General features: G+C 71.8%; 49 protein-coding genes and 1 pseudogene. 26 read left to right on the forward strand and 24 right to left on the reverse strand.

What is annotated here, in order from left to right; translation table 11 throughout:
* Positions 1–23 precede the first annotated feature (23 nt).
* The 3 genes from ABD127_RS02790 to ABD127_RS02800 all read right to left on the reverse strand — a co-directional run bounded on the left by ABD127_RS02790 (position 24) and on the right by ABD127_RS02800 (position 1,203).
* Positions 24–338, reverse strand: coding sequence for a hypothetical protein (locus ABD127_RS02790; RefSeq protein ID WP_344197492.1), 315 nt, complete (start codon positions 336–338; stop codon positions 24–26).
* A 125-nt stretch (positions 339–463) separates the two neighbouring features.
* Positions 464–769, reverse strand: a complete 306-nt coding sequence (locus ABD127_RS02795; protein ID WP_344197494.1) for a hypothetical protein — start codon at positions 767–769, stop codon at positions 464–466.
* Between the two features lie 125 nt (positions 770–894).
* Complete coding sequence (locus tag ABD127_RS02800) at positions 895–1,203, reverse strand: hypothetical protein (protein ID WP_344197495.1); 309 nt, start codon at positions 1,201–1,203, stop codon at positions 895–897.
* A 319-nt stretch (positions 1,204–1,522) separates the two neighbouring features.
* On the opposite strand from ABD127_RS02800, the gene ABD127_RS02805 reads away from it, so the two are divergent.
* The 3 genes from ABD127_RS02805 to ilvC all read left to right on the forward strand — a co-directional run bounded on the left by ABD127_RS02805 (position 1,523) and on the right by ilvC (position 4,984).
* The gene (locus ABD127_RS02805) at positions 1,523–3,319 is read left to right on the forward strand and encodes an acetolactate synthase large subunit (protein WP_344197497.1); all 1,797 of its coding nucleotides are present in this window, start codon (positions 1,523–1,525) and stop codon (positions 3,317–3,319) included.
* Positions 3,320–3,398: 79 nt separating this feature from the next.
* Positions 3,399–3,932 carry an acetolactate synthase small subunit gene (gene ilvN, locus ABD127_RS02810; RefSeq protein WP_344197499.1) on the forward strand — a complete coding sequence of 178 codons (534 nt, stop codon included), beginning with the start codon at positions 3,399–3,401 and terminating at the stop codon, positions 3,930–3,932.
* Between the two features lie 26 nt (positions 3,933–3,958).
* Positions 3,959–4,984 carry a ketol-acid reductoisomerase gene (ilvC, locus tag ABD127_RS02815; RefSeq protein WP_344197501.1) on the forward strand — a complete coding sequence of 342 codons (1,026 nt, stop codon included), beginning with the start codon at positions 3,959–3,961 and terminating at the stop codon, positions 4,982–4,984.
* Positions 4,985–5,249: 265 nt separating this feature from the next.
* Here the strand turns inward: ilvC and yczR are convergent, their stop codons facing one another.
* Positions 5,250–6,692 carry a MocR-like transcription factor YczR gene (gene yczR / locus ABD127_RS02820; RefSeq protein WP_344197503.1) on the reverse strand — a complete coding sequence of 481 codons (1,443 nt, stop codon included), beginning with the start codon at positions 6,690–6,692 and terminating at the stop codon, positions 5,250–5,252.
* Between the two features lie 60 nt (positions 6,693–6,752).
* Between yczR and ABD127_RS02825 the strand changes: the two genes are divergently transcribed.
* Both ABD127_RS02825 and ABD127_RS19125 read left to right on the forward strand, forming a co-directional pair.
* Positions 6,753–6,893, forward strand: a complete 141-nt coding sequence (locus tag ABD127_RS02825; RefSeq protein ID WP_344197505.1) for a hypothetical protein — start codon at positions 6,753–6,755, stop codon at positions 6,891–6,893.
* Between the two features lie 62 nt (positions 6,894–6,955).
* Positions 6,956–7,396: pseudogene (locus ABD127_RS19125) on the forward strand (YczE/YyaS/YitT family protein); the annotation flags it as partial.
* Between the two features lie 90 nt (positions 7,397–7,486).
* Here ABD127_RS19125 and ABD127_RS02830 read toward each other — a convergent pair.
* Entirely contained in the window at positions 7,487–8,050 is a 564-nt protein-coding gene (locus ABD127_RS02830; RefSeq protein ID WP_344197507.1) for an O-methyltransferase, read from the reverse strand.
* 605 nt (positions 8,051–8,655) lie between these two features.
* On the opposite strand from ABD127_RS02830, the gene ABD127_RS02835 reads away from it, so the two are divergent.
* Together ABD127_RS02835 and ABD127_RS02840 are read left to right on the forward strand one after the other, a co-directional pair.
* Positions 8,656–9,735, forward strand: coding sequence for a 3-isopropylmalate dehydrogenase (locus tag ABD127_RS02835; protein WP_344197508.1), 1,080 nt, complete (start codon positions 8,656–8,658; stop codon positions 9,733–9,735).
* Between the two features lie 43 nt (positions 9,736–9,778).
* Positions 9,779–10,888 (forward strand): branched-chain amino acid aminotransferase, encoded by a 1,110-nt coding sequence (locus ABD127_RS02840; protein WP_344197510.1) that lies wholly within the window; start codon positions 9,779–9,781, stop codon positions 10,886–10,888.
* Positions 10,889–10,910: 22 nt separating this feature from the next.
* On the opposite strand, the gene ABD127_RS02845 is transcribed toward ABD127_RS02840, so the two are convergent.
* The 4 genes from ABD127_RS02845 to ABD127_RS02860 are packed head-to-tail and all read right to left on the reverse strand — an operon-like array spanning position 10,911 to position 13,627.
* On the reverse strand, positions 10,911–11,510 hold the full coding sequence (locus ABD127_RS02845; RefSeq protein WP_344197512.1) for a hypothetical protein: 600 nt from the start codon (positions 11,508–11,510) through the stop codon (positions 10,911–10,913).
* A 38-nt stretch (positions 11,511–11,548) separates the two neighbouring features.
* Positions 11,549–12,064, reverse strand: a complete 516-nt coding sequence (locus ABD127_RS02850; protein WP_344197514.1) for a hypothetical protein — start codon at positions 12,062–12,064, stop codon at positions 11,549–11,551.
* Between the two features lie 2 nt (positions 12,065–12,066).
* Positions 12,067–12,579, reverse strand: a complete 513-nt coding sequence (locus tag ABD127_RS02855; protein WP_344197516.1) for a hypothetical protein — start codon at positions 12,577–12,579, stop codon at positions 12,067–12,069.
* Positions 12,580–12,616: 37 nt separating this feature from the next.
* On the reverse strand, positions 12,617–13,627 hold the full coding sequence (locus ABD127_RS02860) for a zinc-binding alcohol dehydrogenase family protein (protein ID WP_344197518.1): 1,011 nt from the start codon (positions 13,625–13,627) through the stop codon (positions 12,617–12,619).
* Between the two features lie 78 nt (positions 13,628–13,705).
* Between ABD127_RS02860 and aspA the strand changes: the two genes are divergently transcribed.
* Positions 13,706–15,139 (forward strand): aspartate ammonia-lyase, encoded by a 1,434-nt coding sequence (gene aspA / locus ABD127_RS02865; protein ID WP_344197520.1) that lies wholly within the window; start codon positions 13,706–13,708, stop codon positions 15,137–15,139.
* Between the two features lie 6 nt (positions 15,140–15,145).
* Here the strand turns inward: aspA and ABD127_RS02870 are convergent, their stop codons facing one another.
* Positions 15,146–15,838 carry a hypothetical protein gene (locus ABD127_RS02870; protein WP_344197522.1) on the reverse strand — a complete coding sequence of 231 codons (693 nt, stop codon included), beginning with the start codon at positions 15,836–15,838 and terminating at the stop codon, positions 15,146–15,148.
* 166 nt (positions 15,839–16,004) lie between these two features.
* On the opposite strand from ABD127_RS02870, the gene cimA reads away from it, so the two are divergent.
* From cimA to ABD127_RS02885, 3 genes are all read left to right on the forward strand, one after another.
* Entirely contained in the window at positions 16,005–17,591 is a 1,587-nt protein-coding gene (cimA, locus tag ABD127_RS02875) for a citramalate synthase (protein ID WP_344197524.1), read from the forward strand.
* Between the two features lie 10 nt (positions 17,592–17,601).
* Positions 17,602–18,387 (forward strand): hypothetical protein, encoded by a 786-nt coding sequence (locus tag ABD127_RS02880; RefSeq protein ID WP_344197526.1) that lies wholly within the window; start codon positions 17,602–17,604, stop codon positions 18,385–18,387.
* Between the two features lie 121 nt (positions 18,388–18,508).
* Positions 18,509–19,357 (forward strand): hypothetical protein, encoded by an 849-nt coding sequence (locus ABD127_RS02885; protein ID WP_344197528.1) that lies wholly within the window; start codon positions 18,509–18,511, stop codon positions 19,355–19,357.
* Positions 19,358–19,366: 9 nt separating this feature from the next.
* Here ABD127_RS02885 and ABD127_RS02890 read toward each other — a convergent pair whose 3' ends face one another.
* The 6 genes from ABD127_RS02890 to ABD127_RS02915 all read right to left on the reverse strand — a co-directional run bounded on the left by ABD127_RS02890 (position 19,367) and on the right by ABD127_RS02915 (position 23,857).
* Entirely contained in the window at positions 19,367–19,825 is a 459-nt protein-coding gene (locus ABD127_RS02890) for a GNAT family N-acetyltransferase (RefSeq protein ID WP_344197530.1), read from the reverse strand.
* 112 nt (positions 19,826–19,937) lie between these two features.
* On the reverse strand, positions 19,938–20,852 hold the full coding sequence (locus tag ABD127_RS02895) for a 3-methyladenine DNA glycosylase (protein ID WP_344197532.1): 915 nt from the start codon (positions 20,850–20,852) through the stop codon (positions 19,938–19,940).
* Positions 20,831–21,220, reverse strand: coding sequence for a Fur family transcriptional regulator (locus tag ABD127_RS02900; RefSeq protein WP_344197534.1), 390 nt, complete (start codon positions 21,218–21,220; stop codon positions 20,831–20,833). Before ABD127_RS02900 ends, ABD127_RS02895 begins: the two co-directional genes overlap by 22 nt.
* Positions 21,221–21,246: 26 nt before the next feature.
* Entirely contained in the window at positions 21,247–22,089 is an 843-nt protein-coding gene (locus ABD127_RS02905) for a metal ABC transporter permease (protein ID WP_344197536.1), read from the reverse strand.
* Positions 22,089–22,898 carry a metal ABC transporter ATP-binding protein gene (locus ABD127_RS02910; protein WP_425545781.1) on the reverse strand — a complete coding sequence of 270 codons (810 nt, stop codon included), beginning with the start codon at positions 22,896–22,898 and terminating at the stop codon, positions 22,089–22,091. Before ABD127_RS02910 ends, ABD127_RS02905 begins: the two co-directional genes overlap by 1 nt.
* Entirely contained in the window at positions 22,889–23,857 is a 969-nt protein-coding gene (locus ABD127_RS02915; RefSeq protein WP_344197540.1) for a metal ABC transporter substrate-binding protein, read from the reverse strand. The genes ABD127_RS02910 and ABD127_RS02915 overlap by 10 nt, the downstream gene beginning before the upstream one ends.
* Before the next feature lie 154 nt (positions 23,858–24,011).
* On the opposite strand from ABD127_RS02915, the gene ABD127_RS02920 reads away from it, so the two are divergent.
* The 8 genes from ABD127_RS02920 to ABD127_RS02955 all read left to right on the forward strand — a co-directional run bounded on the left by ABD127_RS02920 (position 24,012) and on the right by ABD127_RS02955 (position 32,230).
* Positions 24,012–25,415 (forward strand): glycine--tRNA ligase, encoded by a 1,404-nt coding sequence (locus ABD127_RS02920; RefSeq protein ID WP_344197542.1) that lies wholly within the window; start codon positions 24,012–24,014, stop codon positions 25,413–25,415.
* A 25-nt stretch (positions 25,416–25,440) separates the two neighbouring features.
* The gene (locus ABD127_RS02925; protein WP_344197544.1) at positions 25,441–26,028 is read left to right on the forward strand and encodes a hypothetical protein; all 588 of its coding nucleotides are present in this window, start codon (positions 25,441–25,443) and stop codon (positions 26,026–26,028) included.
* A gap of 68 nt (positions 26,029–26,096) precedes the next feature.
* Positions 26,097–27,014 carry an ABC transporter ATP-binding protein gene (locus ABD127_RS02930; protein WP_344197547.1) on the forward strand — a complete coding sequence of 306 codons (918 nt, stop codon included), beginning with the start codon at positions 26,097–26,099 and terminating at the stop codon, positions 27,012–27,014.
* Complete coding sequence (locus ABD127_RS02935) at positions 27,011–27,799, forward strand: ABC transporter permease (RefSeq protein WP_344197549.1); 789 nt, start codon at positions 27,011–27,013, stop codon at positions 27,797–27,799. The genes ABD127_RS02930 and ABD127_RS02935 overlap by 4 nt, the downstream gene beginning before the upstream one ends.
* 38 nt (positions 27,800–27,837) lie before the next feature.
* Entirely contained in the window at positions 27,838–28,935 is a 1,098-nt protein-coding gene (locus ABD127_RS02940) for a sensor histidine kinase (RefSeq protein ID WP_344197551.1), read from the forward strand.
* Positions 28,932–29,555, forward strand: a complete 624-nt coding sequence (locus ABD127_RS02945) for a response regulator (protein ID WP_344197553.1) — start codon at positions 28,932–28,934, stop codon at positions 29,553–29,555. Before ABD127_RS02940 ends, ABD127_RS02945 begins: the two co-directional genes overlap by 4 nt.
* Positions 29,556–29,567: 12 nt before the next feature.
* Positions 29,568–30,710 carry a tRNA dihydrouridine synthase DusB gene (gene dusB / locus ABD127_RS02950; protein WP_344197555.1) on the forward strand — a complete coding sequence of 381 codons (1,143 nt, stop codon included), beginning with the start codon at positions 29,568–29,570 and terminating at the stop codon, positions 30,708–30,710.
* A 236-nt stretch (positions 30,711–30,946) separates the two neighbouring features.
* Positions 30,947–32,230, forward strand: a complete 1,284-nt coding sequence (locus ABD127_RS02955; protein WP_344197557.1) for an S-layer homology domain-containing protein — start codon at positions 30,947–30,949, stop codon at positions 32,228–32,230.
* A gap of 14 nt (positions 32,231–32,244) precedes the next feature.
* Here ABD127_RS02955 and ABD127_RS02960 read toward each other — a convergent pair whose 3' ends face one another.
* From ABD127_RS02960 to ABD127_RS02980, 5 genes are read right to left on the reverse strand one after another with little or no spacing between them, the layout of a single operon-like run.
* Entirely contained in the window at positions 32,245–32,736 is a 492-nt protein-coding gene (locus tag ABD127_RS02960) for a beta-class carbonic anhydrase (RefSeq protein ID WP_344197559.1), read from the reverse strand.
* Between the two features lie 32 nt (positions 32,737–32,768).
* On the reverse strand, positions 32,769–34,676 hold the full coding sequence (locus ABD127_RS02965; protein ID WP_344197561.1) for an LTA synthase family protein: 1,908 nt from the start codon (positions 34,674–34,676) through the stop codon (positions 32,769–32,771).
* 10 nt (positions 34,677–34,686) lie between these two features.
* Positions 34,687–36,450: an MFS transporter gene (locus tag ABD127_RS02970; protein WP_344197563.1), complete on the reverse strand. Its 1,764-nt coding sequence runs from the start codon at positions 36,448–36,450 to the stop codon at positions 34,687–34,689.
* A 13-nt stretch (positions 36,451–36,463) separates the two neighbouring features.
* Positions 36,464–37,207: an LppX_LprAFG lipoprotein gene (locus ABD127_RS02975; protein WP_344197565.1), complete on the reverse strand. Its 744-nt coding sequence runs from the start codon at positions 37,205–37,207 to the stop codon at positions 36,464–36,466.
* 4 nt (positions 37,208–37,211) lie between these two features.
* Positions 37,212–39,677, reverse strand: a complete 2,466-nt coding sequence (locus ABD127_RS02980) for a DNA gyrase/topoisomerase IV subunit A (protein ID WP_344197567.1) — start codon at positions 39,675–39,677, stop codon at positions 37,212–37,214.
* 123 nt (positions 39,678–39,800) lie between these two features.
* On the opposite strand from ABD127_RS02980, the gene ABD127_RS02985 reads away from it, so the two are divergent.
* From ABD127_RS02985 to ABD127_RS03000, 4 genes are read left to right on the forward strand one after another with little or no spacing between them, the layout of a single operon-like run.
* Positions 39,801–42,509: a bifunctional acetate--CoA ligase family protein/GNAT family N-acetyltransferase gene (locus ABD127_RS02985; protein WP_344197570.1), complete on the forward strand. Its 2,709-nt coding sequence runs from the start codon at positions 39,801–39,803 to the stop codon at positions 42,507–42,509.
* Positions 42,509–43,084, forward strand: coding sequence for a DUF5998 family protein (locus tag ABD127_RS02990; RefSeq protein WP_344197572.1), 576 nt, complete (start codon positions 42,509–42,511; stop codon positions 43,082–43,084). Before ABD127_RS02985 ends, ABD127_RS02990 begins: the two co-directional genes overlap by 1 nt.
* A gap of 38 nt (positions 43,085–43,122) precedes the next feature.
* The gene (locus tag ABD127_RS02995; RefSeq protein ID WP_344197574.1) at positions 43,123–44,181 is read left to right on the forward strand and encodes an alkaline phosphatase family protein; all 1,059 of its coding nucleotides are present in this window, start codon (positions 43,123–43,125) and stop codon (positions 44,179–44,181) included.
* A gap of 12 nt (positions 44,182–44,193) precedes the next feature.
* A complete protein-coding gene (locus ABD127_RS03000; RefSeq protein ID WP_344197576.1) occupies positions 44,194–44,847 on the forward strand; it encodes a thymidine kinase in 654 nt (217 codons plus the stop codon).
* 173 nt (positions 44,848–45,020) lie between these two features.
* On the opposite strand, the gene sepH is transcribed toward ABD127_RS03000, so the two are convergent.
* The 3 genes from sepH to ABD127_RS03015 all read right to left on the reverse strand — a co-directional run bounded on the left by sepH (position 45,021) and on the right by ABD127_RS03015 (position 50,732).
* On the reverse strand, positions 45,021–46,031 hold the full coding sequence (gene sepH, locus ABD127_RS03005) for a septation protein SepH (protein WP_344197578.1): 1,011 nt from the start codon (positions 46,029–46,031) through the stop codon (positions 45,021–45,023).
* Positions 46,032–46,127: 96 nt separating this feature from the next.
* Entirely contained in the window at positions 46,128–49,526 is a 3,399-nt protein-coding gene (locus tag ABD127_RS03010) for a proline dehydrogenase family protein (protein ID WP_344197580.1), read from the reverse strand.
* Positions 49,527–49,538: 12 nt separating this feature from the next.
* The gene (locus tag ABD127_RS03015) at positions 49,539–50,732 is read right to left on the reverse strand and encodes an MFS transporter (RefSeq protein WP_344197584.1); all 1,194 of its coding nucleotides are present in this window, start codon (positions 50,730–50,732) and stop codon (positions 49,539–49,541) included.
* Positions 50,733–50,815: 83 nt separating this feature from the next.
* On the opposite strand from ABD127_RS03015, the gene ABD127_RS03020 reads away from it, so the two are divergent.
* The 3 genes from ABD127_RS03020 to ABD127_RS03030 all read left to right on the forward strand — a co-directional run bounded on the left by ABD127_RS03020 (position 50,816) and on the right by ABD127_RS03030 (position 53,096).
* Positions 50,816–51,859, forward strand: a complete 1,044-nt coding sequence (locus tag ABD127_RS03020; protein ID WP_344197586.1) for a ferrochelatase — start codon at positions 50,816–50,818, stop codon at positions 51,857–51,859.
* On the forward strand, positions 51,856–52,668 hold the full coding sequence (locus ABD127_RS03025; protein ID WP_344197588.1) for an inositol monophosphatase family protein: 813 nt from the start codon (positions 51,856–51,858) through the stop codon (positions 52,666–52,668). The genes ABD127_RS03020 and ABD127_RS03025 overlap by 4 nt, the downstream gene beginning before the upstream one ends.
* 128 nt (positions 52,669–52,796) lie before the next feature.
* Positions 52,797–53,096 carry a DUF4193 domain-containing protein gene (locus tag ABD127_RS03030; protein ID WP_229051226.1) on the forward strand — a complete coding sequence of 100 codons (300 nt, stop codon included), beginning with the start codon at positions 52,797–52,799 and terminating at the stop codon, positions 53,094–53,096.
* The last annotated feature ends 35 nt before the right edge of the window (positions 53,097–53,131 follow it).

Here is a 53,131-nt window from a genome sequence, read left to right on the forward strand (position 1 = left end):
GCCGTTCGCGTGATCGGGTGGGATCAGGGGGCGACGCAGGCGACGACGTCGTCGGTGATGGCCTCCCAGGCCTCGAGGTCGTCCTCGGGCAGGCGGACCGTGAAACCGGTCAGGTCGATCTCGCCGTCGACGATGTCCTGCAGCGTGCCGTTGGACATGTCCGAGCCGTGGACCTCCTCGGCCATGCAGTCGGCGGCGTCGGCGTCGATCGGGATCGAGTCCGAGGACTGCGACTCGAACTGCTCGGCGAGGTCGGCCTTCGTGGGTCGGTCGGCGCCGCCGCAGGCAGCGGTCAGGCCGATGAGCGAGACGGCAGCGACCGTCATGAGCTTCTTCATGGAGAACTCCCAGTAGTGGTTCGGCGCGGCCCCCTGCCGCGCACGTCGAGCGTCATTCAACCTGTTCGGCACCTGTGACCGGTGCGCGGGGTCCTCCCGGACGTCGACCGGGAGGACCCGCCGGATCAGCCCGTGATGCAGGCGGCGAGGTCGTCGTTGATGTCGTTCAGCGCGTCGGCGTCGTCCTCGGGGACGGCGGCCGCGCCGGTCACGTCGACGTCACCGTCGACGATCTTGTTCAGGGTGTCGTCGGAGATGTCCGAGGCCTCGATCTTCTCGGCGATGCAGTCGGCGACGTCAGCCGTGATGCCGAGCGACTCGCCCTGCTCCTGGATCGCGGAGCTGAGGTCGTCCGCCGAGGGACGGCCCCCGCCACAGGCGGACGTGAAAGCGATGAGCGAGACGGCCGCAACCGCCATGAACTTCTTCATGGGAACCCCCAGGTATCAGGGCACGGCCATCTGCCGCGCGGTGCTATTCAAGCGGACCTCCGGCGCGGGCGCGATAGGGAGCCCTCCCCATCAGGCAGGGGTCCGCCCAGTGGACCGGCGCGGGGTCAGCCCGTGCAGGTCGTGAGCACCTCGACCTGCAGCCGCGCGAGCGCCGAGCGGTCCGCATCGGTCAGGTCGGCCTTCGCCTCGGCGTCGGCCTCGGCGACGGCCGCGAGGACGTCGTCCGACAGGTCGGAGTCGAGCAGGATCTCGGCTGCGCACTCGGCCTGCTGCTCGGCCACGGGGAACAGGGAGGCGTTGGAGGTGAGCCCGCTCTCGAGGTCATCCATGGACGGGCGGCCGCCGGAGCACGCCGACAGCAGCACGAGGACGACGGCGGCGGTGCCGCCGGCGCGGAACAGGGGCGAGGTCATGCGGGCTCCTGGGACGTTCTCGGGAGTCGGCCGGGTGGCGGACCGCCTCATCGTAGGACCGCACGGGGGCGTCGCGGGATGGTTCGGACGGGCCGGTCGTCCACATGGTGGTACCTGCTGTCTCGCAACTTGACCACGTACGGGCAGAGGGACACACTGGTCGCGTGCACGCGCTCCTTCTCGTATCCGTATGACGTGAACGCCCTCCGGGCGCACGTCTCCCTCGTATGCCTTCGGGCCGGGGGACTTTTTTATGTCACCAGGTAGAGGTGACACCACGAGCCGACACCACACAGCCAGCACGACCGAAGGACACAGCATGACGGGCCAGACGACATCCTCGTCGATCGAGACGGGCGCCGCGACGCTGACGGGTGCACAGAGCCTCGTCCGCGCACTGGAGCACGCCGAGGTCGAGGTCATCTTCGGCATCCCCGGAGGTGCCATCCTGCCGGCGTACGACCCGCTCTTCGACTCGAGCATCCGCCACATCCTGGTGCGCCACGAGCAGGGCGCGGGCCACGCGGCGCAGGGCTACGCGATGGTCACGGGCCGTGTCGGCGTCTGCATGGCCACCTCCGGACCCGGCGCCACGAACCTCGTGACGGCGATCGCCGACGCCTACATGGACTCGGTCCCGATCGTCGCGATCACGGGGCAGGTCTCCTCGGCCCTGATCGGCACCGACGGCTTCCAGGAGGCCGACATCCGCGGCATCACGATGCCGATCACCAAGCACAGCTACCTCGTGACCGACCCCGCGCAGATCCCGCGCGTCATCGCCGAGGCGTTCCACATCGCCGGCACCGGCCGCCCGGGCCCCGTCCTGGTCGACATCGCCAAGGACGCGCTGCAGGCCACCACGACGTTCGAGTGGCCCAACGAGCTCGCGCTGCCGGGCTACCGCCCCACGACGCACCCGCACGGCAAGCAGGTCCGCGAGGCCGCGCGACTCATGATCGAGGCCGAGCGTCCCGTCCTGTACGTGGGCGGCGGCGTGATCAAGGCCGACGCCTCGGCCGAGCTGCTGAAGCTCGCCGAGACCTACGACATCCCGGTCATCACGACGCTGATGGCGCGCGGCGCGTTCCCCGACTCCCACGAGCTGCACCTCGGCATGCCGGGCATGCACGGCACCGTGGCGGCCGTGGCCGGCCTGCAGCGCTCGGACCTGCTGATCAGCCTGGGTGCGCGTTTCGACGACCGCGTCACCGGCAACCTGGACTCCTTCGCGCCGCTGGCGAAGGTCATCCACGCCGACATCGACCCGGCCGAGATCTCCAAGAACCGGCACGCCGACGTCCCGATCGTGGGCGACTGCCGCGAGGTCATCAGCGACCTGCAGACCGTCCTCGACGCCCTCGCCGAGGACGGCGAGAAGGGCGACTACGCGGCCTGGCGCCAGCAGATGCTGTCGGTCAAGGCCAAGTACCCCGTCGCGTACGAGGCGCCCGCCGAGGGGCTCGCCCCGCAGACCGTGATCGAGCGGATCAGCGCGATCGCCGGTCCCGAGGCGGCCTACGTCGCGGGCGTCGGCCAGCACCAGATGTGGGCCACGCACTTCATCGACTTCGAGCGTCCGCGTCAGTGGCTCAACTCCGGTGGCGCCGGGACGATGGGCTACGCCGTCCCGGCCGCGATGGGCGCGCAGGTCGGCAACCCCGACCGGGTCGTGTGGGCCATCGACGGTGACGGCTGCTTCCAGATGACGAACCAGGAGCTCGCTACCTGCGCGCTCGAGGGCATCCCGATCAAGGTCGCGGTCATCAACAACTCCTCGCTCGGCATGGTGCGCCAGTGGCAGACCCTGTTCTACGAGGGGCGCTACTCCAACACCGACCTGAACACGGGCCCGGAGAGCATCGGCGCGCGTCGCATCCCCGACTTCGTCAAGCTCGCCGACGCCTACGGCTGCGTGGGCCTGCGGTGCGACTCGGTCGACGACCTCGACGCGACGATCGAGAAGGCCATGGCCATCACCGACCGTCCCGTCGTGATCGACTTCGTGGTCGAGCGCGACGCCATGGTCTGGCCCATGGTCGCGGCCGGCACCAGCAACGACGACATCAAGATCGCGCGAGACCTCGCGCCCGAGTGGGAAGGCGATGATCTCTGATGAACGAGCGTCAGCGAGTGAACCATCCAGATGTCATGACGACGTCTTCGTACTCTGCACTTCACACGGAGGTGTCGTCATGACGACGCAGCACACCCTGTCGGTCCTGGTCGAGAACACCCCCGGTGTCCTCGCCCGTGTGTCGAGCCTGTTCATGCGCCGCGGCTTCAACATCGAGTCGCTCGCGGTCGGACCCACCGAGATCCCCGAGATCAGCCGCATGACGATCGTGGTGAACGTCGACGAGCTGCCGCTCGAGCAGGTCACCAAGCAGCTCAACAAGCTCGTCAACGTGCTCAAGATCGTCGAGCTCGACGCCGGCTCGGCCGTCGAGCGCGAGCTCATGCTGATCAAGGTCAAGACCGACCCCGCCACCCGCGGCCAGGTGCTCGAGACCGTGCAGCTGTTCCGGGCGAAGGTCGTCGACGTCGCGCCTGACGCCGTCACGATCGAGGCCACCGGCGACTCCGGCAAGCTCAACGCCATGCTGCGGGTCCTCGAGCCGTTCGGCATCCGCGAGATCGCCCAGTCCGGTCGCGTCGCGATCGGTCGTGGCGCCCGTTCCATCACCGACCGCAGCCTGCGTGCCGTCCCCGGCACCCAGGCCGGCTGAACCACCCCACCCAAGGAGAGATTCTCGTGCCCGAGTTGTTCTACGACGACAACGCCGACCTGTCGATCATCCAGGGCCGCAACGTCGCGGTCATCGGCTACGGCAGCCAGGGTCACGCCCACGCGCTCAACCTGCGCGACTCGGGCGTCGACGTCCGCATCGGCCTGAAGGAGGGCTCGAAGAGCCGCGCCAAGGCCGAGGCCGAGGGCCTGCGGGTCCTGGGTGTCGCGGAGGCCGTCGAGGAGGCCGACGTCATCGTGATCCTCACGCCGGACCAGGTCCAGCGCACGGTCTACGCCGAGGACATCGCCCCGAACCTCGTCGCGGGTGACGCCCTGGTCTTCGGCCACGGCTTCAACATCCGCTTCGGCTACATCGAGGCGCCCGAGGGCGTCGACGTCGTGCTCGTCGCCCCGAAGGCCCCGGGCCACACCGTGCGCCGCGAGTTCGTCGCGGGCCGCGGCATCCCCGACATCATCGGTGTCGAGCAGGACGCCACGGGCAAGGCCTGGGACCTCGCGCTCTCGTACGCGAAGGCGATCGGCGGCACGCGCGCCGGCGTCATCAAGACGACCTTCACCGAGGAGACCGAGACGGACCTCTTCGGCGAGCAGGCCGTCCTGTGCGGCGGTGTCTCGCACCTCGTCCAGGCGGGCTTCGAGACGCTGACCGAGGCCGGCTACCAGCCGGAGATCGCGTACTTCGAGGTGCTCCACGAGCTCAAGCTCATCGTCGACCTCATGTGGGAGGGCGGCATCGCCAAGCAGCGCTGGAGCATCTCCGACACCGCCGAGTACGGCGACTACGTCTCCGGCCCGCGCATCATCGACGCCTCGGTCAAGGAGCGCATGAAGGAGGTCCTCTCGGACATCCAGTCCGGTGCCTTCGCCGAGCGCTTCATCGCCGACCAGGACAACGGCGCGAAGGAGTTCCTCGAGCTCCGTGAGAAGGAGGCCGGTCACTCGATCGAGACGACCGGCAAGAACCTCCGCTCGCACTTCGCGTGGAAGCAGACCGACACCGACTACGTCGAGGGTTCTGCCGCCCGCTGATCATCAGCTGACTGCTCCGCTGGGGGCGAGATTCCGAGAGGGATCTCGCCCCCAGCGGCGTTCCGTGCCAGGTGGACCGGCGATGATGCAATCGGGTTGCTCGGGCGACCCGCAGGCATCATCCCCAGTCAGCGGCGTGCCAGGTCCGATGCATGTCGGTACCTGGGGCTGCCTCGACGCATCATCGCGGGTCCCGGCCCCGCCGTGTGGTCCGTGCCTGCGTGTCGGATCCACCCGCGACGGCCGGATGAGCGTCGAGGACCCCCTACGCGATCAGGTCCAGCGGGGACTCGCGCGTGACGTCCGCAGCGCGCCCGCCCAGCACGTCGTCGAGCGCGAGCCGCAGGCGTGAGACCGCCTCGGTGAGCCGGTCGGGGGAGTGCACGTACGGCAGGCGCACGTGGCGCTCCCCGGCGGTGCCGCCCTGGCTGAAGAACCGCGGGCCCGGGGTGAGCAGCAGCTCGCGACGCTCGGCGGCCGCGCACAGCCGCGTCGAGATCCGTCCGGGCAGCGTGACCCACAGGTTGAGACCTCCGGGTGGGCACGGCGCCTCGATCTCCGGCACATGGGCTGCGAGCTCGCCGAGCAGGTGGTCGCGTCCGGTGCGCAGCGCGGCGCGCCCGGCGGCCGCCGTCTGCCCGCCGTCGGTCATGAGCTCGGCGAAGACCATCTGGTCGAAGGCCGAGGAGCTGAGGTCGTCGATCATGCGGGCCTGCACCAGCCCCATCACGAGGTGACGCGGTGCGCGGAGCCAGCCGACGCGCAAGCCTCCCCAGAAGGGCTTGGACGAGGACCCGATGACGACCGCCGAGGCGTCGTACGCCGCCAGGCTGGGCGGCAGCTCGATCCCGTCGAGGTTGACCTCGCGCATCGACTCGTCGACGATCGCCGTCACCCCGTGACGGTGCAGGCCGTGGGCCCACGCGCCGCGCTCCTCGTCGGTCATCACCGCGCCCGTCGGGTTGTGGAAGTCCGGGATGACGTACGCGAGCTTGTGGCGCCCCGCTGCCAGCGCCGTGGTGAGGGCCTCGACGTCCCACGGGGAGCCGCCGACCGGCAGGGGAGTGAGGCGCCCGCCGGCCGCGACGAGCGCGTCGTGGGCGTGCGGGTAGCTGCTGCCCTCGACCAGCACGCGGTCGCCCGGCGACAGCAGCGTGCGCGACAGCAGCGAGATGGCTCCCATCGCACCGCTCGTGACGATGATCTGCTGCGGGTCGGTGGGGAGCCCCCGCTCGGTGTAGTGCGCGGCCAGCAGCTCGCGCAGCACCGGGAGGCCGTCCGGCAGGTAGCCGCTCGTCGCGAGGAGCCCCGGCAGCTTCTCGATCGCGCGCTCGAAGGCTCGCGTCATGCCCGGTGGGCCGACCGGGGCCGAGTAGGTGAAGGCGAGGGTGTCGCCGTCGCCGTGCATCCCGATGAGGGTGCTCGCCGACGACGCCTGCAGCGGCAGCGCGATCGTGCTGCCGGAGCCGCGGCGGGACTCGATCAGTCCGGCGTCACGCAGCTCGGCGTAGACCCGCGAGGTCGTCGTGCGGCTGACGCCGAGGGCCGTGGCCAGCTCGCGCTCGCTGGGCAGCCGTGCGCCGTCGGCGAGACGACCGTCCATCGCGGCGATGCGGATGCGGTCGGTGATCTCGACGTACGCGGGCCCGTCGTCGTCGAGCTGGCCGATGACGGTCGCGAGACGCCGGGCGGAGAGGACGGGTGCCATGAGTCCACCTTCCCCCGATTGGCTATGGAACGCAAGGCCAATCTCTTTCATGCTGGACCCATGATGATCCTCGGAATCCTGCTCCTCGTCGCCGTGTTCGCGTCCTGGCGGACTCTGGCGCTCGTCATGACCGACGGCTACGGCGACCGCCCCGGCCCCCGCAGCCACGACCACGAGTACGTCGCCCCGTGGCGCGCGTGACCCGCAGCCTGCCGGGGCGCTTCGTGCGCCTGCTGGTGGGCCTGTGGCTCTACGGCGCGACGATGGCGCTGCTGGTCGAGGCCGGTCTCGGCCTCGACCCGTGGGACGTGTTCCACGAGGGCGTCACGACGATCGTCCCGCTCACGTTCGGTCAGGTCGTGATCGCGACCGGCGTCGTCGTGATGCTCGCGTGGATCCCGCTGCGCCAGCGTCCCGGCATCGGCACGGTCCTCAACGTCCTGCTGATCGGCATCGCCGCCGACGTCACGCTCGCGTGGCTCCCGACCCCGGACCACCTGGGCGTCCAGATCTCGTTCCTGGTGGGCGGCGTGGTGGGCAACGCCCTCGCCGGCGCCCTGTACATCGGCTCGAGCTTCGGCACGGGTCCGCGCGACGGCCTGTGGAGCGGCATCGTGCGGCGCACGGGCCTCAGCATCCGCGTCGTGCGCACGAGCCTCGAGCTCACGGTGCTGGCCGTCGGGTTCGCCCTGGGCGGCACCGTCGGCGTGGGCACCGTGATCTACGCGCTCGCGATCGGCCCGCTCGTGCAGGCCTTCCTCACGATGCTCGACGGCCCGCCGCCGGCGCCGGGGTCAGCGTCGCGTGGCGATGACGAGGCTGGCGTCGGCGTCGATCAGCATCTCGACCGCGACGAACCGCTCGTCGGTGAGCCACTGCTCGCGGACGGAGTCGACCTGACCGTCGACGATGGGCGGCCAGTGCGCTGAGACGGTGAAGTCGTCGAGCACGGCGATGCCGCCGGGCTCGAGCAGGTCGGCGAGGTGGTCGATCTCCGCCATGACCTCCCGCACGTCGACGAAGATCAGCGAGAACGGTGCGTGCTGCTCGAGCGTGCGCCAGTCGCCCGAGGTGATGTCGATGCTGTCGACGTCGGCGAAGATCTTCTGCACGTCCTCGGCGAGCGACGGGTCGAGCTCCGCGCTCACGATGCGGGCGTCCTTCGCGGCGCCGCTGGCGAGCCAGGCCGAGCCGACGCCGGTGCCGGTGCCGAGCTCGGCGAGCGTGCCGGTGCGGCTGGCGGCCAGGGCCGAGAGCAGCCTGCCGGTCTCGTTGCGCGTCGAGGTGATGAAGCCGCGCTGCCGGGAGAGGTCCAGGGCGCGGCCGACGAGCTCGGGGACGTCGAAGGGCGAGGACACGTCCTCAGTCTGGCACGTGCGAGCCCCGGGAAGCCGCGCCGACTGGTGGGTGAGACGCACGTCGCGTGGGGCGCGACACGCCACATCTTCGTTACCGACGGGTAGGCAATCGGCCGCGCGGTGGGGTATCGTCGTGGGCATGCGGAAGCAGCTCGTATCCATCGCTTGCCGCGGCAGGGTCTCCTAAAGGCCGACGACCTGCCGCGGAGTTCTGGCGTTGGCCCGCTGAACCGCTGCAGGATCGCTTCTTCACCACCTGAGATCTAGCTCCTTCTCGTGTCGGTCACCCCGACCACGCGGTTCATCGGACCAGCTGTCTGTCACGACCGCTGACCACACGAACCGAGAAGGAGTCATCACCATGTCCGATCACACCATCGAGTGGGGACCTGCCCACCTGCGCGACGACGCCAACGAGACGCTCGACGCGCTCATCGCCACCGACCGTCCCGACGACAACTGACGTCCACGGGACGAGACACCGGTTTCAGCATCTGAGACTGGCAGTCGTAGGATGGCTACATGAGTGAGCGCCAGCGAACGACAGTTCAGGATCCGGTCATGCCGGCACTGCCTACCGTGCCCTTCCTCAAGGCGGTGGCGGCATGACGCAGACGTACAACCTCGCGGTCGTCGCCGGAGACGGCATCGGCCCGGAGGTCACCGAGCAGGCGCTCCGAGTCCTCGACCAGGTCGCGGCGCAGCACGACCTCGCCTTCGCCCGCACCGAGTACGACCTCGGCGCGCGGCGCTGGCACGCGACGGGGGAGACCCTGCCGCAGAGCGTGCTCGACGAGATCAGGGGCCAGGACGCGATCCTGCTGGGCGCCGTCGGTGACCCGTCGGTGCCGTCCGGCGTGCTCGAGCGGGGCCTGCTGCTGAAGCTCCGCTTCGAGCTCGACCACTACGTCAACCTGCGTCCGTCGAAGCTGTACCCGGGCGTCCCGACGCCGCTGGCGCAGAGCGTCGTCGACAAGGGCGACATCGACTTCGTCGTCGTCCGCGAGGGCACCGAGGGTCCGTACGTCGGCAACGGCGGCGCGATCCGGGTCGGCACGCCGCAGGAGGTCGCCACCGAGGTCAGCCTCAACACGGCCTTCGGTGTCGAGCGGGTCGTCCGCGACGCGTTCGCCCGCGCCCAGGCGCGCCCGCGGCGCAAGCTCACGCTGGTGCACAAGAACAACGTGCTGGTGCACGCCGGGCACCTGTGGAGCCGCACGGTCGACGCCGTCGCCGCCGAGTTCCCCGAGGTCGCGGTCGACTACCTGCACGTCGACGCCGCCACGATCTTCCTGGCGACCGATCCGGCGCGCTTCGACGTCATCGTCACCGACAACCTGTTCGGCGACATCCTGACCGACCTGGCCGCGGCCATCACCGGTGGCATCGGCCTGGCCGCGAGCGGCAACGTCAACCCCGACCGCACCGCCCCGAGCATGTTCGAGCCCGTGCACGGCTCGGCGCCCGACATCGCCGGGCAGAGCAAGGCCGACCCGACCGCCGCGATCCTCTCGAGCGCGCTGCTCCTGGACCACCTCGGACACCCCGAGGCTGCCGCCCAGATCAGCACCGCGGTCGAGGCCGACATCGCCGCCCGCGCCGGAGCCGCATCCGCTCCCCGATCCACGCAGGAGGTGGGGGAGGCCATCGGAACGCTCGTGGCCGGAGGCGTATCGGTGGGCTGACCGTCCCTGTCCCACCTTCTCCGAAAGCATTACCGTGACCTTCATGACCACCACACCGTCCGCTCCCGCCCCGTACGCCAGCACGTTCACCCAGAACCCCGCTGCGCGCACGGAGGACGAGCGGACGGCGATCCTCGCCGACCCCGGGTTCGGCAACCACTTCACCGACCACATGTTCCTCGCCGAGTGGACGCCGGAGACGGGCTGGCAGGACGCGCGCGTCGTGCCCTACGGCCCGCTGCTCCTCGACCCCGCCACGGCGGTCCTGCACTACGCGCAGGAGATCTTCGAGGGGCTCAAGGCGTACACGCACGCCGACGGCTCGGTCTGGGGCTTCCGGCCCGAGGCCAACGCCGACCGGCTCCAGCGCTCGGCCCACCGCCTCGCGCTGCCCGAGCTGCCGACCGACTGGTTCCTCGGGTCGATCGCGTCGCTCGTCGCGGCCGACCGGGCCTGGGTGCCGACGGGTGAGGAGCGCAGCCTCTACCTGCGTCCCTTCATGTTCGCCTCCGAGGTCTTCCTCGGCGTGCGTCCGTCGCAGCACGTGACCTACTCGGTCATCGCCTCGCCGGCCGGTGCCTACTTCAAGGCCGGCCTGAAGCCCGTCGACATCTGGCTGTCGGAGACGTTCACGCGCGCCGGCGCCGGTGGCACGGGTGCCGCCAAGTGCGGTGGCAACTACGCCGCGAGCCTGCTCCCGCAGCAGGAGGCCTTCCAGCACGGCTGCGAGCAGGTCGCCTTCCTGGACTCGGTCGAGAACCGGTGGGTCGAGGAGCTCGGCGGCATGAACCTGTACTTCGTGCAGTCCGACGGGTCGATCGTGACCCCGGAGCTGTCCGGCTCGATCCTCGAGGGCATCACCCGCGACTCGATCCTGACGCTGGCCCGCGACCTGGGCCACGAGGTCGTCGAGCGCAAGGTCTCGATCGACGAGTGGCGCGACGGCGTCGCGAGCGGTCAGATCACCGAGGTGTTCGCGTGCGGCACGGCCGCGGTCGTGACCCCCGTGGGTCGCCTGGCCTGGAACGGCGGCGAGGTCGACTGCGCCAAGGGCGAGATCGGCAAGGTCACCGCAGATCTTCGTGCGGCGCTCGTCGACATCCAGTACGGCCGCGCCGAGGACCGGCACGGCTGGCTGACCCGCCTGGCCTGATCCGCACGGTCCCCGGCGGCGATCACTCGCCGTCGGGGCCGACCGGGTCGGCGGGCAGGGCCGGGTCGGCGTTCTCGTGGACGTCCTGCACGACGACCCACCGGTCGCCGTCCCGCTCGAGCTCGAACTCCGACGTCGTCGAGTACGAGGTGTCCTCGCCCGCGACGGCGTAGGTGTGCGTCATCTCCACCAGGACGGTCGCGATGTCGTCGTCCTCCGAGGTGACCTCGAGGTCGTCCACCTCCACCGCAAAGCTGTCGAAGTCGAGGTCGGAGTCCTCGGCCTGCTCGCGCGCCTCCTCGACCTGCTCCTCGCAGGTCTCGACCGAGCGGAAGTCGGTGATCGGGTGCTCCGCCAGCACCGTGCAGTCCAGGTCGTTGCTGGCGTCGAGGAACTCGCGCACGGCCTCCTCGGGCGACTGGGCAGCCGGTGCGGATCCGCCGTTCCCGTTCCCGTTCCCGTCCCCGTTCGCCTCGGAGCCGCCGAGCGCCAGGACCAGGGCCGTGGCCGCGACGCCCACGAGCAGCAGCGCGCTCACGACGATGGCGGCGACCAGCGCGACCTTGCCGCCGTCACGCGCCGACGGGGTCGAGGGAGCGGGGGGCGGCACCTGGATCGTCATGCCCGTTCAGAGCGAGGGCCGGGGCGGAAAGTTCCCGGTCACCCGTCCGTGACGGCGATCGGTTCCTGGTCGGTGACGAGCCAGCGCCCGCCGAGCAGGACCAACGAGTAGTCGCCCGTGTGGCGCGGGTAGGTGACGTCACCGTCCAGCTGGGTGACCTTCTGACTCAGCTCGAGGCGCACGACCGCGACGAGGCCGGTCTCGGACAGCACCTCCAGGTGCTCCACCGTGACGTCGACGGCCAGGGGATCGACCTCGTACCCCTGGGCCTCCGCCTGCTCCTGCGAGCGTCGCATCGCCTCCGCGCACGCGGTGGCATCGGGGAACCGGGCGATGGGATGCATCACCAACGCTTCGCAGTCGCCCAGGTTCGAGGCCCGGACGTAGGCGAGCATCGCGTCCTCTGCGGACGGCGCAGCGGTGGGCGGGGTCGCGTCGTCGGCCCGTCCCGTGAGGCTGCGGGTCACGAGCACACCGGACACGACGAGTGCCACCGCGGCAACGAGGGCGAGGACGGGGAGGATGCGGCGTCGGCCATCACGGTGGAGCTCCACCGTCAGTCCTCCTGGACCGTCTCGAAGCCCGTGATGTTCCAGCGGCCGTCGTCGTTGCGCAAGGTGTAGTCGACGGTGTTCTCGTAGGTCGTGGCGTCGGCACCCTCCCCGTAGGACTGGGTGAGCTGCAGGCGGACCGTCGCGGCTCGGTCGCTCTGCTCGGTGACCTCGACGTCGGCGATCGTCAGCTCCACGAGGTCGTCGCCCTCGACGTCGTCGGCACCGCTGAAGAAGTCCTCGCAGTCCTCCACGGAGTCGTAGTCGCCGACGTCGTGAGCGGCGAGCACGTCGCAGTCGCGCGTTTGAGCGCCCTCCAGATAGGTGCGGACGGTCTCGTCAGGCGCCTCGGACGGCGCGGCGGCGACGTCGTCCGCCGGCTCCCGACCGGTGTCCTGGTCGTCGTCGCCCGTCAGCAGAAGGGCGGCTACGACCGCGGCGGCGGCCAGGGTGGCGGCGATCACGGCGAGCACCGCGAGAAGGCGGCGGCGGGAGGAGGGCGCAGCAGGAGTCGTCATGAGACGTAGGAGGCTAGCGCGGTCCTGAATGTTCCGCTCAGACCTCGCGGGCGATGACGACCTTGCCGATGACGTGCCCGTCCTCCACGAGGCGGTGCGCCTCGCGCAGCCGCTCGGCGTCGATCGGGGCGAGGCGGGTCGTCGCGGTCGTGCGCAGCGTGCCGGCGTCGACGAGGTCGGCGACCTCGTCGAGGATCTCGTGCTGGCGCACCTGGTCCGGCCGGGCCTGGATCGGCCGCGTGAACATCAGCTCCCAGTGCCAGGAGAGGCTCTTGGACTTGAACGCGCGGATGTCGAGCGAGGAGGGGTCGTCGATGGCGACGACCGCGCCGAAGGGCGCGAGCATCTCGGCGAACGGCTCGACCATGCCCTCGGAGTGGGCCGTGAAGATCCAGTCGACACCGTCGGGTGCGACCTCCGCGACGGCCGCCACGAGGTCGCCGCGGTGGTTGACGACGTGGTCGGCGCCGAGGGAGCGCACCCACTCCTCGCCCTCGGGGCGCGATGCCGTGGCGACGACCGTGACGTGGGGGAGCAGGTGCTCGGCCAGCTGCAGCATGATCGAGCCGACCCCACCGGTCGCGCCGACGACGAGAAGCGTGCCGGCCGACTCCGCCGTCAGGCCGAGCTTGTCGAACAGCGACTCCCACGCGGTGATCGCGGTCAGCGGCAGGGCGGCCGCGTCCGCGAACGACAGCGACGTCGGCTTGCGTCCGACGATCCGCTCGTCCACCGCGTGCAGGGAGGCGTTGGTGCCGGGGCGCGTGATGTCGCCCGCGTACCAGACCTCGTCGCCCGGCTGGAACAGCGTGACCGCGTCGCCGACCTCGCGCACGACGCCGCTCGCGTCGAACCCCAGCACCCGCACGCCGTCCGGGTCACCGCCGGTGCGGACCTTGACGTCGACCGGGTTCACCGACACCGCCAGCACCTCGACCACGAGGTCGTGGGGTCCGGGGGTCGGGGCATCGACCTCGACGTCCTCGAGCGATGCCGGGTCCGAGACGGGCAGGGAGCGGGAGTAGCCGACGGCGGCGATCCGGGTCATGGACCCAGCCTGCTCCGAGGCGGCAACTCGCGCAGGGCGACGTGCTCCGGACCGGCCCCGCTGTGGTTGCATCGGGGTATGACTCACATCACACCTGAGGCACCACTGACGCGACTCGAGCACGACCTGATCGGGGAGCGTCACGTGCCGGCGGAGGTCTACTGGGGCGTGCACACCCTGCGCGCCCTGGAGAACTTCCCCATCACCGGCATCCCCATCTCCGACAGCCCGTTCCTGGTCGAGGCGATCGCCGCGGTCAAGGAGGCGGCGGCGATGGCCAACCACCAGCTCGGACTGCTCGACGACGAGCGCTTCGCGGCGATCCGCGACACGTGCGAGGAGATCCGCGCGGGCCAGTGGCACGACGAGTTCGTCGTCGACGTGATCCAGGGCGGCGCCGGGACCTCGACCAACATGAACGCCAACGAGGTCATCGCCAACCGGGCCCTGGAGCTCATGGGCCACGCCAAGGGCGACCACCACGTGCTGCACCCCAACGAGCACGTCAACCTCAGCCAGTCGACCAACGACGTCTACCCGACGGCGGTCAAGATCTCGATCATCCTCGCGGCCCGCGAGCTCCTGGCCGCGATGCTGCGGCTGGAGGACTCCTTCGCGCGCAAGGCGCTGGAGTTCCACGACGTCCTGAAGATGGGGCGCACCCAGCTGCAGGACGCGGTGCCCATGACGCTGGGGCAGGAGTTCGGGACGTACGCCCAGATGCTCGCCGAGGACCGCGCCCGGCTCTCGGAGGCGGTCGCGCTGCTGCACGAGATCAACCTGGGCGCCACCGCGATCGGCACGATGCTCAACGCGCCGTCGGGCTACGTCGAGATCGCGTGCACGCACCTGAGCGAGATCACGGGCCTGCCGCTGGAGACCGCGGTCGACCTGATCGAGGCGACACAGGACTGCGGCGCGTTCGTGCAGGTCTCCGGCACGCTGAAGCGCGTCGCGGTCAAGCTCAGCAAGATCTGCAACGACCTGCGCCTGCTGTCGTCCGGGCCGCGGGCCGGACTCGGCGAGATCAACCTGCCGGCAGTCCAGGCGGGGTCGAGCATCATGCCCGGCAAGGTCAACCCGGTGATCCCGGAGGTCGTGAACCAGGTGGCGTTCCAGATCATCGGCCACGACGTCACGGTCTCGATGGCCGCCGAGGCGGGGCAGCTGCAGCTCAACGCGTTCGAGCCGGTCATCTGCTTCTCCCTCGCGGCCGGGATCTCCCGCCTCGAGCAGGCGATCGTGGTGCTCGCGGAGCGGTGCGTCGACGGCATCACGGCCAACGTCGAGCACCTGCGCGCCGAGGTCGAGGCGTCGATCGGTCTCGTCACGGCGCTCAACCCGTTCATCGGCTACGAGGCCGCCACGGCGGTCGCCAAGGAGGCCCTGCTGACGGGGCGCGGGGTCGCCGAGCTCGTGCTCGAGAAGGGCTTGCTGCCCGAGGAGCACCTGCAGCGCATCCTGCGTCCGGAGACGCTGGCGAACCTGGGGCCCAAGCCGCCCGTCCGGTGAACGGACTCAGCCGAACAGCGTGACCGGGTCGTCGAGGAACGTCACCGCGAGCTCCTCGGCGACCAGGTCCAGGCTGATGCGCACACCGGAGGAGGGCGCGCTCTCGGCGTCCCCGAGCCCGGGCTCCCCGAGCCCGGCCGCGACGTCGTCGAGGGTGATCGTGGCGGGTCCGACCGGGTCGTTCTGGGGCCACTCGACCAGCAGGCGGTGGGCGAGACCGGTCAGCAGCGCGATGCCGGCCGGCAGGCTCGCGGGTCCGACCGCGCTCGCGCGCAGCTCGGGAAGCCCGAAGGTCGCCAGGCCGTGCGAGACGATGTCGAGGCTGGTCTCCGTGGCCGGCGCGAGGTCCATCGCGACCCACTGCTTCGCGATCGTCGGGTCGGTCGCCTCCAGGGGGTGCGTCACGAAGCGCGGCACCGCGAGGTCGATGACGAGTCCGTCGTGCTGAGCCGCGATCGTCAGGGCCTCGAGCCGCGCGGCCACGGCGTCCGTGGCTGCCGAGGCGGTCGGCCCGGTGCGGTGCAGGACCTGGACGTGCGGGCGGGCCGCGAGGCCGTCGAGCTGCTCGCGGTCGGCACCGAAGCGGCGCAGCAGTGCCGGCGTCGGCAGCGGGACCGGTGACGGCACGTCGGGCCCGACCGGCTGGGCGGTCACGACCGCGTGGACGCTGTGGCGAGTGTCGGGGACCGGGACGTTCACGAGGCGCACCCCGTCTTGGCAAGCATGGTGGTGAAGTCTAGACTCACGCACGTGACGACCCTCACCGTGATCATCATTGCCGGGCGCGCCGGATCCTGACCGTCAGGAACCAGCGCGCCGCCTCCCGATCCCGGGGGGCTTTTTTGTTGCCAAAGGACCCCACACCATGACCGCGAACCCGGACCCCCGCTTCCACGTCTACGACACGACGATGCGCGACGGCGCCCAGCAGGAGGGCCTCAACCTCTCCGTGCAGGACAAGATGCACATCGCGCGGCACCTCGACGACCTCGGCGTGGGCTACATCGAGGGCGGCTGGCCGGGCTCGAACCCCAAGGACACCGAGTTCTTCGCGCTCGCGGCCAAGGAGCTCGAGCTGCAGCACGCGACGCTCGCGGCCTTCGGTGCCACGCGTCGCGCCGGGGCCGTCGCGGCCGACGACCCGCTGGTCGCGGCGCTGCGCGAGTCGGGCGCGTCCGTCGTGACCCTCGTGGCCAAGAGCCACGACCGGCACGTCGAGCTCGCCCTGCGCACGACGCTGGCCGAGAACCTGGCGATGGTGCGCGACACGGTGCAGCACCTGCGGGCGGAGGGACAGCGCGTCTTCGTCGACCTCGAGCACTTCTTCAACGGCTACCTCGACAACCGCGCGTACGCCCTCGAGGTCGTGCAGGCCGCGACCGAGGCCGGCGCCGAGGTCGCGGTGCTGTGCGACACCAACGGCGGCATGCTGCCGCACCAGGTCACCGACATCGTCGGCGACGTCGCTGCGGCGACGGGTGCCCGACTCGGCATCCACGCGCACAACGACACCGGGTGCGCCGTCGCGAACTCGATGGCGGCCGTCCTCGCGGGCGTGACGCACGTGCAGGGCTGCCTCAACGGCTACGGCGAGCGCACGGGCAACGCCGACCTGGTCACGTGCATCGCGAACCTGGAGCTCAAGCTCGACCGCCCGGTCCTGCCGGAGGGTCGGCTCGCCGAGGCCACGCGCATCGCGCACGCGGTCTCGGAGATCACGAACTACCCGCCGTCCGCGCGCCAGCCGTACACGGGCGTCTCGTCCTTCGCCCACAAGGCGGGGTTGCACGCCAGCGCGATCCGGGTCGACCCCGACCTGTACCAGCACATCGACCCGGCCCTCGTCGGCAACGACATGCGCCTGCTGGTCTCGGAGATGGCCGGTCGCGCGACGATCGAGCTCAAGGGCCGCGAGCTGGGCTTCGACCTGGCCGACGACCCGGCCCGCCTCGCGCGCCTGACCGACCGCGTCAAGGAGCTGGAGCAGTCCGGCTACACGTTCGAGGCGGCCGACGCGTCGTTCGAGCTGCTCCTGGTCGAGGAGGTCGAGGGCGCCCGTCCGCGCTACTTCGACATCGAGTCGTGGCGGGTCATCGCCGAGGCGTCGCTGGCCGAGGCGACCGTCAAGATCGTCGCGGGCGGTCAGCGTCTGGCCGTGATCGGCGAGGGCAACGGACCCGTCAACGCCCTCGACCACGCCCTGCGCCAGGCGATCGAGCAGGTCTATCCCGACGTCGCCCAGTTCCACCTGACCGACTTCCGGGTCCGCATCCTCGACCAGGGACACGGCACCGACGCGATCACCCGGGTTCTGATCGAGACGTCCGACGGCAAGGACTCCTGGGTCACCGTCGGCGTCGGGCCGAACATCATCGAGGCGTCCTGGGTCGCCCTCACCGACGCCTTGACCTACGGCCTGCGGGCGCACGGGGTCGCTCCCGCCGCGAGCTGACCGAACCGACGTGGACGACGACGCACCGGTAGGTGATGGACGCCGGCGCGGCTGGCGACGTCTCGCCGTCGCGCTGCCGGTGCTGGTGACGATGCTGGTGCTCGTCGCCGTCGGCGGGCTCGTGATCGTCGAGCAGCAGCGGCAGGTGCGCGCGAGCGAGGCGGCCGACGAGGTCGCGGCCGAGTTCGTCGCGCAGGTCGAGGCGTTCCGCGGCGAGCTGACCGACCTGATCGTCGCCGGCCGCGACGGCCCGGCTGGCGACCTGCAGGCGCAGGTGCAGCAGCGGATCCAGGAGCCGCCGACCCTGCGCGTCCTCGAGGGCGATGCGGCCGAGCGCTCCGAGGACTACCGCGACGCGCAGTACCTGGAGGCGACGCTCGTCGACCCGTACGTCGAGCTGGTCGACGTGCTGGGGCGGGTCGCGGTGGCGCGCACCTTCATCGCGGCGGCCGACGCGTCGCTGGCGCTGCGGATCGACCAGATCACCGGGTCGTCGACGATCCGCGACACGACGGTCGTCGAGCGCGACGTGATCCCTGCGTTCGAGAAGGCCCTGGCCGACTTCGAGGCCGTCGCGGTCCCCGGCGGCCAGGAGGAGCTCGCGGCGACGGTCTCCGCGGCGCTCCAGAACGTGATCGACCAGAGCGAGCTGCTCGTCGCCTTCGCCGCCCTCGGTCAGAACTACTCGTTCACCTACGGGGACCAGCTCGCGATCGCCTCCGAGGCGGTGCGCGTCTACGGGCTGACGGTCGACTCCGACCTCGCGGCGGCGGTCGACGCGGCGCTGCCGAGCTGACGTCGCCACGGGGCCCGGCAGGGTGCCGGGCCCTGGGCGGCGACAAGACCCAGCATGGGGAGAGGTCCCCTGTGGCGCTTCTCAAGTTGACACGCTGGCGTGCCCCCGCCACGGTTCTGCCATGAGCAAGAGCGCGAAGATCATCCTCTTCTCCGCCCTGGGGGTGCTCGTCGTGGTGGCCATCGCGGTCACGACCGTGGTGCTGGTGATCAACCAGAACCACAAGAACGACATCGCCGCCGCGGACAAGGCCGCCGCCGACTACGTCGAGGAGATCGCGGCCTTCCGGACGGAGCAGGCCGAGATCCTGGCCGACGAGTCCAGCGACGTCGCCGCAGCCCTGGACGCGATCGAGGCCGCGGCCGACGAGGTGCCGACCATCGGCGACGCCCCGGAGTACGGCCGTGAGAACTCCGACGACTACGTCGAGGCGGCGAAGGCCGAGCAGGCTGTCGTCGACGACCTCGATGCGCTCGCCGAGCTGGCCCAGGCCTCGCTCGACACGACGGAGTTCGTCGACGCGGCGACCGTGGCGCTCAACCGCAACACGCCGCAGGACCTGCTCGGACCGGGACCGTTCTCGAGCGGCCAGCCCGTGCGCGACTCCACGATCCCCGCGATGCAGGCCGTCAAGGACACCTTCGAGGCCGTCGAGGTCCCGGCCGGGTTCGAGGAGACCGCGGAGCTCACCTCGGCCGCGCTGCAGCACGTGCTCGACAACCTCAACCAGATGGCGGCGTCGCTCGACGGCGGGCAGTCCTACTTCTTCGAGTTCAGCGCGCAGTACTCCTCGGCGGAGTCCGCGCTCGCAGAGGCGACCGACGCCACCGAGGACGCGCTGGCTGACGGCATCGAGGCGTTCGGTGCCGACGAGGAGATCGAGGCACCCGGGACGTCGAGCGACGACGAGGAGTCCGACGGCGGCTCGTCCGACGACGAGGCCCGCGAGGAGGACGGGGACGCTGCCTGAGCCGACCGCTCAGGCAGGCGGACGCGTCATCGGCACGTGGGGGATCCCCGCCTCGACGTAGTCCTCGCCGTCGCGCACGAAGCCGAACCCGGCGTACCAGTCGTGCAGGTACGCCTGCGCGCCGAGGTCGATGCGCTCGGTGCCCCAGCGATCGAGCACGTGCTGCATCAGCGATCCGGACAGGCCCGAGCCGCGGGCGTCCTTGCGGGTGCACACGCGACCGACCCGGCGGACGCCGGCGGCTGAGACGTAGGTGCGCAGGTAGCTCGTGATGCCCGCGGCGTCGGCGAGCCACAGGTGCGAGGTCGTCGGCTGCAGGTCCACGACGTCCGGGTCGGGCTCGTCGCACTGCTGCTCGACCGCGAACACGACGTCGCGGATCGTCCAGATCGCGTGGACGTCGCGTCCGGTCAGATCGGGGCCGTCGACGAGGGTGAGCCCACCGGGCTCGCGCAGGGGTACAGGCACCGGTTCAGCCTACGCGCCGGCTCCCGGGGTGGGCGGTAGCTGAGCCACCTTTGGCAGCCCTCCCAGGGGTGGGCGGTAGCTCAGCCACCGATCAAGGGGCTCGAAAGGTGGCTCAGCTACCGCCCGCGGTGGATGGCGCACCGACGACCGCTGCGCCCCGCTCCAGCAGTCCCGTGACCTCCGCCAGCAGCCGTGCCCGCACCGGCTCGGCGAGGGCGGCCAGACGACGCTGCTCGCGAACGTACTCGGCCTTGCCCTCGGCGGTCTCGACGGGGATCGGCGTCAGCCCCAGGTTCGTGACGTCGTACGGCGAGGCGCGCATGTCGACCTGGCGGGCGTCGAGGGCGAGCTCGAAGGCGTCGAGCACGATCGTCGACTCGGCGAACGGCATGAGCCGGAACGCGAGGCGATAAAGATCCATCGAGACGTGCACGCAACCCGGCTGCTCGTGGCGGATCTGGTCGTCGCGGGTCAGCTGGTGCGCGTTGAGCGGGGCGGCTGTGGGCGTGAAGAAGCGGAATGCGTCGACGTGGGTGCACTGCAGCGAGTGCGATCGCACGACCTCGTCGGTGCCGTCGGCGCCGAGGCGGAGCGGCTGCGACGTGTGTCGACGCTCGTCGCTCGCGCCGTGGACCATCGCCCACTCGTGCAGCCCGAAGCAGCTCCAGCGCGGCTCGGCGTCGCGGGTGCGCTCCAGCAGCGACTGCGTCCAGCGCAGGCCGGGCAGGCGTCGCTTCAGCCGGGATGCGTCGACGGAGCTGACGCCGTCCGCGGTGGCGTACGCGCCGAGCGCGGCGTGCTCGGGGGAGTCGACGAGGCCGACGCCGAGCCCGGGGTGCCAGCGGGCGAGCGCGCCGGGGGAGTAGTTGTAGTACTCGAACAGGAAGTCCTCGACCGGGTGGTCAGCGCCGATGCGGCGGCGCTCGAGATGGGGCCGCGTCCAGCGCTCGGCGCGCTCCCGATGGGCCTCGGCCCGGGGGAGCCAGGTGGTGCGATCGAGGACGATCACGTGGCGCAGTCGCCGCACGTCCCGAAGATCTCGAGGGTGTGGGCGACGTCGACGTAGCCGTGCTGGGCCGCTACTCCGTCGGCCCACTTCTCGACCGTGGGGCCCTCGACCTCGACCGTGCGACCGCAGGCGCGGCACACGAGGTGGTGGTGGTGACCCGTGCTGCACTGGCGGTAGAGTGTCTCGCCCTCGTCGTTGCGCAGCGCGTCGACCTCGGCGGCGTCGGCCAGGGCCTGCAGGTTGCGGTAGACCGTCGAGAGGCCGACCGACTCGCCGCGATGGCGCAGCAGGTCGTGGATCTCCTGCGCGCTGGCGAAGCCGTCGAGGTCCTCGAGGATCGCCGCGACCGCGCGGCGCTGACGGGTGTTGCGGGGGGTGACGACCATGGACGATCCTCCTTCTCCTGGGTCCTTCACGCCGATTCTAGAGGGCGTCTCCGCCATCGCCGGGTGAGTGACACGATGCCGCGCGCACTCGCCAGGACCGCGAAGAACGCCATCGCCATCAGCACGATCGTGGGGCCGGGCTGCGTGTCGATCTCGAAGCTCGCGACGACGCCGCCCACGGCCGCCAGCAGCCCGAGCGCCATCGCGAGCAGGTGGGTACCGCGGAAGCTGCGCGCGACCTGCTGCGCGGCAGCGACGGGCACGACCATCAGGGCCGAGACGAGCAGGAGCCCTACGGTGCGCATCGCGACCGTGATCGTCACGGCAGCCAGCACCGCGATGAGGATGCCGTAGAGGCGGACGGGCACCCCGCTGACACGGGCGTGGTCCTCGTCCTGGCACACCGCGAACAGCTGCGGCGTGGCCACGAGGACGATCGCGAGCACGATGCCGCCGAGGATCGCCACGACGGTGAGGTCGCTCGACGTCACGGTCACGATCGACCCGAACAGGTAGCTGTTGAGCGTCGCGGCACTGTCTCCCGCGAGGTTGATCAACATGACGCCGGCTGCGATGCCGCCGTAGAACAGCATCGCGAGCGCGACGTCGCCGGACGTGCGCGCGTAGGTGCGCATGAGCTCGATCGCGAGCGCGCCCAGCGTCGCGGCGATCACGGCCGTCAGCAGGGGAGCCGTGCCAGTGAGCAGGCCCAGCGCGACACCCGTCAGGGCGACGTGCCCGATGCCGTCGCCCAGCAGGGCCAGGCGTCGCTGCACCAGGAACGTGCCGATCGCGGGGGCCGTGAGACCCGTGACGACGGCAGCGCCGAGCGCGAGGCGCATGAAGGTGTAGTCGAGGAGGTCGAGCATCAGAGCACTCCCTCGCCCGGCAGGGGCTGGAGCCGCGCGGGCTCGCCGTCGTGCGGGTGGTGGTGCACGTGCTCGGTGGGCGCCCCCTGCGGAGGGCCGTCGTACGCGACGCGTCCGTGGTCGATCACGACGGCGCGGTCGACCACGGCGGTCAGGGGGCCGAGGTCGTGCTCGACGAGCAGCACCGAGGTGCCGGAGGCGACGAGCTCGGTGACGGTCTGGGCGAGCTGGTGGCCGCTGGCCGCGTCGACCCCGGCGAGCGGCTCGTCCATCACGAGCAGCTCGGGCTCCGAGGCCAGGGCCCGCGCGATCAGGGTGCGCTGGTGCTGCCCGCCCGAGAGCTCGGTGACGGGGCGGCGGCGCAGGGGCGTGAGTCCCACGACCTCGATCGCGCGGTCGGCGGCGGCGCGGTCGGCGCGGGTCGCCGGGCCGACGAACCGGCGGCGGGCGAGGCGGCCGCTCAGCACGACCTCGCGCACCGTGGCCGGGACCCCGCTCGAGCCCGCGCTGCGCTGCGGGACGTAGCCGAGGCGGGCGCGGTCGCGGAACTGCTGCAGCGGCGTGCCGAACAGCTCGACCGAGCCCGCGCGGTGGGGCACCAGGCCGATCGCGGCCCGCACGAGGGTCGACTTGCCGGAGCCGTTGGCGCCGAGGACGGCGAAGANNNCGAGGACGGCGACGACCTCGCCCCGGGCGAGGGCGAGGTCGATGCCGGACAGAACAGGTCGGCCGCCGAGGTCGACCGTGAGCCCGCGGGCCTGGAGGACGGCCCGGCCGTCGTCCCGACGGGGAGCTGGGCTCACTGGCACCTGTTGGCCTCCCGGATCACGTCGAGGTTGTTCCGCATGAGGGAGATGTAGTCCTCGTCGGCGGTGGCCTCGCTGAGACCCTCGATCGGATCGAGAATAGCCGTCGTGGCCCCGGTCGCGTTCGCGACGGTCTCGGCCACCGCAGGGTCGACGAGCTGCTCGGTGAAGATCGTCGTGACGCCCTGGCTCGTCACCAGGTCGCTGATCTCGGCGAGCTGTGCCGACGACGGCTCGGCACTGGGCTCGAGGCCGGCGATCGGGATCTGCTGCAGGTCGTAGGCGTCGGCGAGGTAGGCGAACGCGGCATGCGCCGTCACGATCGTGCGGAGCTCGCACGTCTGCAGCCCGACGGTGTAGTCGGCGTCGAGCTGCTGCAGCTCGGCGACCAGCTCGTCGGCGTTCGCGGTGTAGTCGGCCGCGTTGTCGGGGTCGATGTCCGCGAGCGACTCGCCGATCGCGCGGGCCGCGAGCTCCATGCGGTGCGGGTCGAGCCAGAAGTGCGGGTCGACGCCGCCGTGGTCGTGGCCCTCGTGACCCTCCTCGTCGCCGTGGTCGTGCTCCTCGCCCTCGGCGTGGTCGTGGCCCTCGTGGCTCTCCTCGTCGTCGGTCTGGAGCAGGTCGACGACCCCTGCGAGGTCGACGGTCGTGCCGTCCTCGCGCCCGGCCTGCTCGACGGCCTCGTCGACGGCGGTCTGGAAGTGCTCGACGTAGACGACGAGGTCGGACTCCTGCACGTCGGCGACCTGGCGCGGGCTGAGCTCCAGGTCGTGCGGCTCTCCGCCGGGGCGGGTCAGGTTCTCGACGGTGTAGTGGTCGCCCGCGACCCGCTCGACCAGGAACTGGAACGGGTAGGCCGACGTGACGACGGTCGGGCCGCTGTCGCCGCCTGACTCGCCACAGGCGACCAGGAGGGGCGAGAGGAGCAGCAGGGCAGGGGGGATCAGGGCGGCACGACGCATGGCTCCATGATCCCACGCGTATGGGAATCATTGTCAAATCGACGCCACGTGGAGTGCGACACGTACCGCTCGTTAGGCTGGACCGACCCTCGGGTGCGATCCGTCACGACGGACCGCGACACCCGCCGACATCCAGCCGGGAGACGAGAATTCCATGCCTGCGTCCACGATCGACACCGTCATCAGCCTCTGCAAGCGGAGGGGCTTCGTCTACCAGTGCGGTGAGATCTACGGCGGCACCAAGTCGGCGTGGGACTACGGCCCCCTCGGTGTCGAGCTGAAGGAGAACATCAAGCGCCAGTGGTGGCGCACGATGGTGCAGTCGCGCGACGACGTCGTCGGCCTGGACTCCTCGGTCATCCTCCCGACGCGCGTGTGGGAGGCCTCGGGCCACCTCGCGGCGTTCGTCGACCCGCTCGTGGAGTGCCTCTCGTGCCACCGCCGGTACCGCCAGGACCACCTGCAGGAGGCGTACGCCGAGAAGAAGGCCAAGCCCGGACAGGACGACATCGATCCCGACACCGTCTCCATGGACCTGATCGCCTGTGCCAACTGCGGCACCAAGGGCCAGTGGACCGAGCCGCGCATGTTCAACGGCCTGCTCAAGACGTACCTCGGCCCCGTGGAGTCCGAGGAGGGTCTGCACTACCTGCGCCCCGAGACGGCCCAGGGCATCTTCGTGAACTTCGGCCAGGTCATGACCAGCTCGCGCAAGAAGCCGCCGTTCGGCATCGGCCAGATCGGCAAGAGCTTCCGCAACGAGATCACGCCCGGCAACTTCATCTTCCGCACGCGCGAGTTCGAGCAGATGGAGATGGAGTTCTTCGTCAAGCCCGGCGACGACGAGCAGTGGCACGAGTACTGGCTCGAAGAGCGCATGGGCTGGTACACGGGCCTGGGCGTCACGCCCGAGAACCTGCGCTTCTACGAGCACGCCGCCGAGAAGCTCTCGCACTACTCCAAGCGCACCGTCGACATCGAGTACCGGTTCGGCTTCCAGGGCTCGGAGTGGGGCGAGCTCGAGGGCGTCGCCAACCGCACCGACTTCGACCTGACGACCCACAGCCAGCACTCCGGCAGCGAGCTGTCGTTCCACGACCAGGCCACGGGCGAGCGGTGGACGCCGTTCGTGATCGAGCCGGCAGCCGGCGTCAACCGGTCGATGATGGCGTTCCTGGTCGACGCGTACGCCGAGGACGAGGCCCCCAACACCAAGGGCGGCGTCGACGTCCGCACGGTGCTGCGCCTCGACCACCGTCTCGCCCCGGTCAAGGCCGCGGTGCTGCCGCTGTCGCGCAACGAGGCCCTCTCGCCCGCCGCCCGCGACCTCGCCAAGGAGCTGCGCGGCTACTGGAACGTCGACTTCGACGACACTCAGGCCATCGGTCGCCGGTACCGTCGCCAGGACGAGATCGGCACGCCGTTCTGCATCACGGTCGACTTCGAGACGCTCGAGGACCAGGCCGTCACGATCCGCGAGCGCGACACGATGCAGCAGGAGCGCGTCGCGCTGAGCCAGGTTCGTGAGTGGCTCGCGGCGCGTCTGCCCGGCTGCTGAACCCTCGCGGGGTGACAATCTCGGCGTGATCACGTCGCGTCGCCGTCTGAGCCTCGTCCTGTGCGCCCTCGCGCTCCTGGTCCCCCTCGCCGCGTGTGGCGGTGGGGACGAGCCGAAGCCGACCCCCTCGGTCCCGGCCGGGTTCGAGGTGCCGGACGGGGTCACGATCACCAAGCCCGGCACCAAGCGCACGGCGGGCGAGACGGCGACCGTCGTCTACCAGGTCGACGAGCAGGCGGCGAGCGCGATCACCGTCACGATCGCCAACGTCCGCAAGGGCGCGATCGAGGACTTCCGGTTCTTCTCGCTGACGCCGGACCAGCAGGCCGCGTCGCCGTTCTACGTCGACCTGACCGTGGTCAACGAGGGCCCCGCGGGGCTCGGCGGCGTGGCGCTGCCGGTCTTCGCCCGCGACGACGCCGACATGCTGCTGCCGCCGACGCCGATCGTCGGCAGCTTCGCCCCGTGCCCGGCCGGCCAGCTCCCGGAGAGCTTCCTGCCCGGTGAGACGGCCACCCTGTGCCTGGTGTACCTCGTGCCGGCGGGCCAGGTGCTCGTGTCGGTCGACCTCCAGCCCGACGGCGACGACTCCGCGATCACCTGGACGCCCTGACATCTGTCACGGCGAGGTCGTGACGTCCGGCCTGGGGCCGGAGCCCGAGGTCGTCCGACGCTGGGAGCATGACCCTCTCAGCCCCACCTGCCGTCCGTCTGGACGGCGTCACCAAGACCTTCGGCGCCGTGCAGGCCGTGCGCGGCATCGACCTGACGATCGCCCCCGGTGAGGTCGTCGCCTTCCTCGGTCCGAACGGAGCCGGCAAGACGACGACGATCGACCTGCTCCTGGGTCTCTCGTCCGCCACGACCGGCACCGTCGAGGTGTTCGGAAGCAGTCCGCGAGACGCGGTCGCCCACGGTCGCGTGGCCGCCGTCATGCAGTCCGGTGGACTCCTCAAGGACTTCACGATCCGCGAGACCGTCGAGCTCGTGGGCTCCCTCTTCCGACCCGCCCGACCGGCCGGCGAGGTCCTGGAACGCGCCGGACTGGTCGACGTGGCCGACCGGCTCGTCGGCAAGGCCTCCGGCGGCCAGCAGCAGCGGCTGCGGTTCGCCCTCGCCCTGATCCCGGACCCCGACCTGCTGATCCTGGACGAGCCCACGACCGGGATGGACGTCCAGGGGCGTCGCGACTTCTGGAACGCGATCCGCGACGACGCGACCCGTGGTCGCACGACCCTGTTCGCGACGCACTACCTCGAGGAGGCCGACGCCTACGCCGACCGCATCGTGATGGTGAACCACGGCCGGGTCGTGGCCGACGGGACGGCCAGCGAGGTCAAGGCCATGGCCGTCGGCCGGACGGTCCGGGCCACCTGGCCCGGTGCGGACACCCGAGCCCTGGCCGCCATCGAGGGCGTCGACGCGGTCGACGTGCGGGGCGACCGGGTCATCGTCCACGCCGTCGACTCCGACCACGTCGTGCGACACCTCCTCACCCGCACGCCCGCGCACGACCTGGAGATCACCACCCGCAACCTCGAGGAGGCGTTCGTGGCCCTCACCACCGACGTCCCCGCGACCGAAGGAGCGCTCGCATGACCATCACGACCCCTGATGCCCAGGTCCGACGGGTCCCGGCCCGCGGCGGGTTCTCACCGACCATCCTGCGGCTCGAGCTGCGCCGACTGCTGCGCAACCGCAGGGCCGTGATCTTCACGCTGGTCGTGCCGAGCCTGTTCTTCCTGCTCTTCGGCACGGACCAGGAGTACCGCACCGAGCAGGCCGGCCACGGCAACCTGACGGCCTGGATCATGGTCAGCATGGCCGTGTACGGCGCGATGATCGCGACGACCTCCGGCGGCGCGATGGTCGCGACCGAGCGCGCCGTGGGCTGGAGCCGGCAGCTGCGGCTGACGCCGCTCCACCCGGTCGCCTACGTGCTCGTCAAGGCCGTCGTGGCCATGGCGATGGGTGCGGTCGCGATCGTGGTGGTCTTCGTCGTGGGTCACCTCGTCGGTGCCGAGCTCTCCACGGGCCGCCTCCTGGCGTGCGGGGTGCTGGCCTGGGTGTGCTCCCTGGTGTTCGCCGCGTTCGGGCTCTTCATGGGATACCTGCTGCCGAGCGAGAACGTCATGCAGGTGCTCGGCCCGGCACTCGCGGTGCTGTCGCTCGCCGGCGGCCTGTTCGTCCCGCTGAGCGAGTTCAGCGGGACGTTCGCCGACGTCGCGCGACTGACCCCCGCCTACGGCGTGGGCGAGCTGGCCCGTGCCCCGTTCGGCGACGGCGGCGACCTCGTGCTCGCGACCCTGAACGTCGTGGTGTGGGCCGCGATCTTCGTGGCCGGTGCGGCGTGGCGGATGAGCCGGGACACGGCTCGTGTCTGACGGCCACCGCGATCCGACCGGCGACCTAGAGTGAGACCGTGCTGACGTCAGGTGCCCGCGCCGCGGGCGGACCCACCTGGGCCCGCCTCCTCGGAGCGGGCATCTGGCTCGTGTTCCTGACCGAGCCGGTCCAGGTCCTGCTCGACCACGACGGCGTCTGGGGCGGGGTCGGCGTCGCCGCCGTCGTGGCCTTCGTCGCGGTGTACCTCGTCGGTCTGCTCCGGGTGCGGCGGGCCCACGAGCGTCGGGAGTACGCGCCCTCGGCCCTCCTGGTCGCGGCGATGGTGGTGCTGGCCGCGCTCACCGTGCCCGGGGCGGGCGACGAGTCCCTGGTCCTGCTGGTGTTCGTGGCCGCGCTCGCGGTCGCGTCGCTGCCGGCGCGCTGGGCCGTGGTCGTGACGGTGGGGCTCGTCCTGGTCGCCGCGGTGTCGGGGCGCACTGTCGACGGATGGGACGCCCACGGCAACGACCTCGCGATCATCCTGGCCGCCGGTGCCGTGTGGTCGTTCCGACTCGCCCTGCAGCGGCAGGGTCAGCTGGCGCGGGCCGAGCAGGACCTCGCTGAGCTGGCGATCGAGGAGGAGCGCACGCGCATCGCGCGGGACCTCCACGACATCCTGGGCCACTCGCTGACCGTGATCTCGGTGAAGTCCGAGCTGGCCGGCCGCCTGCTCGCCACCGATCCTGACCGGGCTCGGGACGAGCTGGCCGACGTGCAGCGCCTCGCGCGCGACGCGTTGGCCGACGTCCGCTCCACGACCAGCGGACTGCAGGCGCTCTCGCTGCCGGCGGAGATCGCGGCCGCACGGTCCGCGCTCGCGTCCGCGGGCATCGACCCGCACCTGCCCACCGTCGCCGAGGTCGTGCCGAGCCAGTGGCGCGAGCTGTACGCCTGGGTGCTCCGCGAGAGCGTCACGAACGTCGTCCGCCACAGCGGTGCACGGGCGTGCTGGGTCGAGCTCGACGAACGGAGCATGCGCGTGTGGGACGACGGACGCGGCGTGGACGCGTCGACGTCGAGCGGCACGGGTCTCGAGGGCCTGCGGTACCGCTCGCGCCGCGCCGGCGCCGTGCTGCACACCGGCCCCGGACCGGGCGGCGCCGGGTTCGCGGTCGAGGTCGAGGTGCCGGCGTGATCCGCCTCCTCGTGGCCGACGACCAGTCCTTGGTGCGAGGTGCGCTCGCGGCGCTCCTATCGCTGGAGCCCGACCTGCAGGTCGTCGCCGAGGTCGCCCGGGGCGACGAGGTCGTCGCGGCGGCCCGCGCGCACGAGGTCGACGTGGCGCTGCTCGACGTCGAGATGCCCGGACTCGACGGGCTGCAGGCCGCCCGGCTGGTGCGAGAGCAGGCGCCGACCTGTCGCGTGCTGATGGTCACCACCTTCGGCCGTCCCGGCTACCTCCGGGCCGCGATGGCGGCGGGAGCCGGTGGCTTCGTCGTGAAGGACACGCCGTCGGCGCAGCTGGCCGACGCGGTGCGCCGCGTGCACGCGGGACTCGTCGTGGTCGACCCGTCGCTGGCCGCGGAGTCGCTGACGCAGGGATCCTCGCCGCTGACGGACCGCGAGACCGACGTGCTCCGGGCGGGCGCCGACGGCGGGACCGTGGCCGACGTGGCCCGGGAGCTGTCCCTGTCGGAGGGCACCGTGCGCAACCACCTCTCGTCGTCGATCGGCAAGACCGGCGCCCGCACGCGGGCCGAGGCGGTCAGGGTGGCCGTCGAGAACGGCTGGCTGCCGCCCCGCAGCGACGTTTGAGAGAATGGCCCGATGACGACCTCGACGATGCCGGCGCCGCTGCGCCTGGGCGATCTCGAGGTACCCGTCCCCGTCGTCCTGGCCCCCATGGCCGGCGTCACGAACGCCGCCTTCCGCCAGCTCTGCGCCGAGCAAGGAGCGGGGCTCTACGTCTGCGAGATGATCACGTCGCGCGGCATCGTCGAGGGCGACCGGTCGAGCCTGGCGATGCTGACGTTCTCGGGCGTCGAGACGGTGCGCTCCGTGCAGCTGTACGGCATCGATCCCGACACGATCGGCCGCGCCGTGGCGATCCTGTGCGACGAGCACGGCGTGCAGCACGTCGACCTCAACTTCGGCTGCCCGGTGCCGAAGGTCACCCGCAAGGGCGGGGGAGCCGCGCTGCCCTGGAAGGCTGGCCTGCTCGGCCGCATCCTCACCTCGGCCGTCGCCGCCGCCGAGCCGTACGGCGTGCCGGTCACGATGAAGACCCGCAAGGGCATCGACGACGACCACCTCACGTTCCTGGACGCCGGTCGCGTCGCGGAGGACACGGGGTGCGCCGCGATCGCGCTGCACGGCCGCACCGCGGTGCAGCACTACTCCGGCCAGGCCGACTGGGCCGCGATCGGTGAGCTGAAGGCCGCGACGTCGATCCCGGTGCTGGGCAACGGCGACATCTGGGAGGCCGGCGACGCGGTCGCGATGATGGAGCAGACCGGGTGTGACGGCGTCGTCGTCGGACGCGGCTGCCTCGGTCGACCGTGGCTCTTCCGCGACCTGGCCGCCGCCCTCACGGGTCAGGAGGTCCTGACCACGCCGACGCTGGGCGAGGTCGCGGCCGTGATGCGCCGGCACGCCGAGCTGCTCGGCGGGTGGCTCGGCGAGGAGCGCGGCTGCATCGAGTTCCGCAAGCACGTCGCCTGGTACCTCAAGGGCTTCGCGGCCGGCTCGGCCGTCCGCAGCCGGCTCGGCACGGTCTCCTCCTACGCCGCGCTCGACGCGCTCCTGGCCGAGCTCGATCCCCGCGAGCCGTTCCCCGTCTCCGAGCTCGGGCGTCCCCGGGGGCGTCAGGGCACGCCCAAGCGGGTCGTGGTGCCCGAGGGGTGGCTCGACTCCCGTGAGGTCGACGGCGCGCTCGACCCCGCCGCTGAGGACGCCACCTCCGGAGGCTGAGCCGACGCGTAGGGGCGTGCGGTGGCCACGGGTGGTGGCGGTACCCCCTTCGAGGCCGCTCGTACCTCGCGGCACCTCAGGGGGCGGTTGGTCTTCCGGGCCCTGTCCCCCTCCGACTTCGTCGTGGGAGGTGCCCCCAGTGCGAGGAGGGACGACGAGCCTCGAAGGGTGTGCCGACGCGTGTGCGCGTGACCGTGACGCGGGTTACGGTCGGGGAAACCGCGGAGGTGCCCCCAATGTTCCGTCGTCCACTCGCCGTCCTGCTGCTCGTGACCGGTCTCGTGATGACCGGGACGACGTCGGCCACGGCCACGAGATTCGTCGACGTGCCGGACTCGCACGTCTTCGCCACGCAGATCGAGTGGCTCGCCGACGAAGGGATCACGACGGGCTACGCGGACGGCACGTTCCGGCCCGGTGCGGCGGTGCTGCGCGAGCAGATGGCGGTGTTCCTGTGGCGCCAGGCCGGTCAGCCGGCCGTCAGCGACCTGCCGGGCACCAGCCCGTTCACGGACGTGCCGCGAAGCCACGCGTTCTACCAAGCCATCGTGTGGCTCGCCGACTCCGGCATCTCGACCGGCTACGACGACGGCTCGTTCCGTCCGGGGCAGCCCGTGCTGCGCGAGCAGATGGCCGCGTTCCTGTACCGGTTCCGGGCGCTGCAGGCCGCTCCCGGATCCGGCAGCGGGTCGTTCGTGGACGTGCCGTCCGGCCGCACGTTCGCCGAGCAGATCCGCTGGCTCTCCGGCACGGGGATCTCCACCGGCTACTCCGACGGCACGTTCCGCCCCTCGCAGCCGGTGCTGCGCGAGCAGATGGCCGCGTTCCTGTTCCGCTTCGACGACCGGTTCGGCTCGGGCGACGGCGCGGCTGCGGGGCCGTTCACGTCCCAGCCGACACCGACCATCAGCGGTGCGGCCGTCGTCGGCACGCGCCTGCGCGGCACCCCCGGCACGTGGACGCCGCAGCCGACCTCGGTCACGTACCAGTGGCTCCGCAACGGCTCGCCGATCTCGGGCGCCACGTCGATCGGCTACACCGTCAAGGAGGCGGACCTCGGCGCGACGCTGACCTTCCGCGCGACCGCGACCCGCGCTGGCGCGTCGGCCTCGGTGCGCACCAGCGCCGCGACGGCGGCCGTGACGCGTCCGGCGGTGCCGATCGAGGTGCAGCGCATCCTCGACGACACCAACCGCTTCCGCGCGCAGCAGGGCAAGCCGGCGCTGCAGCTGAGCCAGCCGATGAGCCAGGTGGCCCAGAACTGGTCAGCGCAGATGGCGACGACCTGCGACTTCCGGCACAACCCGAGCTATGCGAGCCAGATCCCCGGAGGGTGGCGCGCTGCGGCGGAGAACATCGCCGCAGGCCAGCAGTACACGACCGTGGTCCAGGCGTGGATCAACTCGGCCGGTCACCGCGCCAACCTGGAGGGCGACTTCACGCACATCGGGATCGGCTACACCGCGACGTCACCCTGCGGTCTGCCGCGGACCTTCGTCCAGGTGTTCGCCCGGTACTGACCTGGTGGTGCGGGTCAGGCGACGGGGCGGAGCAGGCCGGAGTCGACGTCGTAGACGAAGCCCGCGACCTCGATGTCGTCCGGCACCAGGGGGTGGCTCTCGACCTTGTGGACGTCGGCCCGGATCGTGGCCTCCTGGTCGGTGATCGCGCCGAGCGTCATCCAGCTGGCGTCGGTGCCGGTCGCGGTGCTGACCCGGGCCTGCAGCTCCTCCTCGGGTGCCGAGGCCATCGCGCAGCGCGTGTGCTGCACGACCATGACGCGCCGCACCTGCAGCAGGGTCACGCCGAGCACGACGGCCACGAGGACCTGGTCGGTCACGCGGCCTCCCGGGTTGCGCAGGATCTTCGCGTCGCCCGGCTCGAGGCCGATCATGCGCAGCGGGTCGATCCGCGAGTCCATGCAGGTCACCATCGCGACGCCAGCGCGCGCGATGCCGTCGAAGCCACCGTGGTGGAAGTCGGCGGCGTAGGTCTGGTTGGCGGCAAGGAGGTCGTCGAAGGCCATGGCGACAGGATATCGACGCCACTCGGCGCGGCTCAGGGTGCCCAGTCGTACCAGAGCCGGTCGAGGCCGTAGCCCTCGCCGACCGAGAAGTCGTACTGCACGAGCCGGTAGTCGTGCAGCAGCCGGCGCTGCGCGGGGGACAGGTCGGCCTCGGCGATCTCGGCGCGGTCGTTGCCGATGATGATGCCGCGTCCGACCGACCCGATCTCGTCCTGCACCTGCTGCAGGAGCCGGTAGTACGGCGGGAGCGGCGCACCGATCATCTCGGCCGCCATCGGCACGAGGTCGGTCGTGTCGACGACCCCGAGGTCGCGGCCCGGGTCGGCGACCGGCACGTTCGCCCAGACCAGGAGCGGCGTCAGGAACGCCTCGGCGCGCGGGTTCGCGTCGAGCAGCTCGTCGGGCAGGATCGGAGGGTAGTGATCGCCGTAGTAGACGACGACCGTGGGTCGCTCCAGCTCGGCGACGCCCGTCAGGAAGTCGTCGAACGCGGAGTCGCTGTACTCCAGGCCGGCGATCCAGGTCGCCAGCGCGGTCTCGGAGTCCTCGTCGCCGACGAGTCCGGAGATCTGCGGCGGGTCGGCGTACCAGTCGCGGAACGGCAGGTGGTTCTGCATCGTCACGAGGTTGACCAGCGTCGGGCTCTCGGCCGACCGCAGCATCGTCAGCGTCGTCTCGAAGGCCGTCGCGTCGGAGATGTTCGGGTTGCCCTCGATGCGCACCGGGTCCTCGAAGTCGGACATCTCGACGAACCGGTCGAATCCGAGCGTGTCGTACGCCGCCCGACGCTGGTACATGCGCCCGTCGTACGGATGGATCGCGATGGCGGCCGACCCGTGGTCGCTGAGCCACTCCACGGCGGAGGGGAAGCCGGTCCGGCTCGCGATGGTGGACTGGTACGGGGAGAAGATCTGCGGCTCGACGAACGCGATCGACTGGCCCGTGAGCACCTGGTACTCCATCGTCGAGGTCCCGGCGCCGTAGTAGGTCGCGGCGGTCGAGCCGTACCAGCCCTCGGCCTCGCGCTCGCGCTGGAGCGGTCGCGGGTCGCGCTCGATCTCCAGGCCCTCGAGCCGTGTCGGGTCGGCCAGGCTCTCGCCGAGCACCAGCACGAGGTTGACGTCGCTGAGCCGCAGGCCGTCGGTGGGATCGGGCATGTCCTGCGTGTAGCGCTCGGCGATCTCCAGGATCGCGTCGCGCCCGTAGCCGTCCGGGACCTGCATCAGCGTCGTCGGGATCGCGGACAGGAACGCGCCGACGAAGCCGTTGGTGTCGTGGTTCTCGACCTGGTCGAACGGGCAGCAGTCGATGTCGGAGCCGTACAGGCCGTGCACCACGTTGCCCGCGCGGTTGAAGTCCATGACCGTGGCGAACGACAGCGCCAGGACGGGGGCGAGGGCCAGGCTGGTCACGCGACGCCGCGCCCTGGCGGGCGTGGACAGGCGCAGCGCGCGGCGCCGGCGGTGGTCCAGGTACAGCGCGGCCACGACGGCGACGCCCAGCCCGACGAGCGGCATCGCGACGGTGCGGGTGTCGGTCTGGGAGGCCAGGAAGCCCAGGTCGCCGAGGAAGTTGAGGTCGCTCGGGATCAGGGGGTCGCCCGTCGTCTCGAGCTTCTCGCCGTGCGCGACCCAGGTCGCCACCGCGATGCCGAGGAGTGCCGCCGTCACGAGCCACCGCTGGCGGGTCACGACGAGCAGCAGGGCGACGAGGACCCAGACGATCGTGAAGCCGAGCAGGTCGTCGGACACGCTGCGGTGGTCGAAGCCGCGGGGCTCGCCGTAGACGTTCATCGGCACCAGCAGCAGCCGGATCGCGACGTACGAGATCACGGCCGCCAGGGCGATGTCGGGGACGACGCTGCGGCGCAGGGACGCCACGGTCGACCTGATCCGAGACTGCTGCGACGAGCTCGGGTCGTGCGGGGAGCGTCGCGACATCCCCGCGATTCTAGCGAGGGGACCGGCGGAGCAGGACGAGGGCCAGCAGCCCCGCGGCGAGCGCGAGCACGGCCGCCGCAGCGAAGACGGTGTGGAGCTGGGTGATGCCGGCGTCCAGCACCAGGTCGTCGTACGCGCGACAGCGCGTCGTGCCGCCGCACACCTCGGCGGGCGACCCGATGTCGCCCGCCTCGGCGTAGAACGCGCGCAGGCCGAGCGTCGTGAGCGCCGAGATGCCGATCAGCATGCCGACCATCCGAGCGACGACGAGCAGCGCGCTGGCGATGCCGTGCACGGCGTCGCGGGTGTGGTCGAGCAGCGCGGCGTTGACGGGGGCGATCGCGAGACCGAATCCGAGACCGCCGGCGACGAGCGACAGGGTCTCGACCGGCGACTCCAGCGAGGTGCGCCCCCACGTCGTCATGTGCCAGAACGCGCCGGCGGAGATCAGCATCGCGACGGCCGTCAGCGGCGCGGGCGGCACCCGGCGCAGCAGCCACCCGCCGAGGATCGCGCCGATCGGCAGCGCGACGAGGAAGCGCACCAGCACGAGGGCGGCGTCGAGCTGGGAGTCGCGGTAGACCGTGAGCCGTGCGAACAGCGGGATGTCGACCAGGGCGGCGATCAGCGAGCCACCGATCAGGAACGAGACGACGACCGCGCCCCAGGCGGGCCGCGAGGCGAGGGCGCCCCGGGGCACGAGCGGGTCGCGGGCGGTGCGCTGTCGGACGACGAACCCCACCAGTGCGGCCGCGCCGATCGCGAGGAGCCAGGGCGCGTCCGGCGAGATCGCGTGCTGCTCGGGGTCGGCCGACGCGAACGAGACGATCACGGTGCCGAGCGCGATCGCGAGCAGGGCGGCGCCGAGCAGGTCGATCTGCCGGGTGACCTCAGGCCACGCGCGCATCGCGACCAAGGGGCGGCGGGCCGTCAGCTGGCGCAGGACGAACAGGGCGAGGACGGCGTAGAGCGCCAGGGCCAGGGGCGTGAGCCAGCGCGAGTCGCCGGTGACCGGGATGAACGCCAGGCCGCTCGTGATGCCGCGCGTCAGCGACTCGGGCTCGATCATGACGACGACGAGCACGACCACGGCGACGACCGCGAGCAGCGCTCCGATCACGTCGGGCACGCCTCGCGATGGTGGGTCGTCGGCCGGGTCGTCGCCGGTGCCGGTCGCGACGGCCGGGTCGCCGGTGCGCAGCCGCAGCATCGCTGCGCCGATCAGCGCGCCCACGGCGGCGTTGAGCCAGAAGATGTCGCGCCAGTCGCCGACGGCCAGGACCACCGCACCGTAGAGGGGCCCGATGACGCTGCCGAGCTCCTGCACCGCGCCGACGACGCCCAGCGGCAGACCTCGACGCTCCGGAGGCCACGCGTCGGCGACCAGGGCGAGCGTCGGCGGGATCAGGCCGCCTCCGCCCAGCCCCTGCACGAAGCGACCGGCGACCATCGACTCCAGGTCGTAGGCGGCGGCCGTGACGACCGAGCCGATCGCGAACACCACGAGGCAGCCGGTCAGGACCGGGAGGCGTCCACGGACGTCGGCGATGCGGCCGATCAGGGGCAGCACCGCGACGTAGCCCAGCAGGAAGCCTGAGACGATCGGTGCGGCGCGCTGCAGCTGGTCGACGTCCAGGCCGACCGCCGACATCATGTCCGGCAGTGCCAGGACGACGACGTAGGTGTCGGCCGCGGCGAAGCCGATCGCGACCGCCGCGAGCGCGAGCAGCCCGTGGGTCGCCGCGCGCACGCCGGCTGGCTGCGGCTGGGTCATCGGCGGTCCGGGTTCAGGCGCCGCCGGTACGGACCGGGGCCTCGATCGTCGGCGACTTCGAGGAGGCGCTGACCGTCACGACGTACGTGACGTCGTCGGTGTCGGGGTAGAAACCACCGGTCAGGGTGACGTCGTGGATCTGGTCGTCCTCGGTCAGCCGCACGACGACGTCGAAGTCGGAGCCGGCGTCGGCCGAGGGGATCAGGGCCGCGACCAGGTCGCCCGGGACCGTGCCGCTGATCGCCGTCAGGACCAGCTTGCCGTCGCGCTCCTGGGTGGCCTTGCCGACGTCGACCTGGTCGAGCAGCGAGGCGATCCCGGCGTCGGTCCCGCCGATCAGCACGGCCGGGTCGGGGGCCCCGAACTCGGCGGGATCGATCGTGAAGAAGTCGGGGGAGAAGCTGGTCTTGGCCCACACCTGGCCGTCGACCGCGATGACCTCCGCCGTCAGGCTCGTCCCACCGGTGGCGATCTTGACGTCGCCGTCGAAGGCGGGCGTGCGGTTGCCGAACCCCGTGGCCGACTCGAGCCCCTTGACGCCCGACGGCAGCTTCCCGTCCAGCGAGAGCGAGAAGTCGAGGCGCTCAGCACTGCCCAGCTCGGCCGCCGCGGCGCTCAGCCGGGTGGCCGCTGCGTCGGGGTCGGTGGTCTCCTCGTCGCCACCGCCGCTGCACCCGGCCAGCAGGGCAGGGACCAGCAGGGCCGGGAGCAGAAGGGCCGCCAGCCGGACACGGGGGATCAGTCGGGGTGCGCGCACCCCGTCAGTCTGACACGCCGACCAGGCCACCGGCAGGACCCGAGACGGCCAGCACCGGCTGGTCGAGCGGGAGGCCGGAGCCGTCGCGGCGGGTGTCGACCTCGGGCAGGGGCACGGGGGAGCCGCTCGCGGCGCACGCCATGGGCTCGCCGTCGCCGACCCAGGCGACGACGAGCGCGTCCTCGCCCTTGAGCAGGCGCTGGCAGCGGACGCCACCCGTGGCACGTCCCTTGCTCGGGTACACCGCCAGCGGCGTGACCTTGGCGGCGCCGGACTCGGTGCCCGGGAGCGCCGACGCGCTGCCCGCGACCGTGACGACGTGGGCCGCCTCGACGTCACGCACCGCGCCGAACGCGACGACGTGGCTGCCCGCCGCGAGCTTGACGCCCGCGATGCCGCCGCCGCTGCGGCCCTGCGGCCGCACGAGGTCGGACCCGAAGTGCAGGAGCTGCGCGTCGGAGGTGATGAAGGCGAGCTGCTCGGTGCCCGTGACGAGGTCGGCGGCCCCCACGACCTCGTCGCCGTCGGCCAGGCTCACCACCTCCCACTCGTCGCGGCCCTTGAGGTGGTCGGGGCGGACCCGCTTGACGATGCCCTGGCGCGTGCCGAGCGCGAGGCCCGGCTGGTCGTCGCCGAAGGTCATGAGCGTCACCGGGGTCGCATCGGTGGCGAGCAGCTCGCTGAGCGGCACGCCACCCTGCACCGACGGCGCGGAGGCCGTGGGCGGCAGCGCGGGCAGGTCGAGGACCGACAGGCGCCGCACGACACCGTCGGCCGTGACGAGGCCGATCTGGCCGCGCGCCGTGGTGCGCACGGCGGCCACCACGACGTCGTGCGCGGCGCGCGACTCGACCGGGCCCGGCGGGGTGGCGTCCGCGGTGCGGGCGAGCAGGCCGGTGGCCGACAGCAGGGCCCAGCACGGGTCGTCGGCGACTTCGACGGGCGTCGCCGCCGTGACGGTCTGGCCGGCGGACTCCAGCAGGATCGTGCGCCGCGGGGTGCCGAACTGCTTCGCCATCGCGGCGAGCTCGTCGCTGACGACGGCGCGCAGGAGCGCGTCGTCGCCGAGGATCGCGTCGAGCTCCTCGATCGTGCGGCGCAGCTCGGCGATCTCGTTCTCGACCGCGATGCGGTCGTACCGGGTCAGGCGGCCGAGCGTCAGGTTCAGGATGTACTCGGCCTGCTCGGTCGAGAGGTCGAAGACCTGCATGAGCCGCTCACGCGCCTCGCCGCGGTTCTCGCTGCCGCGGATCAGCTGGATGACCTCGTCGATGTCGACGAGGGCCAGCAGCAGACCCTCCAGCAGGTGCAGGCGCGCGGCCGCCTTCGCGCGGCGGAAGCCGGTGCGGCGGCGGACGACGTCGAAGCGGTGCTCGAGGTAGACCTCGAGCATCTCCTTGAGCCCGAGGGTGCGCGGCTGGCCGTCGACCAGGGCGACCGCGTTGATGCCGAACGACGTCTCGAGCGGGGTCTGCTTGTAGAGCTGCTCGAGGATCGCCTCGGGCACGAAGCCGTTCTTGACCTCGATGACGATCTCGAGGCCGGCGTGGCGGTCCGAGAGGTTCTTCAGGTCGGCGATGCCCTGCAGCTTCTTGCTCTGGACGAGCTTCTTGACGGCCTCGATGACCTTCTCGGGACCGACGTTGTACGGCAGCTCGGTGATGACGACGGCCTTGCGGCGGCCCACCTGGTCGATGCGGGCGGTGGCGCGCATGCGGAACGACCCGTTGCCCGCGGCGTACGCGTCGCGCACGCCGTCGAGGCCGATGATCTTGCCGCCCGTGGGCAGGTCGGGACCCGGCACGAACCGCATCAGGTCCTCGAGCGTCGCGCTCGGGTGCTTGATCAGGTGGCGGCAGGCCTGCACGACCTCGACGAGGTTGTGCGGGGCGATGTTGGTGGCCATGCCGACCGCGATGCCCGAGGCGCCGTTGACCAGGAGGTTGGGCAGGGCGGCCGGCAGGACCACCGGCTCGGTCTCGCGGCCGTCGTAGTTGGGGCGGAAGTCGACGGTGTCCTCGTCGATCGACGCGGTCATCGCCTCGGCGGCGGCGTCCATGCGGCACTCGGTGTAGCGCATCGCGGCAGGCGGGTCGTCGGGCGAGCCGAAGTTGCCGTGGCCGTCGATCAGCGGCACCCGGAGCGACCAGCTCTGCACCAGGCGCACGAGGGCGTCGTAGATCGCGCTGTCGCCGTGCGGGTGGAGCCGACCCATGACCTCACCGACGGGGCGGGCCGACTTGACGTGCCCGCGATCGCTGCGCAGGCCCATCTCGTCCATCGTGTAGAGGATGCGCCGCTGCACCGGCTTGAGGCCGTCGCGGGCGTCCGGCAGGGCGCGCGAGTAGATGACCGAGTAGGAGTACTCGAGGAAGCTCGAGCGCATCTCCTCCCGGATGTCGGTGTCGACGATGTGCTCCTCGAAGTCGTCCTCGACCTCGGTGCGTCCCGTGCTCGACCTGCGCGCCATGCCGTCCTTCCATCGGGGTCCCGGGGCTCGGGACCGCCCACCATTGTGTCGGCACGGCCCGACCGACCCGCGGGAGCCACGCCGGGAGGCCTGCTGCGGGCCCGCAGGCGGTAGATTGACCTCGTGACCGAAGCGCCCGACACGGTGGACCTCCACCCGGTCCCGGAGTGGGAGGCCGACGTCCTGCTGCGCGACGGCCGCGTCGCCCAGCTGCGGCCCATCGTCTCGGCCGACTCCGAGGAGTTCATCGCGTTCTACGCGCGGGTCTCGGAGGAGTCGAAGTACTTCCGCTTCTTCGCCCCGTACCCGACGTTGTCGGCGCGCGACGTGCGGCGCTTCACCGAGGTCGACCACGACCAGCGCGTCGCCTTCGTGGTGACGCTGCACGGGCGGATCATCGCCGTGGGGCGCTACGACGCCACCAGCCCGGCCGAGGCCGAGGTCGCCTTCCTCGTCGAGGACGCCCACCAGGGCCGCGGCATCGGCCAGCTCCTGCTGGAGCACCTGGCGCAGGCGGGCCGCGAGCGCGGGCTCGAGCGCTTCCACGCCGAGGTGCTGCCGAGCAACAACCGGATGCTCCAGGTCTTTCGCGAGATGGGCTACTCGCTCACCGCCGAGCTGGCCGACGGCGTGCAGCAGCTGACCTTCCCGCTCGACGCCACCGACACCTCGGTCGGCGTCATGCGGGCGCGCGAGCAGCGCGCCGAGGCCGCCTCGATCGCCCGCATCTTCGACGCCCGCAGCATCGCGGTCGTCGGCGCCAGCCGCCGTCAGGACTCGATCGGCCAGGCCATGGTGCGCAACCTCGTGCTCGGCGACTACTCGGGCGCGGTCTACGCGGTCAACAGCAGTGCCGAGGCCGTCTCGGGCCTGCCGGCGTACGCGACGGTGCAGGACATCCCCGGCGAGGTCGACGTCGCGATCGTCGCGGTCCCGGCCGAGTCGGTCACCGACGTCGTCCTGGACTGCGCCGCGAAGGGCGTCCACGGCCTCGTGGTCATCTCGGCCGGCTTCGCCGAGGAGGGTGCCGAGGGCCGCAAGCGCCAGCGGGGCCTCCTGGGCCTGTGCCGCTCGTACGGCCTGCGGCTGATCGGCCCCAACTGCCTCGGGGTCATCAACACCGCGCCGCAGGTGCAGCTCAACGCCTCGCTCTCGCCGGCGATGCCGCCGCAGGGGCGCGTCGGCTTCTTCTGCCAGTCCGGCGCCCTGGGCACCGCGATCCTGGAGACCGTCTCGCGCCGCGGGCTCGGCCTGTCGACCTTCGTCTCGGCCGGCAACCGTGCCGACGTCTCGGGCAACGACCTCCTGCAGTTCTGGCAGGAGGACGACTCGACCGAAGTCGTCCTGCTGTACCTGGAGTCGATCGGCAACCCCCGCAAGTTCTCGCGCATCGCCCGTCGCGTCGCGGCCACCAAGCCGATCGTCGCCGTCAAGTCCGGCCGGTCCACCCAGGGCGTGCCCGTGGGGCACACCGTCCGCCGCAGCTCGGCGCCCCAGGCGGCGGTCGACGCGATGTTCCGCCAGGCCGGCGTGATCCAGGTCGACACCCTCGACGAGATGTTCGACGTCGCCCAGGTGCTGGCCCACCAGCCCCTGCCGCGCGGCAACCGCGTGGCCATCGTCGGCAACTCCGACGCGATGGCGCTGCTCGTCGCCGACGCCGGCAGCGCCGCGGGCCTGGAGGTGCTCAAGCCGGTCTCGCTGGGCGCGTCCGCCGACGCCGAGGACTTCGAGGCCGCGATCGAGAACGCCCTGGCCAACCCGCTGGTCGACGCGCTGGTCGTGGTCTACATCCCGCCGCTCAACACGACCGGCGAGGAGGTCGCCAACGTGCTGGCGGCGATCGGCGAGCAGTCCGACAAGCCCATCGTGTCGACCTTCCTCGGCAGCGAGGGCGTCCCCGAGCTGCTGCGCGTGCCTGACGTCGCGGGCGGCTCGGCCGGTCGCGGCTCGGTGCCGTCGTACTCGGCGCCCGAGTCGGCCGTGCGCGCCCTGGCCCGCGTCGTCAACTACGCCGAGTGGGCTTCGCGCGAGCACGGCGACTTCGCCCACTTCGACGACATCCGCGCCGGCGACGCCCGCGCGCTGATCGACCAGGTCCTCGAGCTCGCGCCCCGGGGTGCCGTGCTCTCGACCGAGCAGGTCCACGCGCTGCTCGACTGCTACGGCATCGACATGTGGACCTGGATCAACGTGCACGACGCCGACGAGGCGGTCGCGGCGGGGGAGCAGCTCGGCTGGGACGTCGTGCTCAAGGCCGGCAGTGAGCACCTGCGTGCCCGCCCCGACCTCGCCCACATCTGGCGCGCGATCCACTCGGCCGACGACATGCGTCGGGCGTGGGAGGAGATGTCGCGCTGGTCCGGCGTCCGCGCCGACACCCGGTTCTACGTGCAGCGCACCGTCAACGACGGCGTGCCGCTCGCCCTCAGTGCGTCCGAGGACGGCCTGTTCGGCCCGCTCGTGGCGTTCGGTCTGTCCGGGGCGCCCAGCGAGCTGCTGGGCGATCGCACGTACGGCATCCCGCCGCTGACCGACGTCGACGTCTCGACGATGGTCACCGACCTGCGGGCCGCGCCGCTGCTGTTCGGGTACCGCGGCTCCGAGCCGGTCGACGTGCCCGCGATCCACGACCTGCTGCTGCGGGTCGCCGCGCTCAAGGACGACCTGCCCGAGGTCTCCGAGCTCGACCTCGAGCCGGTCGTCGTGCGACCCGACGGCGTCACGGTGCTCAGCGCCCGCGCGAAGGTCGTCCCGACCCAGGACCGACGGGGCGAGTGGTACACCCGTCGCCTGAACTCGCCCACCCCGCTGGGCGATACGCTGGCGTGATGGCCATCGACCGCACCGCCGAGCTCTACGCCGCGATCTCGCGCAGCGGGTACTACCCCGACATTGTCGCCGACGGCCTCCGTGACGCCCTTGCAGGTGAGGAGGTGGGCGCGTTCGTCGCGCACCACGAGCCCACCTTCGACCGCGACGAGATCCGCCGTCACATGACGGTGCTGGTGCTCACCGACACGCGCATCGTGCTGCTCCACACCGACGAGCACGCCCCGGACGACCTCGTGCCGCGCCCGTACACGTCGACGACCTCGGAGGCCGTCAGCCTCGAGCGGGTCGCCTCGGTCGTCGTCTCCCGCATCGTCTCCACGGCCGGGAAGCTCGAGGAGGCCGTGCTCACGATCGGCTGGGGCGCGGTCGCCCGGGTCGACCTGGAGCCCGCACGCTGCGACGACCCGAGCTGCGAGGCCGACCACGGATACACCGGCTCGATCAGCGGCGACGACTTCTCCCTGCGTCTCGCGACCGCCGGCGACGGCGGCCACGCGGTCGAGGAGCTGCTCGCCTTCGCGCGACACCTCTCGACCGTCACGTCGCGACCCTCGGCGCTGGGCCGCGGCTGACCGTGTCGTCGTCCCCGGGATCACCGCACATCCATGACGTGTGGCCGTCGGTGGGCGCCGCCCTCGGCGTGCCCGGCCTGGTCGACGTCCTCGGGCTGCCGCAGGCGCGCGGCTACGTCGTGTTCCTGGTCGACGGCCTGGGAGAGCTGAACCTGCGCGAGAACGCCGCGCATGCGCCGTTCCTGAGCGGGCTCGAGGCGGTCCCGGGAGTGCGCAGCAACATCCCGTCCACGACCGTCACGAGCCTGACCTCGCTGGGCACCGGGCTCGCCCCTGGCCGCCACGGCGTGTCCGGGTACACCGTGCGGGTGCCCGAGACGGGGGAGCGGCTCAACTCGATCGCCTGGGACCGCCCGCTCGATCCGCGCGAGTGGCAGCCCCACGAGATGGTGCTGACGCGCATGGCGCGCGAGGGCATCGCGTCGGCCGCGGTCAACGAGGCGCGCTTCAGGGGCTCCGGCCTGACCCAGTGCAGCCAGCGCGACGTCCCGTACCACGGGGTGACCTCGAGCTGGGAGCGTCACGACGTGCTGCTCGACCTGACCGAGGCCGACGGACGTCCGGCGGTCTACGCCTACGAGTCGAATCTCGACCACACGGGGCACAAGCACGGTTGCACGAGCGAGGAGTGGCGGGTCGAGCTGCGGCGCATCGACGACGACCTGCGGCGCCTGCGCACCGATCTGCCGGACGACGTGCGCCTCGTCGTGACGGCCGACCACGGCATGGTCGACCTCCCGGTCGAGGGACGCTTCGACGTCGACGAGCACCCGCGCCTGCTGGACGACGTCGAGCTCCTGGCCGGCGAGGCGCGGTTCCGTCACGTCCACACGCGTCCCGGCGCTGCGCCAGAGGTCGCCCAGCGCTGGCGCGACCTGCTCGGCGATCGGGCCGAGGTGCGGCTGCGCGAGGAGTGCGAGGACTGGTTCGGCACCGTCGAGCCCGAGGTCGAGCAGCGCTTCGGCGACGTCGTGGTCGCCGCGCAGGACGACTTCGCGGTGTTCAGCTCGCGCGAGTTCGCCCGCGAGATGGAGATGGCCGGATTCCACGGCTCGACGAGCGAGGTCGAGACCCGCATCCCGCTGCTCTGGTGCTGACAGGATGGACCCATGGCCGACCTGACCTTCTACTCCGGCACGATGGACTCGGGCAAGAGCACGCTGGCCCTCCAGGTCGACCACAACCACCGCGCGCGCTCGCGCCAGGGGCGGGTCTTCACCTCGCGTGACCGCGCCGGCACCGGCGTCATCTCGAGCCGACTGGGGTTGTCGGTCTCGGCGATCGAGGTCGACGCCGACTTCGACTTCTGGGGCTACGTGGTCCACGAGCTGACGCACGCGCAGCGGATCGACTACATCGTGGCCGACGAGGCGCAGTTCTACACGACGTCCCAGATCGACACCCTCGCCAAGATCGCCGACGAGCTCGACATCGACGTCTTCTGCTTCGGCATCCTGACCGACTTCCGCACACGGCTGTTCGAGGGCTCGGCCCGCTTGGTCGAGCTCGCTGACCGCGTCCTGACGCTGCAGGTCGAGACGCTCTGCTGGTGCGGTTCCCGAGCCACGCACAACGCTCGCACCGAGAACGGCGTCATGGTGACCGAGGGCGACGTCATCGTGGTCGGCGACGTCGAGGACCCGGACCGCCCGCTGCCCCAGGTCGGCTACGAGGTGCTGTGCCGGCGTCACCACCGCCGCCGCCTGACGGCCGCCGCGGCCCAGGCGGCCGCGATGTCGCCCGACGTCCTGCCGTTCGACTGACCCCACCCCGCCAGGGGTTGGGCGGTGGATCTGCCACCGTTCGCGGGCGGCCGCGGGGGTGGACGGTGGGCTAGCCACCTTTCAAGGGTGCCCAAAGGTGGCTGAGCCACCGCCCCCTGGCGTGCGGAGGCCCGAAAGGTGGTGGATCCACCGCCCCTCGGGGTGGAGCGGCGTCAGCCGTCGCGGCCGCCGAACATGATCTCGTCCCAGCTGGGCACGCGCCGGCGCTCGTGCTTGCGCTTGTCCTCGGCGGCCGGGGCGGCCGGCTCGTCGTCGACGGGGGGAGCGGAGGTCTCGGCGCGCTCCGGGGCGGGCTGGAGCTCCGGCTCCGGCTCGGTCCGGCTCTCGTCGAGGTCGCCGAAGTCGAGCTGGTCGGGATGCTGGTCGTCCGAGGCCGGCTCGACGTGCGCCATCTGCTCCAGGGCCCGACGGTCGCGCGCCTCCTTGAGCGAGGCGACCGGAGCGCTGGTGGCGTAGTCCTCGGCGACGACCTGGGCGGCGGTGACGACCGAGCCCTCGCCCTCGACCGGATCGCCCTGGTGACGCACCGCGTCGGCCAAGGCCATGTCGGACGACTCGTCCGGGTGGGCGACGTCGCCCACCAGCCCGTGCGCGAGGTCGTCAGCCGGGAGCACGAAGCGGCTCTTGACGTCGAAGATGAAGTGCGCGGACGGCTCGCCGGTCGGGGTCACGATGACGGCCCAGCGGCCGTCCTCACGGCGCCAGGCGTCCCAGGCCGCGTCGTCGGGCGGGGATCCGGCGGCCGCCAGGCACTCGTCGACGATCGAGCCGAGCGCGACGGGCGCACCGCCGACGTGCTTGCGGCGCAGCGGGGTCGCGCGGGCCTGCTCGGCCATGTAGGCGCGCTCGGCGAGCACGGGCGTCGCGAAACCGTCGATCTGCTCGGTCGGCACACCCGCGGCATCGGCGACCTCCGCGACGGTCTCGCCGCGACGGATGCGGGTCTGGATGTCACGCGGGCTCAGCGCACTCTGCATGATCGAATCTCCGGACTTCGTGGACTCCCGAGGACGATACCCCGGTCGGCGGCGGTGCTCGGAGAGCGCGACGATCCGCTTGAGCCGGTCGTCGATCGGGACCGTGAACTCCTCGCCGGTCCCCGGATCGCGGGCGACGAGGCCTTCGCCGTCGTCGCTCAGCCGGTCCGGACCGAGTTCACGCATGTCGCCTCCTTGCTGCCCTGTCATTGTCACCCGAAGCACCGGCGAATCCGGGAGGACGCGCCGCTGGGCTCATCCTGCCGCCGAGGGCCCGCTGGCTCACCGAGGACCGCGCGGCAGCAGGCCGGCGAGAGCCGGCACCGGGTTGCCGAAGCGGTGATGGGTGATCGAGATCGACTGCTCGTGCAGGAACGTCAGCAGCTCGACGCGGCCGGACTGCGTGACCTCGCCCGTGACGAACGCGACGTCCGGGTCGCCGTCGACGGCGCGCGCCGCCGCCACGTGGGAGGCCCGCACGAGCCGGACCCGCTCGGGGCGGGTGGAGTCGAGACGTTCGAGCCAGGCGTCGTCGCCCTCGACGTGCACCTCGACCCCGGGCACGAGGACCCGCGTGTCGGTGCTGATGACGATGGGCGCGCCGGCGCGGGCTGCGGCCAGGGCGAGGCGCAGGACGTCGCGACGCGAGCCCTCGACCCGGGCCACGACCGGAACGGGGAGGTAGCGCAGCAGGTTGCGCTCGGCCGTGAGCTTCGAGACGTCCTTGGTCAGACCGAACTCACGGCGCCAGGCCAGCTCGTCGGAACGGGCGGCCGCGTCGAGCCAGGCCACGTCGGCGCGGGGGAGGTCGTCGAGCACGTTGGGCAGCAACAGCCCGCTGACCGCGTCGCTGGTCTCGACGTCGGCGACACGGCGCAGCGGACGCGGGGTCCACTCACCGAGGCGGACCAGGTAGTTGGGGCCGCCGGCCTTCGTGGTGGGACCGACCGTGGAGCGCTTCCAGCCACCGAACGGCTGCCGCTGGACGATCGCCCCGGTCGTGCCGCGGTTGACGTACAGGTTGCCGGCCTCGACCCGGTCGACCCAGGTCGAGATCTCCTGCGGATCGAGCGAGTGCAGGCCCGCCGTGAGTCCGTAGTCGGTGGCGTTCTGCCAGGTGATCGCGGTGGGGAGGTCGGGCGCGTGCATCAGGCCGAGCACGGGACCGAAGTACTCGGTGCGGTGGAACTCGCTGCCCGGACGCACGCCGGTGCGCACCCCGGGCGACCACAGGCGCCCCGTCGCGTCGAGCTGCTCGGGCTCCACGAGCCACGACTCGCCCTCGCCGAGCTCGGTCAGCCCCGACCGCAGCTTCTCGCCCGGGGTCTCGACGAGCGGACCCATCTCGGCGGACGGGTCGGTGGGGTGCGCGACGTGGATCGAGCGGACCGCGTCGACGAGCTGGCGACGGAAGCGCTCGGAGTCGCCGACCGAGCCGACCAGGATGCCGAGGCTGGCCGCGGAGCACTTCTGCCCCGCGTGGCCGAACGCGCTCTGCACGAGGTCGGCGACCGCGAGGTCGAGGTCGGCGCTGGGCGTGACGACGAGGGCGTTCTTGCCGCTGGTCTCGGCGTGCAGGCGCAGCTCGGGTCGCCAGGAGCGGAACAGGTTGGCCGTCTCCCAGCCGCCGGTCAGGATGACCCGGTCGACGTCGGAGTGCGCCACGAGCGCCTTGCTCAGCGGGCCCTCCGGAACCGTCACGAGGCGCAGGGCCTCGCGCGGGATGCCGGCCTGCCACAGCGCCTCGACGACCACGGCGGCGCATCGCTGCGCCTGCGGAGCGGGCTTGACGACGACGGCGCTGCCGGCGGCGAGCGCCGCCAGCATCGAGCCTGCCGGGATCGCGACGGGGAAGTTCCACGGCGGGGTCACCACCGTGAGCGCCGAGGGGACGAACACCGCGCCGTCGACGGCCTCGAGCCGCAGGAGCGACTCGGCGTAGTAGTGGGCGAAGTCGATCGCCTCGCTGACCTCGACGTCGGCCTGCGCGACGGTCTTGCCGGCCTCGGCGGCCATGACCGCGACGAGGTCGCCGCGGCGGTGCGCCAGCGCGTGCCCGGCCTGGTGCAGCAGCCAGCTGCGGACCTGGGCGTCGCGGGCCTGCCACCGGGTGCCGGCCTCGCGGGTCTGCCGCACCAGCGTCTCGAGCCCGGCCGGACCGTGGATGCGGGCGTCCTCGATGGTCTGGCGCCCGAGCGTCGTGTAGGCGCTGCGCTCGAGCAGCTCGAGCGCCCAGGCGCGGTTGCCGGCGAGGGACGGGTCGGTGTCGGGGGTGTTCGCGAAGGCCGCGACCTCGGTCTTGAACGTCTCGTGGCGCCGGTCCTGCGTGCGGTGGCGCGTCGGGGCGGCGCGCTCCATCAGGTCGACCGAGGCGAGGAACCGGTCGGCCTCACGGGTGAAGGTGGCGGTGTCGTCGAGTCCGAAGACCGACGACATGAAGTTCTCGCTGCTGGCGTTCTCCTCCAGGCGGCGCACGAGGTAGGCGATCGCGACGTCGAACTCGTCGGGGTGCACGACCGGCGTGTAGAGCAGGACCTGTCCGACGGTGTCGCGCACGGCCCGGACGGGGCCCGCGTCCATGCCGAGCAGCATCTCGACGTCGATCGCGGAGGTGACGCCGCGGTCCTCGGCGAGCAGCCAGGCCCACGCGATGTCGAACAGGTTCTGCCCGGCCACGCCGATCCGGATCGCGTCGACCCGGTCGGGCTGCAGGGCCGTGTCGAGCAGCCGCTTGTACGAGGCGTCGGTCTCGGCCTTGCTGCCCCACGTGGCCAGGGGCCAGTGGTGCACCTCGGCGTCGACCCGCTCCATCGCGAGGTTGGCGCCCTTGACGACGCGGACCTTGACGGGTGCGCCGCCGCGGAGGCGGCGCTCGTACGCCCAGCGGTGCAGTCGCTCGTACGCCTCGTGGGCGTCGGGGAGGTAGGCCTGGAGCACGATGCCGGCGGTCAGGTCGGGGAAGTCCTCGAGGACCCGGGTGAACACCGCGATCGTCAGGTCGAGGTCGCGGTACTCCTCCATGTCGAGGTTGACGAACTTCGCCGTGGTGGGGTCGTCGCCCTGCGCGGCGGCGTAGACCGGACGCAGGTGCTCGACGACGCGCGCGACCGTCGCGTCGAAGCCCCACAGCGACAGGCGGCTCGCGACCGAGGAGACCTTGACCGACACGTAGTCGACGTCGGAGCGACCCAGCAGGTCGACGACGGCGTCGCGGCGGCGGGTGGCCTCGCCCTCGCCGAGCACGGCCTCGCCCAGGAGGTTGAGGTTGAGGCGGTGGCCGCCCTTCGTCAGGTGCGCGATCGTCGAGCCGAGGGGGTCGGGCCGCGCGTCGACGACGAGATGACCGACGAGGCGGCGCAGGACCTTGGTGGCGGTGCGCACGACGAAGCCGGGGGCCACGCGGGAGAGCCGGGCGCCCCAGCGCAGCGCCGAGCGCTGGTGCCACGGCAGGAAGCCGGGAGGACGGCGCGCGAGGCGGCGCAGGTTGGCCGCCGCGACGTCGTGGTCCTCGGGACGGATGACCCGGTCGACGAAGTCGATCGTGAACTCGAGACCGTCAGGATCGGCGAGCAGGTCGCTGAGACGGCGCGCCGCGGGGTCGACCCGGCGGCGTGGCGAGGCGTCGACCCACGAGCGCGCCAGGGCCACGGCGCGCGCGGGCAGGTGCTGAGCGTCGGTCATGACACGTCCACCCTAGTGCCGCGCGACCTCGGTTGACTGCGGGAGTCGGAAGAGAAACGCCACACCCGTCGCGACGACTCCCGCGGCGAGCGGCACGAGGAACCCCGCGGAGGCGTTCCAGGCGTGGTCGACGACCCATCCGGACAGCGCGGCGCCTGGCGCGACACCCACGGAGAGACCCAGCGTGGTCCACGACAGGGCCTCCGTCAGGCGGGCCTCGGGCACGTTCTGACGCACGAGGTGGACCGCGGCGACGAGGGTCGGCGAGATGGCGGCGCCCCCGACCAGGAGGAACACCGCCGTCCAGCCGAGCTCGGAGAGCAGGGCGAGCGGCACGAAGGAGACAGTCAGGGCGACCAGCGCGAGACGCAGGCGTCGCACGACGTCGTCCGGCGTCGGCAGCAGGCCCACCGCGAGACCGGCGCTGAGGCTGCCGAAGGCCCAGACCGCCAGCATCACGCCGGCCAGGCCCGGACGGCCCTGCTCCTCGGTGAGCGCCACCACGACGACCTCGGCGGCGCCGAAGATGATGCCGATGCCGATGCTCGCGACGACGACCGGGACGAGGATGCGCGGGTCGAGCGGCGGACGCGGGCCCGTCTCGTGCCGGACCGTCGGGGGAGCGGTCGCCCGCTGGGCACCGAGCGCGAGGCTGCCCAGGGTGCCGACGACGCCCGCGAGGGCGATGCCGGCGAACTCGTGCGCCTGCAGCGTCAACCACGTGGCGACGACGGGCCCGACGATGAACACGACCTCGTCGAGCACCGCCTCGAGGGCGAAGGCCGTGTTGAGCTCGTCGGGGTCGTCGAGCTGGTGCGACCAGCGGGCGCGCACCATGTTGCCGGTCTGCGGGGTCGCCGCACCGGCCAGGACGGCGGCCAGGTGGGGCAGCGGGGTCGCAGCGTCCTGCGCGATCGCCAGGACCAGCAGGGCCACGCCCGTGCCGAACGCCAGCGCCCAGAGGACCAGGACCCGTGACTGCCCCCACGTGTCGATCAGGCGACCCTGCAGCGGAGCGGTGGCCGCGGCCGCGAGCACGTACGCCGCCGAGACCGTGCCGGCGAACGCGTACGAGTCGGTGCGGCCCGCGACGACGATGACGATCGACAGCCCGAGCATCGACAGCGGCAGGCGCGAGACGAGGCCCGTCGAGCTGAACGCGAAGGTGCCCGGACGCGAGAGGACCACGCGGTACGGCGATGCCATCGGTCGTCCTCCTCGTCGGGTCCGGGGTCACTCTAGGGCGGCACACCGACAGCAGTTCTCGGGCGGGGTGACACGATGGGTCCATGCACGACACCGCACCGCTGGACGCGATCCTGCTGGTCTCCTTCGGAGGCCCCGAGCACGCCGACGAGGTGGTCCCGTTCCTCGAGAACGTCACCCGCGGCAAGGGCATTCCGAAGGAACGCCTCGTCGAGGTGGGTGAGCACTACTTCGGCTTCGGCGGCCGATCGCCGATCAACGACGCGAACCGCGCGCTGATGGCGGGCATCCAGGCGGACCTCGCCGAGAACGGCGTCGACCTCCCGGTGTACTGGGGCAACCGGAACTGGGACCCCTACCTGCGCGAGACGCTGGAGCAGATGGTCGCCGACGGGCACCGCGAGATCGCCTGCTTCGTCACGAGCGCGTACTCGTCGTACTCCGGCTGCCGGCAGTACCGCGAGGATCTCTTCGAGGCGTCCGAGGGCCTCGACGTCCGGCTGCACCGGCTGCGGCACTACTTCAACCACCCGGGATTCGTCGAGCCCGTCACCGACGCCGTGCGCGCCGCGCTCGACGCGGCACCGGACGGCACGCGGCTGGTGTTCGTGACCCACTCGATCCCCGACACGATGAACGAGGCCTCGGGCGGGCCCGGTGCCTTCGCGTACGAGCGTCAGCACCGCGAGGTCGCCCGGCTCGTCAGCGACGCCGTCGGTCACGCCGAGCACGACCTCGTCTACTGCTCCCGGTCGGGCCCGCCGCAGGTGCCGTGGCTCGAGCCCGACGTCAACGACCACCTCGAGAAGCTCAGCGCGCAGGGCGTCACGTCGGTCGCGGTCGTGCCGATCGGCTTCATCTCCGACCACATGGAGGTCGTCTACGACCTCGACACGGAGGCCTCGGCCACCGCTGCCGAGCTCGGCCTGACCTACGTGCGCGTCGGGACGCCCGACACCGCCGACGCCTTCATCGCGATGGTGCGCGACCTGGTCCTGGAGCGGGCGGCTGCGCTGCGTGGCGAGGACCCCGACCGGGCGACGCTGGGCGACATGCCGCCGTGGGCGGACCACTGTGCCGCCGACTGCTGCCTGAACGCCCGCTCGACCCGCACGGCGCTCGCGTGAGCGCGGACGCCTTCGCCGGCCAGCACGGCGAGCTGCTGTCGCTCGCGGTGGACGTGGGGCGGGAGGCCGCCGAGCTCGTGCGCCGGCGCCGTCCGGAGGGACGCGTCCCGGTCGCCGACGTGAAGTCGAGCGCGACCGATCCCGTCACCGAGATCGACCGGGCGAGCGAGGAGCTGATACGCCGCCTGGTGGCCGAGGCCCGCCCCGACGACGGGTTCCTCGGCGAGGAGGGCGACACGCTGGTCGGCACGAGCGGCGTCGAGTGGGTCGTCGACCCGATCGACGGCACGGTCAACTTCATGTACGGCGTGCCGGCGTACGCCGTCTCGATCGCGGCGCGCACGGGCGACCAGGTCGTCGCGGGCTTCGTCGTCAACGTCGCCGACGGGCGGGCGTGGGGCGCGACGCTCGGCGGTGGCGCGTACCGGCTCGACGGCGAGCCGCGTCGCTTCGTCACGCCGACCCCGCCGCCCCTGACCCACCTCTTGGTCGCGACGGGGTTCGGCTACGACCCGGAGGTCCGGGCCGCGCAGGGAGCCAGCGTCACGCAGCTCCTGCCGCAGGTCCGGGACATCCGTCGCATCGGCGCCGCGGCACTCGACCTCTGCGCGCTCGCGGAGGGCACCGTCGACGCCTACGTCGAGCGCGGACTGCAGCCGTGGGACCTCGCGGCGGGCGGCCTGATCGCGACGGAGGCGGGCTGCGTCCTCTCCGGCCTGGAGGGCGCTCCGGACCGCCGACTGGTGATGGGTGCGCACCCGGAGATCGCGCCGGAATATTTCGAGCTCGTCCGCGCTTGTGGGTTCTGACGTCGCTCTGGGGTCGGTGTGCAACAATCACCCGGCCGGACGCTCGACCCGCACCCAGGACGCGCGATCACGACGTCATCTTGACCGCCCACACCACCGGGTACGCCTGACGCTGGAGGAACTCACACATGGCCACCGATTACGACGCTCCCCGCAAGACCGAGGAGGAGCAGTCCGAGGACTCGATCGAGGAGCTCAAGGCACGTCGCCACGAGAAGAACTCCGGCAAGGTCGACGAGGACGAGGTCGAGGCGGCCGAGTCCTTCGAGCTCCCCGGTGCTGATCTCTCGCACGAGGAGCTGGCCGTCCAGGTCGTTCCCAAGCAGCTCGACGAGTTCACCTGCAGCTCCTGCTTCCTGGTGCACCACCGCAGCCAGCTCGCGGAGGAGAAGGGCACGCAGCTCATCTGCCGCGACTGCGCGTACTGAGCCCGACCTGCTTCACGTCTGCTCACCGCTGAGGC

Origin of the sequence: Aeromicrobium alkaliterrae (assembly GCF_039529015.1) — a bacterium.
GTDB classification, from domain to species: domain Bacteria; phylum Actinomycetota; class Actinomycetes; order Propionibacteriales; family Nocardioidaceae; genus Aeromicrobium; species Aeromicrobium alkaliterrae.

Bases quoted from the DNA above. Each gene is read 5' to 3' on its own strand.
- ABD127_RS02790 (WP_344197492.1), bottom strand. From the start codon at position 338: ATGAAGAAGCTCATGACGGTCGCTGCCGTCTCGCTCATCGGCCTGACC.
- ABD127_RS02795 (WP_344197494.1), bottom strand. From the start codon at position 769: ATGAAGAAGTTCATGGCGGTTGCGGCCGTCTCGCTCATCGCTTTCACG.
- ABD127_RS02800 (WP_344197495.1), bottom strand. From the start codon at position 1,203: ATGACCTCGCCCCTGTTCCGCGCCGGCGGCACCGCCGCCGTCGTCCTC.
- ABD127_RS02805 (WP_344197497.1), top strand. From the start codon at position 1,523: ATGACGGGCCAGACGACATCCTCGTCGATCGAGACGGGCGCCGCGACG.
- ilvN (WP_344197499.1), top strand. From the start codon at position 3,399: ATGACGACGCAGCACACCCTGTCGGTCCTGGTCGAGAACACCCCCGGT.
- yczR (WP_344197503.1), bottom strand. From the start codon at position 6,692: ATGGCACCCGTCCTCTCCGCCCGGCGTCTCGCGACCGTCATCGGCCAG.
- ABD127_RS02825 (WP_344197505.1), top strand. From the start codon at position 6,753: ATGATGATCCTCGGAATCCTGCTCCTCGTCGCCGTGTTCGCGTCCTGG.
- ABD127_RS02835 (WP_344197508.1), top strand. From the start codon at position 8,656: ATGACGCAGACGTACAACCTCGCGGTCGTCGCCGGAGACGGCATCGGC.
- ABD127_RS02840 (WP_344197510.1), top strand. From the start codon at position 9,779: ATGACCACCACACCGTCCGCTCCCGCCCCGTACGCCAGCACGTTCACC.
- ABD127_RS02845 (WP_344197512.1), bottom strand. From the start codon at position 11,510: ATGACGATCCAGGTGCCGCCCCCCGCTCCCTCGACCCCGTCGGCGCGT.
- ABD127_RS02855 (WP_344197516.1), bottom strand. From the start codon at position 12,579: ATGACGACTCCTGCTGCGCCCTCCTCCCGCCGCCGCCTTCTCGCGGTG.
- ABD127_RS02860 (WP_344197518.1), bottom strand. From the start codon at position 13,627: ATGACCCGGATCGCCGCCGTCGGCTACTCCCGCTCCCTGCCCGTCTCG.
- aspA (WP_344197520.1), top strand. From the start codon at position 13,706: ATGACTCACATCACACCTGAGGCACCACTGACGCGACTCGAGCACGAC.
- cimA (WP_344197524.1), top strand. From the start codon at position 16,005: ATGACCGCGAACCCGGACCCCCGCTTCCACGTCTACGACACGACGATG.
- ABD127_RS02885 (WP_344197528.1), top strand. From the start codon at position 18,509: ATGAGCAAGAGCGCGAAGATCATCCTCTTCTCCGCCCTGGGGGTGCTC.
- ABD127_RS02900 (WP_344197534.1), bottom strand. From the start codon at position 21,220: ATGGTCGTCACCCCCCGCAACACCCGTCAGCGCCGCGCGGTCGCGGCG.
- ABD127_RS02905 (WP_344197536.1), bottom strand. From the start codon at position 22,089: ATGCTCGACCTCCTCGACTACACCTTCATGCGCCTCGCGCTCGGCGCT.
- ABD127_RS02915 (WP_344197540.1), bottom strand. From the start codon at position 23,857: ATGCGTCGTGCCGCCCTGATCCCCCCTGCCCTGCTGCTCCTCTCGCCC.
- ABD127_RS02920 (WP_344197542.1), top strand. From the start codon at position 24,012: ATGCCTGCGTCCACGATCGACACCGTCATCAGCCTCTGCAAGCGGAGG.
- ABD127_RS02930 (WP_344197547.1), top strand. From the start codon at position 26,097: ATGACCCTCTCAGCCCCACCTGCCGTCCGTCTGGACGGCGTCACCAAG.
- ABD127_RS02935 (WP_344197549.1), top strand. From the start codon at position 27,011: ATGACCATCACGACCCCTGATGCCCAGGTCCGACGGGTCCCGGCCCGC.
- dusB (WP_344197555.1), top strand. From the start codon at position 29,568: ATGACGACCTCGACGATGCCGGCGCCGCTGCGCCTGGGCGATCTCGAG.
- ABD127_RS02955 (WP_344197557.1), top strand. From the start codon at position 30,947: ATGTTCCGTCGTCCACTCGCCGTCCTGCTGCTCGTGACCGGTCTCGTG.
- ABD127_RS02960 (WP_344197559.1), bottom strand. From the start codon at position 32,736: ATGGCCTTCGACGACCTCCTTGCCGCCAACCAGACCTACGCCGCCGAC.
- ABD127_RS02965 (WP_344197561.1), bottom strand. From the start codon at position 34,676: ATGTCGCGACGCTCCCCGCACGACCCGAGCTCGTCGCAGCAGTCTCGG.
- ABD127_RS02970 (WP_344197563.1), bottom strand. From the start codon at position 36,450: ATGACCCAGCCGCAGCCAGCCGGCGTGCGCGCGGCGACCCACGGGCTG.
- ABD127_RS02980 (WP_344197567.1), bottom strand. From the start codon at position 39,677: ATGGCGCGCAGGTCGAGCACGGGACGCACCGAGGTCGAGGACGACTTC.
- ABD127_RS02990 (WP_344197572.1), top strand. From the start codon at position 42,509: ATGGCCATCGACCGCACCGCCGAGCTCTACGCCGCGATCTCGCGCAGC.
- ABD127_RS03000 (WP_344197576.1), top strand. From the start codon at position 44,194: ATGGCCGACCTGACCTTCTACTCCGGCACGATGGACTCGGGCAAGAGC.
- sepH (WP_344197578.1), bottom strand. From the start codon at position 46,031: ATGCGTGAACTCGGTCCGGACCGGCTGAGCGACGACGGCGAAGGCCTC.
- ABD127_RS03010 (WP_344197580.1), bottom strand. From the start codon at position 49,526: ATGACCGACGCTCAGCACCTGCCCGCGCGCGCCGTGGCCCTGGCGCGC.
- ABD127_RS03015 (WP_344197584.1), bottom strand. From the start codon at position 50,732: ATGGCATCGCCGTACCGCGTGGTCCTCTCGCGTCCGGGCACCTTCGCG.
- ABD127_RS03020 (WP_344197586.1), top strand. From the start codon at position 50,816: ATGCACGACACCGCACCGCTGGACGCGATCCTGCTGGTCTCCTTCGGA.
- ABD127_RS03030 (WP_229051226.1), top strand. From the start codon at position 52,797: ATGGCCACCGATTACGACGCTCCCCGCAAGACCGAGGAGGAGCAGTCC.